The sequence below is a fragment of the Bradyrhizobium sp. Cp5.3 genome (assembly GCF_000426265.1).
Classification (GTDB): Bacteria; Pseudomonadota; Alphaproteobacteria; order Rhizobiales; family Xanthobacteraceae; genus Bradyrhizobium; species Bradyrhizobium neotropicale.
This window is the reverse complement of record NZ_AUFA01000001.1, coordinates 282244-339012: the sequence shown is the minus strand read 5'-3', so window position 1 is coordinate 339012 and position 56769 is coordinate 282244. Positions and strand designations below refer to the sequence as shown.

The 56769-nt window shown below is 65.0% G+C and carries 52 protein-coding genes (2 of these 52 cut by a window edge); 21 read left to right on the top strand and 31 right to left on the bottom strand.

The window, feature by feature from the left end:
• The 7 genes in view from K289_RS0101620 to soxX are tightly spaced (at most 56 nt apart) and all read right to left on the bottom strand, a layout consistent with a single transcriptional unit that may run on beyond the window.
• Window positions 1–441 carry the 5' portion of a hypothetical protein gene (locus K289_RS0101620; RefSeq protein WP_027549851.1) on the bottom strand. It extends 15 nt beyond the left edge of the window, so only the first 441 of its 456 coding nucleotides appear in the window; its start codon is at window positions 439–441; its stop codon lies off the left edge, out of view.
• Window positions 438–2186 (bottom strand): thiosulfohydrolase SoxB, encoded by a 1749-nt coding sequence (soxB, locus tag K289_RS0101615; RefSeq protein WP_027549850.1) that lies wholly within the window; start codon window positions 2184–2186, stop codon window positions 438–440. The genes K289_RS0101620 and soxB overlap by 4 nt, the downstream gene beginning before the upstream one ends.
• Window positions 2187–2242: 56 nt before the next feature.
• Entirely contained in the window at window positions 2243–2551 is a 309-nt protein-coding gene (locus K289_RS0101610) for a hypothetical protein (protein ID WP_027549849.1), read from the bottom strand.
• The gene (soxA, locus tag K289_RS0101605; protein ID WP_027549848.1) at window positions 2548–3411 is read right to left on the bottom strand and encodes a sulfur oxidation c-type cytochrome SoxA; all 864 of its coding nucleotides are present in this window, start codon (window positions 3409–3411) and stop codon (window positions 2548–2550) included. The genes K289_RS0101610 and soxA overlap by 4 nt, the downstream gene beginning before the upstream one ends.
• A complete protein-coding gene (soxZ, locus tag K289_RS0101600; protein WP_027549847.1) occupies window positions 3411–3722 on the bottom strand; it encodes a thiosulfate oxidation carrier complex protein SoxZ in 312 nt (103 codons plus the stop codon). The genes soxA and soxZ overlap by 1 nt, the downstream gene beginning before the upstream one ends.
• A 10-nt stretch (window positions 3723–3732) precedes the next feature.
• The gene (soxY, locus tag K289_RS0101595; RefSeq protein WP_027549846.1) at window positions 3733–4224 is read right to left on the bottom strand and encodes a thiosulfate oxidation carrier protein SoxY; all 492 of its coding nucleotides are present in this window, start codon (window positions 4222–4224) and stop codon (window positions 3733–3735) included.
• A 26-nt stretch (window positions 4225–4250) separates the two neighbouring features.
• Entirely contained in the window at window positions 4251–4607 is a 357-nt protein-coding gene (soxX, locus tag K289_RS0101590) for a sulfur oxidation c-type cytochrome SoxX (protein WP_027549845.1), read from the bottom strand.
• Between the two features lie 237 nt (window positions 4608–4844).
• Between soxX and K289_RS0101585 the strand changes: the two genes are divergently transcribed.
• Window positions 4845–5516 (top strand): DUF938 domain-containing protein, encoded by a 672-nt coding sequence (locus K289_RS0101585; protein ID WP_027549844.1) that lies wholly within the window; start codon window positions 4845–4847, stop codon window positions 5514–5516.
• Between the two features lie 181 nt (window positions 5517–5697).
• Here the strand turns inward: K289_RS0101585 and K289_RS0101580 are convergent, their stop codons facing one another.
• A complete protein-coding gene (locus tag K289_RS0101580) occupies window positions 5698–7770 on the bottom strand; it encodes a prolyl oligopeptidase family protein (protein WP_027549843.1) in 2073 nt (690 codons plus the stop codon).
• Window positions 7771–7957: 187 nt separating this feature from the next.
• Here K289_RS0101580 and K289_RS0101575 point away from each other — a divergent pair, with 187 nt between their 5' ends.
• On the top strand, window positions 7958–9205 hold the full coding sequence (locus tag K289_RS0101575) for an MFS transporter (protein ID WP_027549842.1): 1248 nt from the start codon (window positions 7958–7960) through the stop codon (window positions 9203–9205).
• Between the two features lie 279 nt (window positions 9206–9484).
• Window positions 9485–10717, top strand: a complete 1233-nt coding sequence (locus tag K289_RS0101570; protein WP_027549841.1) for an MFS transporter — start codon at window positions 9485–9487, stop codon at window positions 10715–10717.
• 99 nt (window positions 10718–10816) lie between these two features.
• Here the strand turns inward: K289_RS0101570 and K289_RS43780 are convergent, their stop codons facing one another.
• Window positions 10817–11311: a VOC family protein gene (locus tag K289_RS43780; protein WP_035683577.1), complete on the bottom strand. Its 495-nt coding sequence runs from the start codon at window positions 11309–11311 to the stop codon at window positions 10817–10819.
• A 90-nt stretch (window positions 11312–11401) separates the two neighbouring features.
• Window positions 11402–11947, bottom strand: a complete 546-nt coding sequence (locus K289_RS0101560; protein ID WP_027549840.1) for a carboxymuconolactone decarboxylase family protein — start codon at window positions 11945–11947, stop codon at window positions 11402–11404.
• Window positions 11948–12105: 158 nt separating this feature from the next.
• Here K289_RS0101560 and K289_RS0101555 point away from each other — a divergent pair, with 158 nt between their 5' ends.
• Both K289_RS0101555 and K289_RS0101550 read left to right on the top strand, forming a co-directional pair.
• The gene (locus K289_RS0101555; protein ID WP_027549839.1) at window positions 12106–13320 is read left to right on the top strand and encodes an acyl-CoA dehydrogenase family protein; all 1215 of its coding nucleotides are present in this window, start codon (window positions 12106–12108) and stop codon (window positions 13318–13320) included.
• A 152-nt stretch (window positions 13321–13472) separates the two neighbouring features.
• Window positions 13473–14612 (top strand): acyl-CoA dehydrogenase family protein, encoded by a 1140-nt coding sequence (locus K289_RS0101550; protein WP_027549838.1) that lies wholly within the window; start codon window positions 13473–13475, stop codon window positions 14610–14612.
• Window positions 14613–15032: 420 nt separating this feature from the next.
• Here the strand turns inward: K289_RS0101550 and K289_RS0101545 are convergent, their stop codons facing one another.
• The 10 genes from K289_RS0101545 to K289_RS0101500 form a co-directional block, all read right to left on the bottom strand.
• On the bottom strand, window positions 15033–16070 hold the full coding sequence (locus K289_RS0101545) for an amino acid ABC transporter substrate-binding protein (protein ID WP_027549837.1): 1038 nt from the start codon (window positions 16068–16070) through the stop codon (window positions 15033–15035).
• 89 nt (window positions 16071–16159) lie between these two features.
• Window positions 16160–16765 carry a L,D-transpeptidase gene (locus tag K289_RS0101540; protein WP_027549836.1) on the bottom strand — a complete coding sequence of 202 codons (606 nt, stop codon included), beginning with the start codon at window positions 16763–16765 and terminating at the stop codon, window positions 16160–16162.
• Between the two features lie 197 nt (window positions 16766–16962).
• Entirely contained in the window at window positions 16963–17937 is a 975-nt protein-coding gene (locus K289_RS0101535; protein ID WP_027549835.1) for a hypothetical protein, read from the bottom strand.
• A 100-nt stretch (window positions 17938–18037) separates the two neighbouring features.
• On the bottom strand, window positions 18038–18601 hold the full coding sequence (locus K289_RS0101530; protein ID WP_027549834.1) for a thioredoxin family protein: 564 nt from the start codon (window positions 18599–18601) through the stop codon (window positions 18038–18040).
• A gap of 29 nt (window positions 18602–18630) precedes the next feature.
• Entirely contained in the window at window positions 18631–19329 is a 699-nt protein-coding gene (locus K289_RS0101525) for a cytochrome c biogenesis CcdA family protein (RefSeq protein WP_027549833.1), read from the bottom strand.
• A gap of 455 nt (window positions 19330–19784) precedes the next feature.
• On the bottom strand, window positions 19785–20396 hold the full coding sequence (locus K289_RS0101520; RefSeq protein ID WP_027549832.1) for a sigma-70 family RNA polymerase sigma factor: 612 nt from the start codon (window positions 20394–20396) through the stop codon (window positions 19785–19787).
• A gap of 305 nt (window positions 20397–20701) precedes the next feature.
• On the bottom strand, window positions 20702–21439 hold the full coding sequence (locus tag K289_RS0101515; RefSeq protein WP_027549831.1) for a response regulator: 738 nt from the start codon (window positions 21437–21439) through the stop codon (window positions 20702–20704).
• 24 nt (window positions 21440–21463) lie between these two features.
• Window positions 21464–23209, bottom strand: coding sequence for a DUF3369 domain-containing protein (locus tag K289_RS0101510; protein ID WP_027549830.1), 1746 nt, complete (start codon window positions 23207–23209; stop codon window positions 21464–21466).
• Window positions 23179–25179: an ATP-binding protein gene (locus K289_RS0101505; RefSeq protein WP_245283839.1), complete on the bottom strand. Its 2001-nt coding sequence runs from the start codon at window positions 25177–25179 to the stop codon at window positions 23179–23181. Before K289_RS0101505 ends, K289_RS0101510 begins: the two co-directional genes overlap by 31 nt.
• Window positions 25180–25263: 84 nt before the next feature.
• The gene (locus tag K289_RS0101500) at window positions 25264–26259 is read right to left on the bottom strand and encodes a TRAP transporter substrate-binding protein (RefSeq protein WP_027549828.1); all 996 of its coding nucleotides are present in this window, start codon (window positions 26257–26259) and stop codon (window positions 25264–25266) included.
• Between the two features lie 215 nt (window positions 26260–26474).
• On the opposite strand from K289_RS0101500, the gene ugpB reads away from it, so the two are divergent.
• The 11 genes from ugpB to K289_RS0101445 all read left to right on the top strand — a co-directional run bounded on the left by ugpB (window position 26475) and on the right by K289_RS0101445 (window position 38508).
• Window positions 26475–27833, top strand: coding sequence for a sn-glycerol-3-phosphate ABC transporter substrate-binding protein UgpB (ugpB, locus tag K289_RS0101495; protein WP_035683574.1), 1359 nt, complete (start codon window positions 26475–26477; stop codon window positions 27831–27833).
• A 242-nt stretch (window positions 27834–28075) separates the two neighbouring features.
• Complete coding sequence (locus K289_RS0101490) at window positions 28076–29035, top strand: phosphotransferase (protein WP_027549826.1); 960 nt, start codon at window positions 28076–28078, stop codon at window positions 29033–29035.
• Window positions 29036–29358: 323 nt separating this feature from the next.
• Window positions 29359–30981: an ABC transporter substrate-binding protein gene (locus tag K289_RS0101485; RefSeq protein ID WP_027549825.1), complete on the top strand. Its 1623-nt coding sequence runs from the start codon at window positions 29359–29361 to the stop codon at window positions 30979–30981.
• A 272-nt stretch (window positions 30982–31253) separates the two neighbouring features.
• Window positions 31254–32267 carry an ABC transporter permease gene (locus K289_RS0101480; protein WP_027549824.1) on the top strand — a complete coding sequence of 338 codons (1014 nt, stop codon included), beginning with the start codon at window positions 31254–31256 and terminating at the stop codon, window positions 32265–32267.
• 65 nt (window positions 32268–32332) lie between these two features.
• Window positions 32333–33232 (top strand): ABC transporter permease, encoded by a 900-nt coding sequence (locus tag K289_RS0101475; protein ID WP_027549823.1) that lies wholly within the window; start codon window positions 32333–32335, stop codon window positions 33230–33232.
• A gap of 364 nt (window positions 33233–33596) precedes the next feature.
• Complete coding sequence (locus K289_RS0101470; RefSeq protein ID WP_027549822.1) at window positions 33597–35462, top strand: ABC transporter ATP-binding protein; 1866 nt, start codon at window positions 33597–33599, stop codon at window positions 35460–35462.
• Between the two features lie 17 nt (window positions 35463–35479).
• Window positions 35480–35659 carry a DUF4089 domain-containing protein gene (locus tag K289_RS0101465; RefSeq protein WP_027549821.1) on the top strand — a complete coding sequence of 60 codons (180 nt, stop codon included), beginning with the start codon at window positions 35480–35482 and terminating at the stop codon, window positions 35657–35659.
• A 7-nt stretch (window positions 35660–35666) separates the two neighbouring features.
• Window positions 35667–37061 carry an AtzE family amidohydrolase gene (locus tag K289_RS0101460; protein ID WP_027549820.1) on the top strand — a complete coding sequence of 465 codons (1395 nt, stop codon included), beginning with the start codon at window positions 35667–35669 and terminating at the stop codon, window positions 37059–37061.
• 1 nt (window position 37062) lies between these two features.
• Entirely contained in the window at window positions 37063–37455 is a 393-nt protein-coding gene (gene hpxZ, locus K289_RS0101455; protein WP_027549819.1) for an oxalurate catabolism protein HpxZ, read from the top strand.
• A gap of 4 nt (window positions 37456–37459) precedes the next feature.
• Complete coding sequence (locus K289_RS0101450; protein WP_027549818.1) at window positions 37460–38182, top strand: GntR family transcriptional regulator; 723 nt, start codon at window positions 37460–37462, stop codon at window positions 38180–38182.
• 110 nt (window positions 38183–38292) lie between these two features.
• Window positions 38293–38508, top strand: a complete 216-nt coding sequence (locus K289_RS0101445; protein WP_027549817.1) for a hypothetical protein — start codon at window positions 38293–38295, stop codon at window positions 38506–38508.
• 71 nt (window positions 38509–38579) lie between these two features.
• Here the strand turns inward: K289_RS0101445 and atzF are convergent, their stop codons facing one another.
• Together atzF and K289_RS0101435 are read right to left on the bottom strand one after the other, a co-directional pair.
• Window positions 38580–40388 carry an allophanate hydrolase gene (gene atzF / locus K289_RS0101440; RefSeq protein WP_027549816.1) on the bottom strand — a complete coding sequence of 603 codons (1809 nt, stop codon included), beginning with the start codon at window positions 40386–40388 and terminating at the stop codon, window positions 38580–38582.
• Between the two features lie 193 nt (window positions 40389–40581).
• Window positions 40582–41088, bottom strand: coding sequence for a MarR family winged helix-turn-helix transcriptional regulator (locus K289_RS0101435; protein ID WP_051310465.1), 507 nt, complete (start codon window positions 41086–41088; stop codon window positions 40582–40584).
• Between the two features lie 160 nt (window positions 41089–41248).
• On the opposite strand from K289_RS0101435, the gene K289_RS0101430 reads away from it, so the two are divergent.
• Window positions 41249–43102, top strand: a complete 1854-nt coding sequence (locus K289_RS0101430) for a feruloyl-CoA synthase (protein WP_027549814.1) — start codon at window positions 41249–41251, stop codon at window positions 43100–43102.
• Between the two features lie 470 nt (window positions 43103–43572).
• On the opposite strand, the gene K289_RS0101425 is transcribed toward K289_RS0101430, so the two are convergent.
• Window positions 43573–44079: a MarR family winged helix-turn-helix transcriptional regulator gene (locus K289_RS0101425; protein ID WP_027549813.1), complete on the bottom strand. Its 507-nt coding sequence runs from the start codon at window positions 44077–44079 to the stop codon at window positions 43573–43575.
• 83 nt (window positions 44080–44162) lie between these two features.
• Between K289_RS0101425 and K289_RS0101420 the strand changes: the two genes are divergently transcribed.
• Genes K289_RS0101420 through K289_RS0101410 form a run of 3 tightly spaced genes read left to right on the top strand, consistent with a single transcriptional unit; the run spans window position 44163 to window position 46989 of the window.
• Window positions 44163–45383 (top strand): cytochrome P450, encoded by a 1221-nt coding sequence (locus tag K289_RS0101420; protein ID WP_027549812.1) that lies wholly within the window; start codon window positions 44163–44165, stop codon window positions 45381–45383.
• Window positions 45384–45395: 12 nt separating this feature from the next.
• Window positions 45396–45719 carry a 2Fe-2S iron-sulfur cluster-binding protein gene (locus K289_RS0101415; protein WP_027549811.1) on the top strand — a complete coding sequence of 108 codons (324 nt, stop codon included), beginning with the start codon at window positions 45396–45398 and terminating at the stop codon, window positions 45717–45719.
• Between the two features lie 58 nt (window positions 45720–45777).
• The gene (locus K289_RS0101410; RefSeq protein ID WP_027549810.1) at window positions 45778–46989 is read left to right on the top strand and encodes an ABC transporter substrate-binding protein; all 1212 of its coding nucleotides are present in this window, start codon (window positions 45778–45780) and stop codon (window positions 46987–46989) included.
• A 180-nt stretch (window positions 46990–47169) separates the two neighbouring features.
• Here the strand turns inward: K289_RS0101410 and K289_RS0101405 are convergent, their stop codons facing one another.
• Window positions 47170–48432: an NAD(P)/FAD-dependent oxidoreductase gene (locus tag K289_RS0101405; protein ID WP_027549809.1), complete on the bottom strand. Its 1263-nt coding sequence runs from the start codon at window positions 48430–48432 to the stop codon at window positions 47170–47172.
• A gap of 300 nt (window positions 48433–48732) precedes the next feature.
• On the opposite strand from K289_RS0101405, the gene K289_RS0101400 reads away from it, so the two are divergent.
• A complete protein-coding gene (locus K289_RS0101400) occupies window positions 48733–49905 on the top strand; it encodes an ABC transporter substrate-binding protein (protein WP_027549808.1) in 1173 nt (390 codons plus the stop codon).
• A gap of 311 nt (window positions 49906–50216) precedes the next feature.
• Here K289_RS0101400 and K289_RS0101395 read toward each other — a convergent pair whose 3' ends face one another.
• From K289_RS0101395 to K289_RS0101365, 7 genes are all read right to left on the bottom strand, one after another.
• On the bottom strand, window positions 50217–52088 hold the full coding sequence (locus tag K289_RS0101395) for a bifunctional sugar phosphate isomerase/epimerase/4-hydroxyphenylpyruvate dioxygenase family protein (protein WP_027549807.1): 1872 nt from the start codon (window positions 52086–52088) through the stop codon (window positions 50217–50219).
• Window positions 52085–53143: a Gfo/Idh/MocA family protein gene (locus K289_RS0101390; RefSeq protein WP_027549806.1), complete on the bottom strand. Its 1059-nt coding sequence runs from the start codon at window positions 53141–53143 to the stop codon at window positions 52085–52087. Before K289_RS0101390 ends, K289_RS0101395 begins: the two co-directional genes overlap by 4 nt.
• Window positions 53140–53874 (bottom strand): ABC transporter ATP-binding protein, encoded by a 735-nt coding sequence (locus tag K289_RS0101385; protein ID WP_027549805.1) that lies wholly within the window; start codon window positions 53872–53874, stop codon window positions 53140–53142. The genes K289_RS0101390 and K289_RS0101385 overlap by 4 nt, the downstream gene beginning before the upstream one ends.
• Window positions 53875–53885: 11 nt before the next feature.
• Window positions 53886–54629, bottom strand: a complete 744-nt coding sequence (locus tag K289_RS0101380) for an ABC transporter ATP-binding protein (protein WP_027549804.1) — start codon at window positions 54627–54629, stop codon at window positions 53886–53888.
• On the bottom strand, window positions 54626–55624 hold the full coding sequence (locus K289_RS0101375) for a branched-chain amino acid ABC transporter permease (protein ID WP_027549803.1): 999 nt from the start codon (window positions 55622–55624) through the stop codon (window positions 54626–54628). Before K289_RS0101375 ends, K289_RS0101380 begins: the two co-directional genes overlap by 4 nt.
• Window positions 55621–56496: a branched-chain amino acid ABC transporter permease gene (locus K289_RS0101370; RefSeq protein WP_027549802.1), complete on the bottom strand. Its 876-nt coding sequence runs from the start codon at window positions 56494–56496 to the stop codon at window positions 55621–55623. Before K289_RS0101370 ends, K289_RS0101375 begins: the two co-directional genes overlap by 4 nt.
• 250 nt (window positions 56497–56746) lie before the next feature.
• Window positions 56747–56769: the end of an ABC transporter substrate-binding protein gene (locus tag K289_RS0101365; RefSeq protein WP_027549801.1), read on the bottom strand. It continues 1108 nt past the right edge of the window; the window shows 23 of its 1131 coding nt (coding positions 1109–1131); its start codon lies off the right edge, out of view — the gene reads right to left on this strand; the stop codon is at window positions 56747–56749.

The following is a 56769-nucleotide window of genomic DNA, read 5'->3' as shown; positions in this document are numbered from 1 at the left end:
CGTGTAGCCGTTCTCGGTCAGGAACAGGATCTGTCCGACCCCGACCTGCACCGGGGTCGCGGAGGGGATGAAGTCCGGCCGCTTGCCGCTTTCCCGCTCGATCGTATCGACGGTGTTGAGACAGATGTCGAAGCGCACGCCCTGTGCAATCAGGCTTTCGACCTGCTTGCGATGGTCGCTGCCGGTGAGCAGCAGGTCGATGCCGGGACCGAACGCCACCACCTCGACCGCGACCTTGTCGGGGTCGTAGAACTTCAGGAGGTTGTTGGCGACGCTGAGCACCAGCGCCTGCTTCCTGGCATCGCCGTCGGACAGTTGCAGCACGATCTTGTGCTCTGCGAACGGCTTGTCCTGGAGCGGCACCTGCTGCGCAGCGACCGGTGCCGCCACGACGGCGAGCAGCGCCAGCATCATGGCGCGAAACATCTGCAAATGCGTCATCCCTGTCCTGCGATTCCTGGATTGTCCTCGACGCCCTGCAACGTGACGCCGGAATGGTACGGTTCGGGCATCCGGCCCGACCGCAGATATTTGCCGACGACATCCCACACCGGCGCGCCCTGCTGCGCGTTGATCGAGGCCCAGCCCGCGACCTTGTAGCGCTTGTTTGCGGCCAGCGGCTTGCCGCCATCGAGCTGCAGCTCCGAGATGCGACCGCCGGCTGCGCCCGCCGGCGTGCAGGTGTAGGTGAGGCCGCCGACGCGGACCATGTCGCCGCCCTGCTGATAATAGGGGTCGGCGTTGAAGAGATTGTCGCAGATGTCCTCGAGCACGTCCTTGATCTGCGCGCCCGTCATCTCCTGCACATAAGTCTCGGGATAGGTGATCGCGGTCTCCGCGAGCACGTCCTCCATGGTCAGGGCCTGATTTGGCAGCGCGGTGACGCCCCAGCGAAAGCCCGGTGACAGCGCGATCTCGGCATCGAGCTCGGTACGCAATGCCGCGCAAATCAGCTGATCGACGGGACCCGAGAAGTTGCCGCGGCGATAGAGCAGGCGATCGGGCGTTGCGATCTTCTCCGACCAGTCCATCACATGCGGCGCGCGCACCCGGCCGATCAGTTCGGACATTGCTGGATCCGGCTTCAATAGCTCGGAATAGACCGGCAGCAGATGATATCTGACGTCGCTGACTTTGCCCTTGTCGAGCGCGAGATCGAGCACCGCCAGAAATTTTCCGTTGGAGCCGGCATTGGTGACGAGCGTCGTGCCGCTCGCATTCTTCACCGCGACCGGCTGCGGCACGGCGTCATGGGTGTGGCCGCCGAGGATGACATCGATGCCGGTGACGCGGCTTGCAAGCTTGAGGTCGACATCCATGCCGTTGTGCGACAGCAGAATGACCGCATCGACCTTGTCGTGGCCGCGCAGGGCGTCGACATGCTTCTGCAATTCCTCCTCGCGGATGCCGAAAGTCCAGTCCGGCGTGAACCGCTTGGGATGCGCGATCGGCACGTAGGGGAAGGCCTGGCCGATGATCGCGACGCGATGGCCGCCGAGCTCCTTGATCATCGAAGGCTTGAACACGCGGCCCGTGGCCTTGTCGAAGGCGCGGGCGTCGTTGAACGCGGCTTCCTCGGTCAGGAAGACGTTCTGCGCCAGAAACTCGCCCTTGAAGCGCTCGAGATTGTCGCGCAGCGCCTGCTCGCCATAGGTGAATTCCCAATGCCCGGTCATCGCCTCAATGCCGAGCAAATTGGCGACCTCGACCATGTCGCGGCCCTGCATGACATGGGCGAGCCCCGTGCCCTGCCAGAGGTCGCCGCCGTCGACCAGCAAGGAATGCTTCTCGCCGACATCGCCGCGCAAGCGGTCGATCAGCGTCTTCAGATGGGCAAAGCCGCCGAGCTTACCGAAACGTGCCGCGGATTTCTCGAACTCGAAGCAGGTGAAGGCATAGGCGTCCGCACTGTCGGGCCGGATGCCGAACCGGTCCAGGAAGGCGCGGCCGACCAGGTGCGGCGGCCGTCCCGCCATCTCGCCGATGCCGATATTGACGCTGGGCTCGCGAAAATAGACCGGATTGAGCTGCGCATGCGTGTCGGTGATGTGCAGGATCCGCGCATTGCCGAAATGTTCGAGGTCGTAGATGCTCGCGGCTTCGGCGCCGCGCGCAAGCCGCGGCAGGCCGATCGATGCGGCGATGGCGCCTGCGCTCTTCAGGAAATCGCGGCGGCGGATAGCCATGCTTGAGTACTCCGCGCCCCTTAACGCCAGTCCGACGGTTCCACAGGAGGCCCAGTCTAGCGGATTTCCATCGTCTTCCAGGCTTCTTTTTCCGACGTTGCCTGGAAGATCGACGCCTTTGCCAGCGCCTCGGCCTCTTTCGCTGCGGCAATTGCGCGGTCGAAGTCGCCGCCATCGGCCGCCTTCTTCGCCGCCGCCAGAGTCGCGACGGTCGTGGTCCACTGGTTGCGCAAGCCGGCCGCCTCCTTGGAAGCGGCTTCCGCGGCGGCATAGGCCGCCTTGTAGTCCGCTTCGGTCGCCGCGCGTGCCGGGGGCAGCGCGAAGATCACCGCGAGCAGCAGGGCGAGTGAAAGTGACCGCTTCATGGCCGCGCTCCCGGTCCGGAAATCGGCAGGCCGTTAGCGACATAGGAGAGGAAATATTCGACGTCGCGATATTCGTCCGACTGCGGCTCCAGCGGAACCGCGCGGGTCTGGCTGTTGCAGGTGACGAAGCGGCGGCTGGTCGTGCCCATGCTGCTCCATTCGGAGCGGTAGATCGGCATCGCATTGAGGATGCCGAGCGCGGGTGCCAGGACCTCGGCGCGGATGCGCTCGCCCGGGCTCTGCACATGGCAGCTCGCGCAGGAGAAGTTCATCTGGCCCCGACGCGTGTAGAAATAGCGCTTGCCGTTCTCGAAAGCGGCCAGCGCCCGCGGATCGTCGGGGATCTTGATGTCCATCAGCTTGCCGCGCGAGGTGTAGGCCATATAGGCGGTCAGCGAGGCCATCTCGTCCTTGACGTAGGAATAGGGCGCTTCGCCATTGGCTTCGCGGCAGCGGTTGAGCGCGAGTTCCAGCGTGACGACCTTGCCTTCCTTCTCGTCGAAATAGGGATAGTTCTGGCGGATGCCGATGCCACCGTCCGGGAAGCAGTCGGCATAGGTCTTGCCGTTCTTGAACGGCGTCGCGAACATTTCCTTGCCGGCATCGAGCGCAAACTCGTAAGGCGGGAATTCCTCCTTCTCCTGCCACTGCCGCTTCATGTCCTCGTTCATGGAATAAGGACCGTTGGCGAAATCCTCGTGCTTCACGTTCGGAAACTTCTGGAAGAAGAAGTTCTGGAACGCCTTGGCGTCGGCGGCGGGATCGACCTTGTCGGCCGCGGTCACATGCGTTGACGCCAGAGCGCCCACGATGAGCGCGGCAAGCGCAGAGCCGAACAGAATTGCAGATCGCGCCTTCATCACGAAATCTTCGCGGTGGTCGTATCCGACGCACCCTTGTTGTCGACCCAGGAGATCTTGAGGTCGTCGCCCTTCTTGGCCCCCTTGAAGCTGAACTTGACGTAGGGGTCCTTGGAGACGGCCGGGCCCCAGTCGGCGACGAAGACGTCCTTGCCGTTATATTCGAACTTCAGCTCCTGGATGAAGTGCGCCGGGATCAGCTCGCCCTTGGAATCCTTGACGAAGCCGGAATCCATGGGGTGCTGGATCAGCGCCTGCACCTCGGTGATGTCGCCGTTGGATGTGGCGCGCACGCGAATGGTGGATGCCATCTTGATCTCCTTAACCCCCGCAGCCGCCGACGGTGACTTTGACTTCCTTGGTCGCGCTGTAGAGCTTGCCGTCGGCCTCGACGATCGCGACGACGTTGGTGGTCTTCGCCATTTTCAGGCGGTTGGAGACGCTCGGCACCGTTCCGTCCGGGATCTTGTAGGACGCTGCGAGCGCGTTCGGGTTCTCTGCCACGAAGAACGAGATCGAGGTCACCTTGTCGAGCGTGGTCGTCACGGCAATCGGCACGACGCCGCCGTTCTCGGCGATCTCGGGCGCATCCAGCTTGACCTTGTCGGAGGGCTCGGCGGTCTTGCCATAGAGCGCCTTGATGGCGTCAGCCTCGCTCTTCTGCTTGAACGCCTCTTCCGGATATTTGTCGTTGGCTGCGGCGCGCGCGGGCTGGGCGGCAAACGGCAGGTTACCGAGGCCGATCAGCGCGACGGAAGCCGCGCCCTGCAGGATCAGGCGCCGCGTCGCGAGAGGGCCGGTGATTGTCGTCATCTCAAGGTCTCCTGGCGTGCCGGCCTTCACAGGGTCTGCAGGAAATCAACGATCGCGTTGATCTCCTGTTCGGTCAAAATCCGGTTCCGTCCGAACGGCGGCATCATGGTCTGCGGATTGCGCTTGGTCTCATCGAACAAAATCGCGAACAGCTCGTTGCGGTCAGGATACTTGCTCTTGATGTCCTTGAGCGCGGGGCCGATCGTTCCGGGCAGGTCGCCGCCCTGGATGACATGGCAGGTCAGGCAATTGCCCTTGCCGCGGTCAAAGGCGAGCTTCTGGCCCTCGGCAACAGCGGATTGTGCCCGCGCCGGGCTCACGGCAAGGCCGGCCAGCATAGCCAGCATGAACATCAGGGAAGGCTTCCGGGGAAGGGCGGTCAAGGGGCGTTCCGAACCGTTATGTCGATGATCTCGTTCACGGAAATATAATGCTCAAAGCACAAAGGGCATCGCCTGACAATCAAGACTATGCATGCTGCAAAATGGCGTTAATATCCAGCGCATTGCAACCCAGAGATTATTTGTTTGACGGATTCGGCCCTGGCGCGGGCCATTATTGCGAGGCGTTCCGCCGCTTCGTCGTGTTTTCATTTCTTTCGTATTTTTCGGGGATCTCAATTGGCTGAATATCTCGTTGAATTTGGCAGGGACGGTGGGCGGGTCGAGCCCGACGGGCGGCTCGATGCGCCGGCATTCCATCGCAATCACGAGCCGCTGTGGGCGGCGCTGGAAAAGCACCTCAAGGGCGTTTCGGGCGATGTGGTCGAGGTCGGCAGCGGAACCGGCCAGCATGTGGTCCATTTCGCCCGCCATACGCCCGGCCTCATCTGGTGGCCTAGCGACCTCAATCAGCGCCATCTGAAGAGCATCGAGGCCTGGCGCGTCCATTCCGGCCTGCCGAACATCCGCACCCCGCTGCGGATCGATCTGTCCGATCCGGACTGGTGCCCGGACATGAAGAGCGGGCAGGGGCCCGCGAACCTCGCGGCAATCTTCTGCGCCAATGTCATCCACATCGCGCCGTGGAACGTGGCCGAAGGCCTGTTCACTGGTGCCGGCCGTTATCTGCGGGCCGACGGCAAGCTGTTCCTCTACGGCCCGTTCAAGCGCGACGGCAAGCACACCGCGCTCAGCAATGCCGTGTTCGACACCTCCTTGCGCGAAGGCAATCCCGAATGGGGCGTGCGCGACGTCGGCGACGTCGAGGAGCTCGCGCAAGGCGCGGGTCTGCGTCTCGTCGATGTCACCGACATGCCCGCGAACAACCTGATGCTGGTGTTTTCGCGGTAGGGCGCAAAGAAGGTGCGCTCCCTCCCCCGCTTGCGGGGGAGGGTTGGGGAGAGGGTGTCTCCGCAATCGAGAACCCCCAAGACGAGAGAACCCTCACCCGGCGCTTCGCGCCGACCTCTCCCGCAAGCGGGAGAGGTGCACGACCTGCTGGGCTCGCGCTGATTCAATCAATAGGCCGCCTTCACGCCTCGCCGTCCTGCCAGCCGATCTTGTCCTTCAAAAAGCGAAAGCCCAGCACCTCGAAGCCGGCGCGCTCCTTGTTGTCCTTGCCGTAGCCGTGGCCGCCCGCGGCGGGCTCGTAGAAATAGGCCTCATAGCCCATCGCGTGGAGCTTTGCCGCCATCTTGCGCGCGTGTCCGGGATGGACGCGATCGTCGCGCCGCGTGGTGGCGATCAGGATCGGCGGATAGGGTTGGCCCGGCTTTGCGTTGTGATAGGCCGAGTAGGTCTGCAGCCACTCCCACTCCTCCGGCTTATCCGGGTCGCCATATTCCGCGATCCAGCTCGCGCCGGCGAGCAGCTTGGTGTAGCGGCGCATGTCGATCAGAGGGATGGTGCAGAACAGCGCGCCGAAGCGCTCGGGATAGCGCGTCAGCATGTTGGTGATCAGGATGCCGCCGTTCGATCCGCCCTGCGCCGCGATGCGCTTGGCGCGCGTGACGCCGCGACGGACGAGATCGGCGGCGACGGCCGCAAAGTCGTCATGCGACAATCTCTTGCCGGCGAGCCGCCCGGCATCGTGCCAGCGCGTGCCGAACTCGCCGCCGCCGCGCAAATTCGCCTGCACAATGGTGCCGCCGCGCTCCAGCCACAGCTTGCCGAGGCCTGAATTGTAATAGGGCTTCACCGACAGTCCGAAGCCGCCATAGGCGCTCATATAGACCGGCGCATCGCCGGTCACGCCGGCGGGACCCGTCTGCACATAGGGAATGCGCTCGCCGTCGATCGAGATCGCCTCGTGCTGGGTCACGATGAGACCATCCGCGTTGAACGTTCGCGGCGCCTGTTTCAGCACGGTTGGACTTGCGACATCCGGCTCGATCAGCATCAGGGACGGCGGCGTGAGCGGATCCTGAACGTTGGCGAGCAGGTCGCCATTGCTTTCGGATTCGTGGCTATCGAAGCGCCAGACGTCGACGACGCCGATCGCGGGAAGCCCGGGCAGGCGTGTGCTGCTCCAGCCGGCCGCGGACGGCGTGCAGATCTCGAACACCGGCCGCAACTCGTCGAGGATGGACAGCACCAGCCTGCCCTTGGCCCAGAACAGGCCTTGCAGCGCGCGGCGCGGCGAGGGCGGGAAGATCACGGCGAAGTTGCGCTGTCCCGCGAGGAAGGCCGACAGCGAGATGCCGAGCACGGTGTCCGCAGGATGCGTGATGCCGCCGACAGTCCAGGCTGAGCGCAGCTTCAGCGCGATCCAGTCGCCGTGCAATTGCAGCCAGATGTCGGAGGGCAGGTCGAGCTTGACGGTCGCGCCACCTTCGGTGCCGAGCCAGACGTCGAAGTTGAAGAAGTCCTGCCGGTCGACGAACAGAATCCGCGGCGCCTCGCCGGTCCGATCGACATCGCAATAGGCGCTCATCCGATCGGATGTCGTCTCGAACACCACGCGCGCCTGCCCTACGGGCTGGCCGCGGCGCCACAGCCGCACCGTGCGCGCATAACCCGAGGTCGTCGCCATGTCCTCGCCAATGGCGCTCGACAACAGCAGCGTATCAGGATCGACCCAGGCGGCACCGCCCTTGGCCTCAGGCAGCGTGAAGCCGCCAGCAACGAAGCTCTTCGTGTTCAGGTCGAACTCGCGCAAGGTGACGGCATCGCTGCCGCCGCGGGACAGGCTCAGCATCGTCTGTGGCGCATCGCCGGGCAGCGAGCTCGACCCGTTCAGCAGCCAGTCCTCGCCTTCCTTTGCTGCGAGCTGGTCGATGTCGAGCAGTATCTCCCAGGATGGATTGGGTTTGCGAAATTCCGCGATCGTGGTCCGCCGCCACAGGCCGCGCGGATGGTTTGCGTCTTTCCAGAGATTGTAGAGCAGGCCGTCGCTGCGGCTGACATAGGGGATGTTGTCCGGGCGATCGTAGATGGCGGCGAGCGTGTCGCGGTCGCGCGCGAAGGCTGGACCGCCGAACTTCTCCAGCGTCAGCCGATTCTGCCGCTCGACGAAGTCGAGCGCCCGCGCGCCTTCGACCTCCTCCAGCCAGAGCCAGGGATCATCGTCCGGAGCGGAGGGGGTAGGCCTGTCGTCGACGGACATGATCGGATCTCCAACGGATCGACGCGAGGTGCGGTTTGATCGTGCGCAAGCGGTAAACCGCGAAACCCCGTTATACTCCGGCCAATTGCGTCAGGGGCATGGCTTGCGCTCGTTTCCGCCGGTTGCCCGGCCCCGCCGCTGTCTCCATAGTGCCGGGAATCAACCAAGCCCTCGGGCGGAAATGCCGATGCTAGATGTGACTTCAGCCGACGAGATCGCCGACGACGTCCGCGTCCGTGCCAATGTGGTGCGCCTTGCGGCCGCGCAGGCCCTGACCGGTGCCAACTCCGCGGTGATCTTCGCCACCGGCTCGATCGTCGGCGCGACGCTCGCGCCCGACATGTCGCTCGCGACCGTGCCGCTGTCGATGTATGTGCTCGGGCTCGCTGCCGGCACCCTGCCGACCGGCGCGATCTCGCGCCGCTTCGGCCGCCGCGTTGCGTTCATCATCGGCACCGCCTGCGGCGCGCTCACCGGCCTGCTCGGCGCGTTCGCGATCCTGCACGCCTCGTTTCCGCTGTTTTGCCTCGCGACCTTCCTCGGCGGCCTCTATGGCGCGGTGGCGCAGTCTTATCGTTTTGCCGCGGCCGATGGCGCCAGTGCCGCCTACCGGCCGAAAGCTGTGTCCTGGGTGATGGCCGGCGGCGTGTTCGCCGGGGTGCTCGGTCCGCAACTCGTGCAATGGACCATGGACGTCTGGCCGCCTTATCTGTTCGCGTTCAGCTTCGTGATCCAGGCCGCGGTCGCGCTGGTGGCGATGGGTATCGTCGCCGGCGTCGACATTCCGAAGCCGGCGGCGGCTGATCTGCATGGCGGGCGGCCGCTGATCCGCATCGTGACCCAGCCGCGCTTCATCGCTGCAGCGCTGTGCGGTGTCATCGCCTATCCCATGATGAACCTGGTGATGACCTCGGCGCCGCTCGCCATGAAGCTCTGCGGGCTCAGCGTCAGCGATTCTAATTTCGGCATTCAATGGCACATCGTCGCCATGTACGGGCCGAGCTTCTTCACGGGCTCGCTGATCGCTCGCTTCGGCGCGCCGAAGATCGTCGCCGCCGGTTTGCTGTTGGAAGCGGGCGCGGCTGCGATCGGCCTCTCCGGCATCACCGCGATGCATTTCTGGGCCACGCTGATCGTGCTCGGCGTCGGTTGGAATTTCTCCTTCATCGGCGCCTCCGCGCTGGTGCTGGAGACGCACCGTCCGCAGGAGCGCAACAAGGTGCAGGCCTTCAACGATTTCCTGGTGTTCGGCATGATGGCGATCGGCTCGTTCTCCTCCGGCCAGTTGCTCGCGAATTATGGCTGGTCGGCCGTGAACATGGTGGTGTTCCCGCCGGTCCTGCTCGGCCTCGTCGTCCTCTCGCTCGCCTCCTGGGCCCGCCGTCGCAAGGAACGGCTGGAGGCGGCCATGGGCGAGTTCCCTGACGCGATCTGAGACTGGCAGGAGTCTGTCAGCAGCGTTGATGCTTCGATTTGCATCGAAGCGTTCGCCTTGCGAAGGTTGTTAATCGGTGTCGTCATGGCCGGGCTAAAGCGCGAAGCGCGTCTTCACGCCAATTGTCCCGGCCATCCACGTCTTTAGTGCGGATCGAAGAACGTGGATGCCCGGGACCCGGCTCCGCCAAGGCTTCGCCGGGCTTTCGGTGCTAGGCCGGCGTAGCTTCAGCGAAGCCGGCAAGCCCGGGCATGACGGAGGAAACAAAACAAAGCGACAATGCTGGACAGCCCTCGACACCCTACGATCGAATCCTCCTTGCGCTACGAGGGCTGGCGCATCGTCGCGGTCTGCTTTCTGCTCGCGACATTCGGCTGGGGGCTCGGCTTCTACGGGCAGAGCGTCTACGTCGCCGAGCTCCAGCGCGCGCATGGCTGGTCGGCTTCGCTGATCTCTTCGGGCACCACGTTCTTCTATCTGTTCGGCGCGCTGCTGGTCGTCTTCGTCGGCGAGGCGATCCGAAAATACGGGCCGCGGCGCAGCCTGATCGCCGGCACGCTGGCAATGGCGGCCGCAGCAATTGCGATCGGCGCGGTGCGCGAGCCCTGGCAGCTCTATCTTGCGGACGCCCTGCTCGCCTTCGGCTGGGCCGGGACCAGTCTCGCCATGATCACCAACACGATCAGCCTGTGGTTCGACCACAAGCGCGGCATGGCGATCAGCCTGGCGCTCAATGGCGCCAGCTTCGGCGGCATCGCCGGCGTGCCGCTCTTGGTGACCATGATCGGCCATGTCGGCTTCGCGAGCGCGATGTTCGCCGCGTCCGGTGCCATGCTGGTGCTGCTCCTGCCGGTGATCCTGATCGTCGTCGGCCATCCGCCCGACCGCCACGGCTGGCACGTGGCGGCCGGCGCAAAACCGCAATCACCGGCGCAGATCCGAAAAGAAGCGCTGCGCGATGTCGGCTTTCTCACGGTCACCACTGCCTTCGCGTTGGTGCTGTTCGCGCAGGTCGGCTTCATCGTGCACCTGATCTCGTTCCTCGATCCCGTGATCGGGCGCGAGCGTGCGGCAGTCGCCGTCGCAGTGCTGACGGCGATGGCGGTGGTCGGCCGCGTGCTGTTCTCGATGGTGATCGACCGCCTCAACCAGCGGCTGGCGTCCGCGCTGTCGTTCCTCAGCCAGGCGGCGGCGCTCCTCGTCGTGATCAACCTGCACAATGATTACGTGCTCATTGCCGCCTGCGCGGTGTTCGGCTTCTCCGTCGGCAACCTCATCACGTTGCCGTCGCTGATCGTGCAGCAGGAGTTCGATTCGCGCCGCTTCGGCGTGTTGATCAGCCTCAACACCGCGATCAACCAGGTCACCTATGCATTCGGTCCCGGTGTCGTCGGCTTCCTGCGCGATCTCTCCGGCGGCTACGCGCTGCCGTTCTACGTCTGCATCGCGCTGGAGGTGGTCGCCGCGGCGCTGATCATGATGCGCGGTGGCAACGCGCGTAAGACTTCGTAGGGTGGGTTAGCCGAAGGCGTAACCCACCTCTTTTCCCTCCGGTTGCGAGAGAAGTGGTGGGTTACGCTTCGCTAACCCACCCTACGGACTCAGCGGTGCTTACGCCTCCCGCTGCTTCAACAAATTATCGAGATCCAGCCGCTTGGTGAACATCGCGAGCTTGCCGTCCGGCCCGAACGGCCATTTCTCCCTGGGCTTGTCCCAATACAGCTCGACGCCGTTCTCGTCGGGATCGCGCAAATAGAGCGCTTCGCTGACACCGTGATCGCTGGCGCCGTCGAGCGCGATGCCGGCCGAGAGCACGCGGTGCAACGCATCGGCGAGCGCGGGACGGGTCGGATACAGGATCGCGGTGTGATAGAGCCCGGTCGTGCCGGACGGTGGCGGTGAGCCGCCCTTGCTTTCCCAGGTGTTGAGCCCGATGTGGTGGTGATAGCCGCCGGCCGAGATGAAGGCGGCACCGGAGCCCATCCGCTGCATCAGTTCGAAGCCGAGCACGCCGCAATAGAAGCCGAGCGCGCGATCGAGATCGGCGACCTTGAGGTGAACGTGACCGATCCTGGTGCCGGCATTGACGGCTGGATTTTGCGACATGTGGCTGCTCCGTTGACCAACTCCACATAGGGCAGGCTTCGGGACAGTGCTACCAGCCTATCCCGAAACCCAGCGTTTCCGGATGCGCAACTAGGACAGCTCCGACACCTCGCCCTCTGGCAGACCGAACTCGAACGTGTTCAGCGTCATCGACACCAGCGTGTAGTAGCCGCACAGCCCGATCACCTCGACGAGCCCGCGTTCGCCGAGCACGTTCACCGCCTCATCATAGAGGCCCAGTTCGAGGCCGTGGCCCTCATGCAGCGACTTCGCGACGTCGTAGATCATCTTAGCCTTGGGATCGTCGAACTCCGGCGTGCGGCGATCGCGGATCGCTTCGATGATCTCCGGCTTCATTCCGCCCTGAAGCGCGAGGCGCTTGTGGGCATACCACTCGTAGTGCGCGGTCCAGTGCCGCGCCGTCACCAGGATCGCGATCTCCGAGAGTTTTGCGGGAAATACCGTATCGAAGCGCAGGACCTCACCGAGCCGCGTGGCGTGGCGGGCCATGTCGGGGCTGCTCAGCCAGGCCATCATCGGCGCCGGCGGCTTGCCGCGTTTTCCGGCAATCGATTCCTCATAGGTCTGCCGCTGGTTGTCGCTCATTTCGCCAGGCGAAAGTAGTTTCAGGCGCATCGTTGTTTCCTCTTTGTTTTTAGGCGTCGCCGTCGCTGCGATTATAGCCTGATGCCCAATGGCGTGAGTAGTCGGCGGATACGGAAGTGGTTGAATTCCGCGGTGCGATGGCCCAGAGTCGCCAGCAACAAGTCGATTTTGACTGATGGAAACGACCCATGAGCGACTCTAGGACCACAGATTCCGAGACGGCCAAACTCGAGACATTCCGCGGCGAGACGCGCGCCTGGCTCGAGGCCAATTGCCCGCCCGAGATGCGCAAGCCTGCCACAGCCGACACCGACGTGTTCTGGGGCGGACGCAACGCAAAGTTCTCGTCCGAGCCGCAGCGCATCTGGTTCGAGCGCATGCGCGACAAGGGCTGGACCGTGCCGGACTGGCCGAAGGAATATGGTGGCGGCGGCTTGAGTGCTGCCGAGCACAAGGTGCTGCGCGCGGAGATGGGACGAATCGGTGCGCGGCCGCCGCTGTCGAGCTTCGGCATCTGGATGCTCGGGCCGGCGCTGCTCAAGTACGGCACCGAGGCGCAGAAGCGGGAGCATCTGCCGAACATCGCCGCGGGTCTGATCCGCTGGTGCCAGGGCTATTCCGAGCCGAATGCCGGCTCCGATCTCGCTTCGCTGCAGACCCGCGCCGAGAGCGATGGCGACGATTTCGTCATCACCGGCCAGAAGATCTGGACGTCCTATGCGAACTACGCCGACTGGATCTTCTGCCTGGTGCGCACCGATCCCGCGGCGAAGAAGCACGACGGCATCAGCTTCATCCTGTTCGACATGACCTCGAAGGGCGTGTCGACCAAGCCGATCCTCCTGATCTCCGGCTACTCGCCGTTCTGCGAGACCTTCTTCGACAATGTCCGCGTGCCGAAGTCGCATGTGGTGGGCACCGTCAACCGCGGTTGGGACGTCGCGAAATACCTGCTGCAGCACGAACGCGCGATGATCTCGGGCATGGGCGAACGCGGCGTCGGCCGCCCGCTCGGCCAGATCGCGGCGGACTCGGTCGGCACCGATGCACAGGGGCGCCTGGATGATTCGATACTGCGCGGCCAGATCGCAACGTTCGATGTCGATGAAGCCGCACTTGCGGCCTGCGCCGAGCGCGCGGTCGATCTCGCCAAGGCGGGGCAGGCGCATCCGGCGTTCTCCTCGGCGATGAAATATTACGGCACCGAGCTGAACAAGCGCCGCTACGAGATCCTGATGTCGGCCGGCGGCGTCGATGCGCTGGAGTGGGAGAGCGAGCGCTCGAAGCAGGGCGCCCGCCCGCGTGCCTGGCTGCGCACCAAGGCCAATTCGATCGAGGGCGGCACCAGCGAAGTGATGCTCGGCATCGTCGCCAAGCGCATCCTCGATCTGCCGGGGGCGTGAGGCACACTTTTGCAGCCTGTCATTCCGGGGCGCCGCGGGAGCGGCGAGCCCGGAATCCATAACCACCAATCGGGAGTATGGATTCCGGGCCTGGCCCTTCGGGCCATCCCGGAATGACGAAGAACAAATAGAACGTTGATCGGAAACACACCATGGCCCTCGTCCTCACCGAAGAACAATCGATGCTCCGCGACTCAGCGCGCGGGCTGATCAGCGACAAGGCGCCGGTGTCGCATCTGCGCCACCTGCGCGACTCCAAGGATCCGACCGGCTTCTCCAAGGAGTTTTGGCAGTCCTTCGCCGAGATGGGCTTTGCCGGCCTGCTCGTGCCGGAAGAGTTCGGCGGCAGCGGTCTCGGCTTTGTCGAGGCCGGCGTGGTGATGGAGGAGATCGGCCGCACGTTGATGCCCTCGCCGTTCTTCGCGACCAGCGTCGTCGCGGCCTCGGCGCTGAACCGCGGCGGCAATGCCGCGCAGAAGTCGGAATTTTTGCCGAAGATCTCGAATGGCTCGCTGCTCGCCACGCTCGCGGTCGACGAGGGCGCAAAACACCGCCCGCTGCAGACCAACCTGCAGGCCGTGCGCGCGGGCAACGGCTTCAAGCTCTCCGGCGCCAAGGCGCTGGTCGTCGATGGCCATGTCGCCGACCTCATGATCGTCGCAGCGCGCACCGCGGGCTCGGCCGGGGAACGCGAAGGGCTGACGCTGTTCCTGGTCAATCCGCACGCCAAGGGCGTTGCGGTCGAGCGCACCATCATGGTGGACTCGCACAACGCGGCGCGGATCGAGCTTGCCAATGTCGAGATCAATGCCGACAGCGTGCTCGGCGAGGTCGATCAGGGCGCCGGCCTGCTCGACGGCGTGCTCGACATCGGCCGCGGCGCGGTGGCCTCCGAGATGGTCGGCCTCAGCGACGAGCTGTTCGGCCGCACCACGGAGTACCTGAAGCAGCGCAAGCAGTTTGGCAAGCTGATTGGTGAATTCCAGGCGCTGCAGCACCGCGCGGCGCAGCTCTATGTCGACATCGAGATCACCCGCGCCGCCGTGATGAAGGCGCTGCAGGCGCTCGACACCGATGTCGCCAACGCCGCGTCAGCCGTCGCGGTCGCCAAGGCCCGCGCCGGCACCACCGCGACGCGCGCGGTGCAGGAAGGCGTGCAGATGCATGGCGGCATGGGCATGACCGACCAGTTCGACATCGGCTTCTTCATGAAGCGCGCGCGGGTCTGCGAGGAACTGTTCGGCGACGCCAACTACCACACCGAGCAACTCGCGCGGGCGCGGGGGTATTGAGCTCCATCCCCGCATTGAGCTCTATCCCCTCATGGTGAGGAGCCGCGCCCTTCGGCGTCTCGAACCATGAAGGCCCGGCTCTCGCACCTCGGCCTTCATCCTTCGAGACGCGCGTTCCGCGCTCCTCAGGATGAGGGGAGGGAGCAGTCTGAAGTTGTACAAAGGTAGTTGTCATCGCCAGGCTTGACCGGGCGATCCAGTACGCCGCGGCTTTTCCGTGTACCTCCGACGTCTCTGGAATACTGGATCGCCCGCTCCAGTGCGCAATTGCGCACAAGCCGGGCGATGACGGCTGAGAGTGGAGAGGTCGTGCCATTAGCTCGTCATTGCGAGCGAAGCGAAGCAATCCAGACTGTCTCCGCGGAAAGACTCTGGCTTGCTTCGTCGCTTCGCTCCTCGCAATGACGGCCGAAAGACCGCCTACCGCATCGGCGGTGCGTACTGCACCCCGCCGGCGTTCCAGAGCTGGTTCATGCCGCGCGGGATCTTCAGCTTGGACTTCTCGCCGATATTGCGCTCATACATCTCGCCGTAATTGCCGACGTTGCGGATGATGCGCACGGCCCAGTCCTTGGTGAGGCCGAGCTGCTCGCCGTAATTGCCTTCGGTGCCGACCAGCCGCATCACCTCGGGCTTCTTCGACTTCAGGGCTTCGTCGATGTTCTCCGAGCTGACGCCGAGCTCTTCGGCATTGATCATCGCGTAGAGTGTCCACTTCACGATCATCATCCAGTCGTCGTCGCGCTGGCGCACGACGGGGGCGAGCGGCTCCTTGGAGATCATGTCGGGCAGGATCATGTGGTCGCCCGGCTTGGAGAGGTTCAGGCGCAGCGCGTAGAGCTGGGAGACGTCGGCGGTCAGCGTGTCGCACTTGCCGGTGTCGTAGGCCTTCACGACGTCGTCCAGCTTGTCGAACTTCACCTCTTCATACTTCATGTTGTTGGCACGGAAGTAGTCGGTGAGGTTGAGCAGCGTCGTGGTGCCGGCTTGCACGCAGACCTTGCTGCCGGTCAGGTCCAGCGAGGTTTCCTTGTTGCGCGAGCGCGGCACCATGAAGCCCGCGCCGTCGTAATAGGCGACGGCCGGGAAATAGAGGTCGTAGTCGAGCTCGCGCGCCATGCTCCAGGTCGAGTTGCGCGAGAGGATGTCGACTTTCCGGCTCTGCAATTCCTTGAAGCGCTCGCTGGCGTCGAGCGGAACGAACTTCGCCTTGCTCGGATCGTTGAAGATCGCCGCCGCAACCGCGCGGCAGAAATCGACGTCGAAGCCGGTCCAGTTGCCCTTGTCGTCGGGAATCGAGAAGCCCGGCAGGCCCTTGTTGACGCCGCACAGCACCTCGCCGCGCCGGACCGTGCGCTTCAGCGTACGGGTGTCGTAGAACTCGTAGATGACCGCGAGGACGCCGACCAGTACGGCGACCGCGAGCCCGATCAGCAGGCCGCCTCGAAATGTGCGCATGATGTCTCTCTCTCGAAATAATCGGGAAAAGGAATTTGGACGGAGGGAGGAGCATGATCCGGAGGCGGATCATGCTCAAACCATAACCCTCAGAGTTCGGGCTTCTGCCGGATGACCACCTTGGTCCCGACCGGGACGCGGTCATAAAGATCGGCGACGTCGTTATTGACGAGACGGAAGCAACCCGATGACACCTTGGTGCCGATCGTGTCGGGACGGTTGGTGCCGTGAATGCGGTAGACGGTGGTGCCGAGATACATGGCGCGGGCGCCGAGCGGATTGCCGGGGCCGCCGGCCATGAAGCGCGGCAGATAGGGCTGGCGCTGGATCATCTCCGGCGGCGGCGTCCAGTCCGGCCATTCCTTCTTGTTGGTGATGGTCACCAGCCCCTGCCACTGGAAACCGTCACGGCCGACGCCGATGCCGTAGCGGATCGCGCGCCCGCCGGGCTGCACCAGATAAAGGTGGCGTTCGGCGGTCGAGACGATGATCGTGCCCGGCGCTTCGGTGGTGCGGAAATAGACGACCTGCTTCTGCCATTCCGGATCGAGCTGGTAGGCGTCATCGGCGATCAGGCCCGGCTCGTCGCCGCGATCGGGCTGCTGGGCGAAGGCGGATGAGGTGACCAGGGAGGTGGTGAGGGCCAGGCCAACGGCTGTGATGAATATCCCGGTCAGGCGACGAAAATCCGTCATGTCAAAGCTCTCCCCGCTGCCACAGCGCAAATCATTCGGAACCATCAAATCTCAGGGGCAAGTTCATGGCAAGTTGATGGCGCGCCCGGCTGGTATGTCACGAGAATACTTTGGTTTTTTGACATGTCTCAATGCCATGAAATGGGGGCATGGCGCGAAAAGCAGTGGCTACAACCTCAACGGCGGGCAGAGGGCTGTCAGATCTGGCTGTTCTCAGGCTCGATCCCGAGCCGCCGGACGATTTCGGCGCCCACGGCGCGCGCCTCGTTTCGCGAGCCGATGCGGGGGCTGCGAAACCTTTGTCCGGACCGCAATCTGATCACGATGATGCAGTGCTCGTCCTCGGATCGGCCGCGGCGCTCGACCGTGATCGCCTCGACGTCGTGCCCCTCGATGTGGTCCGCGCGCAGCTTGCCGTCGCCCCATAAGCGTTCGACGCGAATATCCCCTTGCCGGATGATCCAGAAGGCGCCGGTCACGAGATTGGCGTATCGGTGCACGGCGTACGCGGCGATCGCACCAATCGGCAGCAGCATGATGTCGACCGGGCCGGGCGACAGACCACGCCAGAACTTGTAGGCGTAGGGAACGACGGACAATCCGACCACGATCGATGCCACGATCCGAACGTCTCTGGTGGAAAACGGCTCGACCGGTTCGCCAAGGTGCATCTCGGGATTGGTGGCATCGAGCGGATTGACCGGTGTCTCGACATTGGGAACGCCGAACTGCGTGGCGATCCGGCTAACGGTTTCACGGACATGCGTGACGTCGGAGATCGGCGGGGACGTCAGGCGCTCGCCCGAGACAAGCGTGAAGACGAGATGGAAGCGCGCCTTGGAAACCTTGCTTCTGGGGACCCCCAGTTCCGCTATGTCGTTCTTCGCGACGATCCGGCTGCGGAGCCGTCCGAAGGGGCTCTGTCGCCCGATCAGGATTTCATTCGGCGTGATGATCCACACCACCGCCGGTGCAAGCATGACACCGCCGATGAACGCGGCCCCCAAAAGGAGCGCGGCCACCGAGATGATGACTTCCAAATAGTCGTGCGTGAACAGGCCTGGCGTGAAGCAGAGGGCAACGGCCGCCGCAAAACCGGCCATGACCAGCCGCTGCGCGATCGAGGCGCCTTCACGAAGGCGAATGTCGTTGCTGGTGGGCGCGTCGTCCATTGCGGGCGGCTGATTCCGTCGGCACGAAACTCCACGGACGTATCCGTGGAGTCAAGCAGCAACGGCTACAGCAGGAACCAGCCGCGGTGTCCGCGCGGCCTCAGCTGCTGGCGTTCAGCAGCTTCGCCACCGTCCGGTCGATCTCGTCGTAGCTGCCTTCGCCTTCATGCTGGAAGACGATCTTGCCGCTCTGGTCGATGACGTATTGCGCCGGCCAATACTGGTTGCGGTAGGCGTTCCAGGTCCGGGAGTCGTTGTCCTGGGCCACCGGATAGGTGATGCCGTGGCGCTTCAGCGCGGCCTGCACATTGGACGCCGACCGCTCGAACGGAAATTCCGGCGTATGCACGCCGACCACGACCAGCCCTTTGTCCTTGTATTTGGCATAGAGCTTGGTGACGTGCGGCAGGGTGTTGACGCAGTTGACGCAGCCATAGGTCCAGAAATCGACCAGCACGACCTTGCCGCGGAGATCGGCGATGTTGAGCGGCTTGGAGTTGAACCAGTTGCTGATGCCGGTGAACTCGGGCGCGGTCGCCTGCGTTGCGGCCGCGGTGACGATCGGCGTCGCGCTTGCGGCCTCGTCGCAGATGCCGGGGATGACGGCGCCGGTCACGGTGAAGCCGATCAGCGCTGCAGATACGGCGAGCAGTTTGAGAGACATGGAAGCTTCCTCCGGTAGGCAATGGTTGATCACAGGCCGATCTGGCCGGCGGGGTAGAAGCCGGTGAGCCACGCCACGATCAGCGTGTCGTATTGGAAATAGGCCGCGACGGCGAAGGCGATCACGACGACGCCGAAGCCCTGCTGCAGGCGCGGCGAGATGCGCGCGAGGCTGCGCACGCGCGTGGTCGCGGCCTGCCCGCCATAGGCGATCGCCAGCATCGGAATGGCAGCGCCGATGGCGTAGGCCACCAGCAGCGTGCCGGCCCAGGACAGGTTCTTCGACGTCGCGACCAGCGTCAGGATCGAGCCGAGCACGGGGCCGGCGCAGGGCGTCCAGACCAGGCCCAGCGTGGTGCCGAGCACGAGCCCGCCGAGCGCGCCCGCACGCTGCGCGGCGCTGGATGAGCCGAGATCGAGCCAGGCATTGAGCCGGATCGAGAGCCATTCGAACGGTGCCGGCCACAGCATCAACAGGCCAAAGCCGAGCAGCAGGATCGCCGCAGCCGAGCGCAGCACGTTGGGGTCGAAATCGAACAGCCGCGTGAGCGCGCCGAGCAGCAGTGCGGTTGCGGAGAACGAGACGACGAAGCCGAGCGCGATCATCGCGGGGCGCAGATGCGAGGTGCGGCCGATCGAGGCGCCGAGCAGGATCGGTAGCATCGGCAGCGTGCATGGCGCGGCGATGGTGAGGATGCCGGCAAGCACAGCGAAGATCAGTTCGAGCATCAGGCCACTCGCGAAGGGGTCACTAGGTCGTTTCGCGAGGAGGCCGGGCATCGTTACGCAGCGTCACGCATTCGTGACGAAGGTGCGGGCCACGACGACGGTGCTCCCCCTCTCCCGCTTGCGGGGGATGGCCGGGGGTGGGGGTGATTCCCCAATGGGACACTCCCGAAGAGGAGAGAACCCTCACCCGCCGCGCACGGGACGATGCTTTGCATCGCCCGGAGCGCGCGGCAAGAACCTGACCTCAAACAGAAAACGACCCGGAGGAGGGGGGCATCCCGTCCGGGTCGTTGGAGGTCCTTGGGAGGTTTAACCAAAACCGTATGTGAGCTTTATAGGGCCGAAGTTTTTCCGCCTGATGTCGTGCTTTGTTTCAATTGTTTCGCCGGCGGTAACACTTCCGTGTCCGGGATAGGGCCGAATCCGTGGTCCTATCCCATTGAAATCTAAATTCTTTACGCCGCGAAGCGGTCGACGCCGCAGCCCTTAAGCAAGTCGGCCAGCTGCTTGCGGGCGTAGAACATCCGCGTCTTCACCGTGCTCTGCGGGATGCCGATGATCGCACCGACCTCCTCCACCGACTTCTCATGGTAGTAGACGAGGTTGATGATCTCGCGATGCGCGGGCGACAGTTTCGCCACGCAGGCGCGCAGGATCGCACTGGTGTCGCTGCGGTCGAGCGAGGTCTCGGGCGTGTCGGCCTCGTCGGGGATCTCGCGCACGTCGTCCTGGTCGATGTCCTCGAAACGGCGCTGGCGCATCGCGGTCAGGGCCTTGAAGCGGGCGATCGAGAGCAGCCAGGTCGAGACCTGTGAGCGGCCCTGGAATTGTCCGGCGGTCCGCCACACGTCCAGGAAGACCTGGCTGACGAGGTCCTCGGCCGCGGTGGCGTCGCGCACGATGCGCAGGATGAAGCGGTACACCCGCACATTATGCCGGCAGTAGAGAATGTGCATGGCCGTCCGGTTGCCGTCGGCGATGCTTTCCAGAAGCATGTCGTCCGAGGTCGCCTGAGCAGCAATGATGCTCTGGCTGGCTTCGGCGTTGATGGCGACGACGTTCTGCATGACTGGCTCCCCGTAGCGCCGCAACCGAGCGGCGTTTCCTTGGACCAAAGTGTTAAAGAGCCAGCGTTTCGGGACGTCTGCGCGACAAGCGGAAAATGGTTTCGTGCGCCGCCAAATTGTTTCGTCGCAAGCCGCGCGACGAAACATTCGGGACAAAAAACCGTGCAATTTCAATGTACGGAAAATACGGTAGTGCGGATTTGGACTGGGCGGAACGAAATTTGGGGTCTTGCGTTTGACGAGGCCGCAATTAGAGCCGCGCAGGCCGGGACGACGGCAGAGGGTGTTGCCTGCGCCTGCGCCCCTTACGCCTTCTCGCCCGCCGGCGAGAACAGGTAGCCGCCGCCGCGGATGGTGCGGATCACGGCGGGCTTTGTCGGATCGGGCTCGATCTTGCGGCGGATGCGCATGATGCGGAGGTCGACGGCGCGGTCGAAGGCTTCGGCATCGCGCGCATTGGCCAATTCGAGCAGACGCTCGCGCGACAGCACGCGCTTCGGATTGGCCGCGAACACTTTCAAAAGCCCGAACTCGGACGCGGTCAGCGGATGCTCGTTGCCCTCGTCATCGCGGAGCGCCTGCGCTTCGAGGTCGAGCCATTTGGTGCCGAAGCGCACCAATTGATCCTTGTCCGATTTCGCCGCCGCGGCTTCCGTCGCCGCTGCTTTCACCGGCGTGCTCCGCCGCAGCACCGAGCGGATGCGCGCCATCAATTCGCGCAGCTCGCAGGGCTTTGCCACGTAGTCGTCGGCGCCGAGCTCGAGCCCGACGACGCGGTCGATCGGGCTCGCCGTCGCCGTGAGCATGATCACCGGCACGTTGATGCGGCTCTTCAGGTCGCGGATGATCGAGAGCCCATCTTCCTCCGGCATGTTGAGATCGAGCACGACGAGATCGGGCATGCCGCCCTCGATCGCCGTGCGCAGGCTCTTGCCGCCGTCGCACAGCGTCACGTTGAAGCCGTGCATCTTGAGGTAATCGCCGACCATTTCCCGGGCCGGGGCCTCGTCGTCGACGATCATGATGTGCTGGCTCTGGGTCATATCATTCAGATCCTGGCATTCAGATCAGGGCATTTCGGTCGCGGGCAGCGTGATGGTGAAGGTCGATCCGCTGCCGGGGCCGTCGCTCTCGGCGGTGACCTCGCCACCATGCATGTCGATAATACGCTTGACGATGGAAAGCCCAAGGCCCGTCGAGCTCTCGCCCGCGGTCGGCTTGGCCGACAGCCGCTGGAACCGGCCGAACAGGCGGCCGAGATCCTCCGGCGACAGGCCGGCGCCCTCGTCGGTGACGCGGACGACGGTGTCATGGCCCTCATGCGTGACCTCCACGGCGATCTTGCCGCCGATCGGGCTGTATTTGATCGCATTGCTGATGAGATTGTCGATCGCCTCGCGGATGCGATCGGTGTCGCACATGGTGACGATGTTGGGCGGCGCGATGACGCTGATCGCCTGCTGCTTGTTGACGGCGAGCGGCTGGTTGGCCTCGGCAACCTCCTGGACCAGCGCGGCGACGTCGACCGGCTCGCGGCGGATGGTGATGTCGAAGGCATCGGCCATCGCGTCCGAGATCAGATGATCGACCATCGTGGTCAGCCGCTTGGTGGCGTCGCGGATGTGGTCGACCTGGGAGATCACGCCAGCTTCGGAGGCGCCGGTCGAGATCAGCTCCTTCAGCATCTCGGTGCGGCCGAGGATGACGCCGAGCGGATTCTTCAGGTCGTGGGCGACCGTGCCGAGAATCTCGTTCTTGAAGCCGTTGGCGCGCTGCAGCCGCAGCCATTGCGCCGAGAGGCGGCGGTTGGCCTGCATCAGCGCGCGGGTGCGCTGGGCGACGCGGTCCTCGAGCTGCGTATTGGCGTCCTGGAGTTGCTGATAGAGGATCACGTTGTCGAAGGCGATCGAGAGCCGGCTGGAGAAGATCTCGACCAGCGAGCGGTCGGTCTCGGACAGCTCGCGCTCGGCCTGCAGCAGCACGACGACCTCGCGGCCAGAGCCGGTGCGCAAATAGATGACGCTGCGATGGTCGGCGAATTCGTTCTTGCGGCGCTGGAACGCGGCCTCCACCAGCGCGCGCAGGTCGGGATCGAGCGCCTTCGACGAGGTCGTGCCGATGAAGCGGCTGTAGCAGCCGCTGCCGGCGAGCACCGAGAGCTCGGCGTCCGATCCGCCATTGTCGCGCAGGACCAGTATTCCGGCGCAGTCGACATTGAGCAGCGAGGCGAGCTGGGTCAGCACGCCCTCGGCGAGGCGCTGCATCGACTTGAAGTCGTAGAGCGTCGAGGCCGCATCGATGATGATCTCGAGCCCGCGCCGTGTCTGCACCATGCGCTCGAGCTGCTGGTAGGAGCGCAGCGCCGCGGTCAGCGAGGTGAACAGCTTGTCGGCGGTGAGCTCGGTCTTGGCCTTGTAGTCGTTGATGTCGTACTGCACGATCACGCGCCGCTCGGGCGCTTGGCCGGGCTGGCCGGTGCGCAGGATGATGCGCACGGTCTCGTTCCTGATCTCGTTGCGGATGAATTCAACCAGCTCGAGACCCGCGACGTCCGTCTCCATGATGACGTCGAGCAGCACCGCGGCGATGTCGCCGTGCTCGCGCATCAGCTTGCGACCTTCCGCCGCGGAATAGGCGGAGAGGATCTCCAGGCTCTGGCCGTTGAGGCTGTAATCGGACAGCGCAAAGCGGGTGCCGTCATGCACGGCCGGATCGTCGTCGATGACGGCGATCTTCCATTTCCGGGCGCTGGTATCCTCCGACGCGGTACCGGTATCGTCGATCAGGTGGAGGACATCGTCCTGTTCGGCCATTGAGAAGTCCCGTCAGTCTCTGTGCTTTGCGCGCCGCCCTTGGCGACCCGCGGCATGATAATCCGGAAAGTAGTGCCTTGTCCCGGCTTGGATTCCAGCATCATCCGCCCGCCGAGCTGCTGGGTCACCAGGTTATAGACGATATGCAGGCCGAGGCCCGTGCCGCCTTCATTGCGCCGGGTGGTAAAGAAAGGGTCAAAGGCCTGCCGCTGCACGTCGGGCGTCATGCCGGCCCCGTCATCGGCGAAGATGATCTCGATGTCGTCGGCCCCGCGCGGCCGCGCCGAGATCGAGATCGTGCCGGCGCGGCCGTCGGCGAAGGCGTGGTTGGCGGCGTTGAGGAAGAGGTTGGTCAGGATCTGGCCGTAGGAGCCGGGATAGCCGTCGAGCAAGAGTCCCTCGGGCACGTCGACCTTGAGCGTGATCGGCGAGCGCTTCAGGACGGGGCGCAGGCTCGCGATGATCTGATCGGTGGCCTCGTTGAGGGAGAACTGCCGCCGCTCGGCATGGGAGCGGTCGACCGCGACCTGCTTGAACGACTGGATCAGCTCGCCGGCGCGCGTGAGGTTGGCGACGAGCTGCTGCGAGGCATCACGCGAGGCCTGCACGAACTCCTCGAGCTGCGAGCGGCGCAAACCGCCGTCGCCCTTGAGCTGCGCCTCGAAGATCTCGCTGCGCCGGGCGAAGCTGGAGGCAACGGTGAGGCTGATGCCGATGGGGTTGTTGACCTCGTGGGCGACACCGGCAACGAGCCCGCCGAGCGCGGCGAGCCGTTCGGCATCGATCAGGTTCTGCTGCGCGGTGTTGAGCTCGAGCAGCGCGCTCTCGGCCTTCTCCTTGGACGCGCGCAGCTCGTCCTCGGCATTGCGCTTGGCGATCGCGTTCTCGCGGAACACCTCCACCGCGCGCGCCATGGCGCCGACCTCGTCGCGCGCCTTGATGCCCTGCACCTCGCGGTCGAGATCGCCCATCGTGATCGCGCGCATCGCGGTCATGATCTGCTGCAGCGGCAGCCGGATCGACAGCGCGATCAGCACGCCGGCGGTGAGGATGATGCCGAGGAAGATCACGGCGATCGACAGCACCCGCCGCGAAATGTCCGCCAGCGTGCGGTCGAAGGTCTCCTGTGCCTTCTGCTCGCGCTGGCGCATCTTGGTCGAGAGATCGTCGATCGCGCCGATCGCCTCGGCCTGGCTGGCGTCGATCGTGTTGCGGAGCAGCTCGGTGCGGCTCGTGAGCTGCTCGGACAGCTTGGCAAAGCCCTCGCGCATCGCGGTGGTGCGCGCCGCCAGCTTCTGCAGCGCCATGCGCTGCAGGTCGTTGTCGGCGAGATCGATCATCACCGGGATGGTCTTCTCGATCGTCTCGGTGTTGCGGCGCGCGTCGTCGGCGGCGGCCGGTGACAGCGACAAATAATATGAATTCGCCGCGACCAGCATCGCGGTAAAGGCCTCGCGGGATTTGCCGAGCGAGGGCCAGATCAGCGCGTCGCGGTGACCGGTGGCGCCTTCGATGATGGAATAGAGGCCCGCCATGTCCTTGGCCGGACCCTGCACCTGCTCCTCATAGGTCTTGGCAATGGTCGCCTGCACGCTGCGCAGCTCGCCGAAGCCGTTGAGGAAGCGCTCGGTGGTGCGCTCGAGCTCCTCGACCGAACCAGCCAGCATCGGGTCCTTGGCGGCGCGGTTGGTCAGCGTGCCCAGCACGGCCTCGCGCAGCAGCAGGATTTCGGCGAACAGGTCCGGGCTCGGCTGGTTGATGTAGCGGTGGATCAGGTTCTGCAGCCGCCCGGTCTCGCTTTCGAGCAGCGCCAGGATCTTGTCGGACTCGCGCACCTGGCGCACGTCGTCCCAGGCCGAGCCCAGCACCTGCGAGCCGTTCCAGATCAGCCCGACCAGCACCACCACCACGGCGGAGTTGAGCCCGGCGATCGACAGGATGCGCCAGCGGATCGGCACCGCCCGCAGCATGCCGACCAGGCGCGCGCGCAGCCGCCCGATCGGGCCGGGTAGCCTGTCCGCGTGCTCGCTGTGTCCGGGCTCAGCCAAAAAGCCTCACTCCACCTTGCGAATGCGTTCGATCAGCGCAGCCGCGGCGGGATCGCGCGCGGCCTTGGCGTAGATCGGGGCCATCGCGTCTTCGAACGGCTTGCGGTCGACGTCGCGAACGATGGTGACGCCGGCAGCCTCCGCCTTGTGCTGCGACTGCTCGTCGAGGTCGCGCCATTTCTCGCGCATGAAGCGGCTTGAGCGCAGCGCGGCCTCCTTGAAGATCTTGCGGTCGTCGGCGGTCAGGCTCTGCCAGGCCTTGAGCGAGATCACCAGCACCTCCGGGCTCATGGTGTGTTCGGTGAGCGTGTAGTAGCCGGCATATTTGTAATGATCCGTCGTCACGAAGGAGGGCCAGTTGTTCTCCGCGCCATCGAGCAGATGGGTCACTAGCCCGGTCAGCACCTGCCCATAGGGCAGTTCGACCGGCTCGGCGCCCAGCGAGCGGATCATCTCGCTCATCAACTCCGACTGCTGCACCCGGATCCGCAATCCCTTGAGATCAGCCACACCCTTCACCGGCCGGACGCCGTTATAGATCGAGCGCGCGCCGGAATCGTAGAAGGCGAGGCCGACGAAGCCATAGGGCTCGAAGCTGTCCAGGATCTCGCTGCCGATCGGACCATCCAGCACCTTCTGCATGTGCTCGATGGAGCGGAACAGGAACGGCATGGCGAGCACATTCATCGCCGGGACGAAGTTGCCGATCAGTGCCACGTTGGTCCGGTTGAGGTCGATCGCGCCGGCCCGGGTCTGCTCGATCGTTTCCTTCTCCTCGCCGAGCTGGCGGGAGTGAAACACCTTCACCTCGTGCCGGCCGCCGGTGCGCTCCGCGATCAGGGCGCCCATGTAACGCAGCGCCTGGACGGTGGGGTAATCCTCGGTCTGGGTGTCGGCGGCGCGAAATTCGCGCGCAAACGCCTCCGTCGCGCATATCGCGAACAAAAGCACGACGAAAACCACCCCGGTCCGCGAGAGTTCGGCACGGCTCAACACTGGCACACTCAACCCCTCAGTGATGGAGTCTATGGCGGGACGAAAAGGTTCAATGCAATCTAGCAGATGGTAAAGGGAAGGCCATCCCGGGCCGTCGCGGCCGTCGATTGTGCGGTGCGTCTTAACCTTATTCCCGGTTGAAACCGGAGGTGCCGCGCCTTAAGCACGGGATGTGCGAAAGCCGCCTTTTTGTTCGCAGCCGACGGGATGAGCGAATCGTGATGTCAGCCTCGCGCCTCTTGCAAGCCCTTGTCCAAGCCCTTGTCCAAGTCCTTGTCCAAGTCCTTGCCGCCGCTGCCGTGCTCGCCCTGACCTCGCCGGCAGGCGCCACCACCGATATTCAGCTCTGGCACGCGATGTCGGGCGAGCTCGGCCGGCAATTGGAGAAGCTCGCCACTGATTTCAACGCCGCGCAATCCGACTATCGGATCGTGCCGAGCTACAAGGGCAATTACACCGAGACCGTGACGGCGGCGATCTTCGCCTTCCGCTCGCGCGGCCAGCCCGCGATCGTCCAGGTCAACGAGGTCGCAACCGCCACCATGACTGCGGCCAAGGGCGCGATCTATCCGGTGTACAGCCTGATGCGCGACCTGAACGAGCCGTTCGCGCCAGATGTCTACCTTCCGGCAGTCTCCGGCTACTATACGGATGCCGCCGGCAATCTGTTGTCGTTCCCGTTCAACGCGTCGACGCCGATCCTCTATTACAACAAGACCATGTTCCGCGACGCCGGCCTCGATCCGGAGAAGCCGCCGCGGACATGGCCCGAGCTCGGGGCCGCCGCAAAGCGCCTGCGCGAGCGTGGCGCGGTGTGCGGCTTCACCACATCCTGGCCATCCTGGATTCATGTCGAGAATTTCTCCGCCTTTCACAACCTTCCGCTTGCCACCAGAACCAACGGCTTTGCCGGCCTGGATGCGGAATTGACCATCAACAACGCAGCCCTGGTGCATCACATCGCCCAGCTCGCGGAGTGGCAGAAGGACAAGGTGTTCGACTACAGCGGCCGCGGGCAGTCGGCCGAGCCGCGCTTTCAGAATGGCGAATGCGGCATCTTCATCGGCTCCTCGGCGACGCGCGCCGACATCAAGGCGAATTCGAAGTTCGAGATCGGCTACGGCATGATGCCGTACTGGCCGGACGTGAGGGACGCGCCGCAGAACTCGATCATCGGCGGCGCCACGCTGTGGGTGCTGCGCGACCGCCCGCGCGACGAATACAAGGGCGTGGCGAGGTTCTTCGCCTATCTGTCGCAGCCCGGCGTGCAGGCGGCCTGGCACCAGAACACCGGCTATCTGCCGATCACCCGCGCCGCGTTCGAGCTGACGCGCGCGCAAGGATTCTACGAACGCAACCCGGGCTCGTCGATCTCGTTCGAGGAGATCACGCTGCACCAGCCGACGCAGAACTCCAAAGGCATCCGGCTCGGCTCCTTCGTGCTGATCCGCGGCGTGATCGAGGACGAGCTGGAGCAGGCCTTTGCCGGCAAGAAGGACGCACAGGCGGCATTGGATTCCGCCGTCGAGCGCGGCAATAAGCTCTTGCGCCAGTTCGAGCGCGCGAGCCCGGACCGGTAGCGGCATGTTACGATTAGATCTGGCTGTCGCCGCGAAGGAGGTGTGCTCCCTCCCCCGCTCGCGGGGAGGGCTGGGGAGAGGGTGTCTCCACAATCGAGAACCCCCAAGAGGAGAGAGCCCCCACCCGGCGCTTCGCGCCGATCTCCCCCGCAAGCGGGAGAGGTCCACCGAGTTCTTGGCGTGAACCTACTCCAATCAAGACGCGCCGGCCTTCAAAAGCACGTCGTGCCGGTCGCGCTCAGATGACTGATGATGCATCGTCGGCGCTGCCGGTTTTCGCCGACGCGGAAAGCTTTCGCGTCTGGCGTTCCGATCCACGGCTGTGGCTGCCGATCGCGATCGACATCGCGCGCAGCCATGGCCTTGAAGCTCGCGCGCCGCAGGTGTTCTCGACCGGGACCAATCTCGTCGTCGGGCTCGACGAGCAGCGGATCCTGAAGATCTTCCCGCCGCTGTTGCGCGCGCAATTCGTCTCCGAGCGCGGTTCGCTGGCGCAGCTTGCGGGCCGCCTTTCCCTGCCGATTCCCGAGATCGTCGCAGAAGGCGAGCGCGACGGCTGGCCCTTTCTCGTCATCACGCGCCTTGCCGGAACACTCGGCTCGGAGGCGTGGCCGCATCTAGCGGAAGACCAGAAAGAGCGCGTGCTGCGCCAGATCGGCGAGACCATCGCGGCCGTGCAGCGCGCTCCGCTCGGGCCGCTCGCGCAAATCGAGCCGCGCTGGGACGAATTCATGCGCCGGCAGATGCAGGGCTGCCGTAGCAGGCATGAACGTCTCGGCCTTGCGCCAAAATTTCTCGCCGGCCTCGACGATCTCCTGCACGATGCGGCCGGGCTCATTCCGATGGATGCGCCGCCGGTGATCCTGATCGGCGAATACATTCCGGAAAATTTCCTGCTCGCCTGCCACGATGGCGAGTGGTCGCTCGCCGGCCTGTTCGACTTCGGCGACGTGCTGACGGGATGGCGTGACTACGACCTGCTCGGCCCCGGCGCCTTCATGGCAGCAGGGCGGCCCGGCCGGGTGCGCAGCCTGCTCGAAGGCTTCGGCTATTCGAAGCTGGACTACGCGCTGAAGCGGCGGCTGATGGCCCTCATGCTGCTGCATCGTGCCAGCGACCTCAACAGCCATGTCTGCATCGAGGGCTGGCAGCAGAAGGCAGACGATCTCGTCGAGCTTCAGGACCTGATCTGGCCGGGGTGAGCGGCGGGCAGGAGGCGTCGGTGGAGCGCGTTGAAAGGGGCGGGCTCCCCAATCATCACTGTCGTCCTGGCTTTCGCCAGGACGACGGCGATATCAGTGAATCAGCTCAACAAATGGGCGTAGGTGGCTTTCAGCTTATTTAATGAGCAAGTACGCCTCTTTGTATGCAGTTGGTGAAGTGTACGCGGCAGCCGGAAGAGGCGTAGATTTCCACATTACCTTGCAAGACCAATCTCTTAGGTCGGACCTAGGTCTCCACTAAGCCTTGGCACGAACCTTGCGATGCCAGCTCCAACCAGAAACGTTTGTGTTGGAGTCATTTCATGAAGCGCCGCGATTTCCTCAGGTCCGTGTCCGGATTGGCCGCTGGCGCGGCGCTTCCGGCGATGCCCGCCGTGATCTCTCCCGCCAGGGCCGATGCCCGCTCCGAGACGCTGCTGATCGTCTCCGAAGGCGGCCCCAACAATCTCGACATCCACGGCGTCGGCACGAACGTGCCCGGCTATGAAGTGTCCTGGAATTGCTACGACCGCCTGATCAGCCACGAGATGAAGAGCGGTCCCGGCGGGGTGCCCTATTACGACCGCGACAAGTTCAAGGGCGAGCTCGCCGAGGACATCAAGATCGACGACATGTCGGTCACCTTCAAGCTGCGCAAGAACGCCAAATTCCACGACGGCACGCCGGTCACCGCGAAGGACGTGAAGTGGTCGCTCGACCGCGCCGTCTCGGTCGGCGGCTTTCCGACCTTCCAGATGAGCGCGGGCTCGCTGACAAAACCCGAGCAGTTCGTCGTGGTCGACGATGCCACCGTGCGCGTCGACTTCCTGAAGAAGGATCGACTGACGATTCCCGATCTCGCCGTGATCGTGCCCTGCGTCGTTAACTCCGAACTGGTGAAGAAGAACGCCAGCGAGAAGGACCCGTGGGGTCTCGAGTTTACCAAACAGCAGACCGCGGGCTCCGGCGCCTACAAGGTGACGAAGTGGACGGCGGGCACCGAAGTGGTGATGGAGCGCAATGAGGATTGGGCCTGCGGTCCGCTGCCGAAGATCAAGCGCGTGATCTGGCGCATGGTGCCGCAAGCCGGCAACCGCCGTGCGCTGCTGGAGCGCGGCGATGCCGACATCTCCTATGAATTGCCGTTCAAGGATTTCCAGGAGATGAAGGCCAACGGCAAGCTCAACGTGGTGTCGCTGCCGTTCTCCAACGGCATCCAGTATATCGGCATGAACGTCACCAGGCCGCCGTTTGACAATCCGAAGGTGCGGCAGGCGATGGCCTATGCGATGCCGTACCAGAAGATCATGGACGTCGTGCTGTTCGGCCTCGGCAATCCCATGTTCGGCGCATCTGCGGACAAGGCCACCGAAATCGCCTGGCCGCAGCCGCACAAATACAACACCGACATGGAGAAGGCGAAGGCGCTGCTGGCCGAGGCCGGCTATGCCAACGGCTTTGAGACCACGATCTCGTTCGACCTCAACTTCGCCGGCGTCAACGAGCCGCTCTGCGTGCTCGTGCAGGAGAGCCTCGCGCAGCTCGGCATCAGGACGACCATCAACAAGGTGCCGGGCGCCAACTGGCGCACCGAGCTCAACAAGAAGGAGATGCCGCTCTTCACCAACGTGTTCTCGGGTTGGCTCGATTACCCCGAGTACTTCTTCTACTGGTGCTATCACGGCAACAATTCCGTCTTCAACACCATGAGCTACAAGTCGGCGGAGATGGACAAGCTGATCGACGGCGCCCGCAACGCCGCCGCGATCGGCGACAAGGCGACCTATGACGCCGACGTGAAGGGCTTCGTCGATCTCGCCTACGCCGACATCCCGCGCATCCCGCTCTACCAGCCCTTCGTCAACGTCGCGATGCAGAAGAACATCAGCGGCTACGAGTACTGGTTCCACCGCCGGCTCGATTACCGCGCGATGGCGAAGGGGTGAGCGAACATGCTGATGGTCTGCGACGCATCGGCATTTGTTGGTCTCCGTGGCTTGAGTGAGGTGGGCACATTTCTTTCATTCCCTCCCCCCTTGCGGGGGAGGGGCAGGGAGGGGGGTAGCCACCAACTCCGACCTCGCTTGGGGCGACCCCCCTCCCTAGCCCTCCCCCGCAAGGGGGGAGGGAACGCAGCGGAGCAGGGGGCGGCATTGTTGCCAACGAGCGAGAGCGCTCGCGTCGACGGCCTATCAGCATCAACAGTTCGGAGCGCCCCATGCTGACCCTAATCGGCAAGCGCCTGATGTTTGCGATCCCATCGCTGATCGGCGTCGTCATCGTTACCTTCCTGCTCACGCGCGCGCTGCCGGGTGATCCGGCGGCGTACTTCGCCGGTCCCGCCGCGACGAAGGAGGCGGTCGAGCAGATCCGGAAAAAACTCGGCTTCGACAAGCCGCTGGTCGAGCAGTTCTTCCGTTACGCCAACGATCTCGCCCATGGCGACTTCGGTACCTCGCTCACGACCGGCCAGCCGGTCGCGACCGAGATTCGCAACCGCCTGCCGGCCTCCGCCGAGCTGACGCTGCTCGGGCTCATCGTCTCCATCGCGATTGCCATTCCGCTTGGTGTACTCGCAGCAACGCGGCCGGGGTCGTGGATCGATCATCTCTGCCGGGTGACGACGACGGCCGGCGTGTCGCTGCCGGTGTTCTTCACCGGGCTCGTGCTGGTGTACGTCTTCTACTTCCAGCTCGGCTGGTCGCCCGCGCCGCTCGGCCGGTTGGATGTGTTCTACAGCGCACCGCCGACGGTGACGGGCTTCCATCTCATCGACACGCTGCTCGCGCGTGATCTCGAGGCGTTCCGTTCGGCGCTGAGCCAGCTCATCTTGCCGGCGGCGACGCTCGCGATCTTCTCGTTGGCGCCGATCGCGCGCATGACGCGCGCCTCGATGCTCGCGGTGCTCGCCTCCGAATTCGTCCGCACCGCACGCGCCAGCGGCCTGTCGCCGGCAACCGTCATCGTCACCTACGCCTTCCGCAACGCGATGCTGCCCGTCATCACCACGCTGAGTATGGTGTTCTCGTTCCTGCTCGGCGCCAACGTGCTGGTGGAGAAGGTCTTCGCCTGGCCCGGCATCGGCTCCTACGCGGTGGAAGCGCTGATCGCGTCCGACTTCGCGCCGGTGCAGGGTTTCGTGCTGACCATGGCGGTCATGTACGTGCTGCTCAATCTCGTGATCGACATTCTCTACGGCGTGATCGATCCGCGCGTGCGGCTGGAAGGGTAGAGCATGATCCGGAAAAGTGGACGCCGGTTTTCCGACAAGATCATGCTCCAAAGAAGAGTGCGAACATGAGCACCGTTGCGCCTGCTGTTGAACCGATTGGACCGGCCCGAACCTCAGGGTTCGCGGCGATGTTCGAGCACACGCGGTATGTGCTCGGCGAGAACAAGGTCACGGGCTTTGCCTTCGGGCTGCTGCTCCTCATCGTCTTCGCGGCATTGTTCGGCCCCTATGTGGTGCCGCACGATCCGCTCGCATCGGATACCGCGGCCGCACTGAAACCGCCGTCGGCAGCGCACTGGTTCGGCACCGATCAACTCGGCCGCGACATTTTCAGCCGCGTCATCGTCGCAACCCGCCTCGACTTTTTCATCGCGGTTGCTTCCGTCGTTCTGGTGTTCCTGATGGGCGGGCTTGCCGGCATCGCGGCAGGCTATTTCGGCGGCTGGACCGATCGCATCGTGGGCCGCATCGCCGACACCATCATGGCCTTCCCATTGTTCGTGCTGGCGATGGGCATCGTCGCCGCGCTCGGCAATACCGTGCAGAACATCATCCTGGCCACCGCCATCGTGAACTTCCCGCTCTATGCCCGCGTGGCGCGTGCCGAAGCCAATGTCCGTCGCAATGCCGGCTTCGTGCAGGCGGCGCGTCTGTCCGGCAACGGTGAGTTCCGCATCCTGCTCGTGCACATCCTGCCCAACATCATGCCGATCATGATCGTGCAGATGTCGCTGACCATGGGCTACGCCATCCTCAATGCCGCCGGCCTCTCCTTCATCGGCCTCGGCGTGCGTCCGCCGACCGCGGAATGGGGCATCATGGTTGCCGAGGGCGCCGGCTTCATGGTGTCCGGCGAATGGTGGATCGCGCTGTTCCCGGGCCTCGCGCTGATGATCGCCGTGTTCTGCTTCAACCTCCTCGGCGACGGCCTCCGCGACATCGTCGACCCGCAGCGGAGGACGTGATGTTCGAACGCTCCTCCCATCGCGCCGCTCTTCGCCTCTCCCCGCCTGCGGGGAGAGGCATAGGCCGCCTTTGGCGGCCGTCCCTTAAGGAAACGCCGAAGCTGAGCTTCGGCTATGCCGCGTTAGCGGACCGGGTGAGGGGGAGTCTCCGCGAACTCCTCTGCCTATTGTCTGCGCGGATAGAGGCCCCTCACCCTAACCCTCTCCCCGTCAGAACGGGGAGAGGGAAGAGGGAGCGGAGGATATAAATGTTCGAACGGTCTCAAGTGCTTGGCGCGCTTCACCTCTCCTCGCGCGCATCCGTCCGGACTAGCCCCGTTCTACTTTGCATGGGGTTGTTTTCGCGATTTTTGCGGAGGCCAGCATGACCGCCCAGCCCCTGCTCGACGTCCGGGACCTCACGGTCGAATTCACCACCCGTCGCGGCATCGTCAAGGCGGTGCAGCATGTCGACATCTCCGTCGCCAAGGGCGAGACGCTGGCTATCGTCGGCGAGTCCGGTTCCGGCAAGTCGGTGACCTCATATGCGGTGATGCGCATCCTCGACCGCGCCGGGCGGATCGCCGAGGGCTCGGTGATGTTCTCCGGCATCGATGTGAAGGCCGCGACCGAGGACCAGATGCGCGACCTGCGCGGCCGCGAGGTCTCGATGATCTTTCAGAACCCGCGCGCCGCGCTCAATCCGATCCGGAAAGTGGGCGACCAGATCGAGGACGTGCTGCGCACCCATGTGCAGCAGGCGCAGGTCGCCGATCATGGCGAGAAGGCGCTTCTAGCGCTGGAGCAGGTCAAGATCGCCCGGCCGCGCGAGCGCTACCACGCCTATCCGTTCGAGCTCTCCGGCGGCATGTGCCAGCGCGTCGTCATCGCGCTGGCGCTCGCCTGCAATCCGCAGCTCCTGATCGCGGACGAGCCGACCACCGGCCTCGACGTCACCACGCAGAAGGCGGTGATGGACCTCATCGTCGAGCTGACCAGGCGGCGCGCGATGTCGACCATCCTGATCACGCATGACCTCGGCCTCGCCGCCGCCTACTGCGACCATGTCGTAGTGATGGAGAAGGGCCGGGTGGTCGAGACCGCAAAGGCTGCCGACATCTTCGCCAATCCGCAGCACCCCTACACGCGCAAGCTGATGCGCGCGACTCCGCGGATCGGTGTGTCCTTGCGGGATCTATTGCCGGAGGAGGAAGGTAGCGCGGCAACTTCCTTCGCCTCTCCCCGCACGCGGGGAGAGGCCGACGCGCTCGGCAGCGCACTTGCGCGCCAGAGCGCGGCGGGTGAGGGGGACTCTCCAGGCACTCCACTCGTGGAAGCAGCCCCTCACCCCAACCCTCTCAGAGCGAGCGAAGCTCGTCTCGACCCCGCGAAGAGCGGGGAGAGGGAGAAGGGAGAGCCCCTCCTCCTCGTCGAGAAGCTCGTGAAAGAGTATCCGCGCCAGGGCGCCACCGCAGTGCTAGGCAAATTGTTCGGCCGCAAGCCGCCGGTCGAGCCGGATGTGTTCCGCGCGGTCGATGGCATCAGCTTCTCGATCGGCCATGGCGAGAGTGTCGGCCTTGTCGGCGAATCCGGCTGCGGCAAATCGACGACGTCGATGATGGTGATGCGGCTGCTCGATCAGACCTCCGGCCGCATCCAGTTCGATGGCGAGGAGATCGGCAGCATCATGCCGAGCGCCTTTGCACGGCTGCCGCTGCGCAGCCGCATCCAGATGGTGTTCCAGGATCCGACCGACAGCCTCAATCCGCGCTTCACCGCCGCGCGCGCCATCGTCGATCCGATTCTGCAGCTCGGCAATGTCAGGGGGCGCGATGCGCTCCGCACCCGCTGCGAGGAACTGGCGGCGATGGTCGGCCTGCCCCTCAATCTGCTCGACCGCTTTCCGCATCAATTGTCCGGCGGCCAGAAGGCCCGTGTCGGCATCGCCCGGGCGATCGCGCTGCATCCCAAGCTCGTCATCCTGGACGAGCCGACCGCCGCGCTCGACGTCTCGGTGCAGGCGGTGGTCCTGAATCTGCTGGAGGACCTCAAGCAGCGGCTAGGCATGAGCTACCTGTTCGTCTCGCATGATTTGAATGTGGTGCGCTTATTGTGCGATCGTGTCATTGTGATGCGGACGGGTCGAATCGTGGAGGAAGGGTCTTCCGAGAAGGTCCTCAGCGATCCCCAGGACGACTACACCAAGCAGCTGTTGACGGCGATCCCGCATCCGCCGTTGCCGGTGCACTGAGAGACTGTGAGAGCGTGATGGCCGAACCGCTGGACGATTACATCGACGCCGTATCGAAAGCGCTGGCGCTGCCGGTCGAGGATGCCTGGCGGCCTGCGGTGCGCGCCAACCTCGAAGTCTCGCTGCGGCTCGGCCGCCTCGTCGACGAATTCGCGCTGCCGGACGAGACCGAGCCGGCGCCCGTGTTCACGGCCTGACGCCGCCATGACGATCAAGCCAGAGTCGACGGCTGCGGACATCGCGAAAGCGGTGGCCGGCGGCCAATCGTCCGCTCTCGCGGTGATTGAAGCTGCGCTCGCGCGCATCAAGCAGCACGACACCATCCTCAATTCCTTTACCGACGTCACCGCCGACCGCGCCCGCGCCAGAGCGCGCGCGATCGATGCCGATATCGCCGCCGGCAAGACAGTCGGCCCGCTCGCCGGCGTTCCCTTTGCGGTGAAGAACCTGTTCGATGTCGCAGGGCTGCCGACGCGGGCCGGCTCGAAGATCAACCGCGACCTTGCGCCCGCCACGCGCGACGCGACGCTGATCGAGCGGCTGGAAGCCGCCGACGCCGTGCTGGTCGGCGCGCTCAACATGGGCGAATACGCCTACGACTTCACCGGCGAGAACGTCCATGACGGTCCCTCGCGCAATCCGCATGACACCACACGGATGACCGGCGGCTCCTCGGGCGGTTCCGGCAGCGCCGTCGGCGGCGCGCTGGTGCCGATCGCGCTCGGCTCCGACACCAACGGCTCGATCCGCGTGCCGTCCTCGTTCTGCGGCATTTTTGGCCTGAAGCCGACCTATGGCCGGCTGTCGCGCGCGCGCTCCTTCCCCTTCGTCGCGAGCCTCGATCATCTTGGCCCGTTCGCGCGCTCCGTCACTGATCTTGCGCTGGCCTATGACGCGATGCAGGGACCGGATGCGGATGATGCCGCCTGCACCACGCGCGGTGTCGAGCCGGTCACGCCACTGCTCGGAGAGTCCATCGCGGGCCTGCGCGTCGCGATCGCCGGCGGCCACTTCCAGAAGAATGTGTTTCCCGAAGCTGTCGAGGCCGTCGGCCGCGTTGCCAAGGCGCTCGGTGCGACTGGCGTCGTCGACGTTCCCGAAGCCTCGCGCGCCCGCGCGGCGGCCTATGTCATCACCACGACGGAAGGCGCCTCGCTCCATCTCGATCGCCTGCGCAAGCGCCCCAACGATTTCGATCCGGCGGTGCGCGACCGGCTGATCGCCGGCGCGATGGTGCCGGCGCCGCTGGTCGACCGCGCGCAGAAGTTTCGCCGCTGGTATCGCGCGCGGGTCATGGAGCTGTTCAAATCGGTCGACGTGCTGCTCGCCCCCGCAACGCCCTGTGTCGCGCCAAAACTCGGCCAGGTGAATTTCACGCTCGACGGCGTCGAGATGCCGGTGCGCGCCAATATCGGCCTCCACACCCAGCCGATCTCGTTCATCGGCCTGCCCGTGGTGGCCGTGCCGGTGCCGCTCGAGCCGCTGCCGATCGGCGTGCAGATCATCACCGCGCCTTGGCGCGAGGACATTGGCCTGCGCGTCGCGCACGCATTGGAACAGATGGGCGTGGTCTCCGCGCCGTCGCCGAGAGGACTTTGAGATGCAGATCGATCTCCCCGACGTGATCGCGGAAGTGAAAGCCGCGTTCGAGCGCTACGAGACGGCTTTGGTCACCAACGACGTCGCCGTGCTCGGCGAGCTCTTCCGCAACGATCCCCGCACGCTGCGCTACGGCATCGGCGAGAATCTCTACGGCTATGAGGCGATCTCCGGCTTTCGCGCGGCGCGCTCTCCCGTCGGCCTGAGCCGCCGCACCGCCAAGACCGTCATCACCAGCTACGGCCGCGACACGGCCGTCGCCTCTACTTTGTTCTATCGCGAAACGGCGCCCGGCAAGGTCGGCCGGCAGATGCAGACCTGGATTCGCTTCCCGGAGGGCTGGCGTGTCGTCGCCGCCCATGTCAGCATCATCGACGAGTCGAAAGAGACATGAACGCATGACGCTCGACGACTTTCCGCCAGGGGCACTGCCAGCCGAACCGGTGGTGCCGCGTGTCGACCGGCCGCAACCGACCGTGCACAAGGTCACGCGCGCCGAGGAGCTGCGGCTGCAGCTCGCCGACGAGATCGTGCGCGGAACCTTGGCGCCCGGCGCGCCTCTCGACGAGACCGACATCGCGCGCCGCTTCAACGTCTCGCGCACGCCGGTGCGCGAAGCGCTGCGCCAGCTCGTCGCGAGCGGCCTCGTCGAGGCGCGCGCCCATCGCGGCGCAGTGGTGGCGCAGCCCTCGATCGAGCGGCTGACCAGCATGTTCGAGGCGATGGCGGAGCTCGAGGCGCTGTGCGCCGGCCTTGCCGCCGAACGCATGTCGGCGGCCGAGCGCCATGGTCTGGAGGCCATCCACGAGGAGCTCAGGGTCCTGAGCTACACCGGCAATCCCGAACGCTTCCACGAGGTCAACGAGCGCTTCCACAACGCGATCTATGCCGGCTCGCAGAACGGCTATATCGCCGAGATCACGCTTGCGACGCGCGTCCGTGTCCAGCCGTTCCGCCGCGCCCAGTTCCGCAACCTCGGGCGCCTCGCCAAGTCGCAAGCCGAGCACGACCGCGTCGTCGTCGCCATCATGCGCGGCGACAAGCAGGGCGCCGCCGCCGCCATGCGCGCGCATATCGAACTGGTACGCGGGGAGTATGAGATCTACGCGGTGTCGGTTTAAGGCAGCGACGGTTATCACACTCTCGATGTCGTCCTGGCGAAGGTTCCCGGGCTAGGAACCGTCACTCCCGCCGATCGTTTCCTCGGATCGCCCCGATGAGGAGAAATGCGATGGCGTCCTCCGAGAAAGTCCCCAGGCGTCACACCCAAAAGATGAAGCAGCGTCTCAAGGAGACGGTGACGTATCTGCGTGGAGACATCCGCAAGGTCGATGAGCCGCAGCTCGCCGCGATGCTCGAGACTTCAGCCGAAGTCCTGTCCGGCCTCATCAAGGCGTTCGACGATTACGAGAAGAAGAACGGATCCGCCTGGCGCAAATCGGCGTGAATGATGTCTCAGCCCGTCATGTCGGGCTGCGTGCGCGGCACGCAGCCCCGGAATGACGCTGTTGAGAGAGTTTACGCCGTCGCCCTCTCCGCCATATACGCGCGCCAGCCGCCATAGGCGGTGATGTCGCGGGCATCGGCCAGCACTTCGGGCTCGACGATGAAGCCCTTCACGCTGCGGCCATCCGCGAGCCTGACCGTGCCGATCGAGAGCGGCGCGGGAATCGCGTTGACGAATTTGCCGAAGGCGGATGCCGAGAGCGACCAGATCTCCAGCTCGATCGCCGCGCCCTTGCCGGCTTCGACGCGCAGCATGCCCGGCTTCGGCGGCGTGGTCTGGAGCGCATAGAGCTTGTAGTCCGGCGCGGTTTTGGTCGCCTCGATCAGGCGTCCGTTCAGCGCCGTCAACTCGCCGTTCAGCGCCATGCCGGAGAGATGCGCGCCGACCACCGCGATCGGAATCTCGTCGCCAGTGCTTGCAGGCAGCGGCGCGAGCGGTGCTTGCGCAACGCCCTTCGCACCGAGGCTCAGCTTCGTATCCACATGGAAGACGCGGCCAATGCTCGCAAGGAAAGCATCACGTCCCGCGGGTGCTAGCAACGTGATGCCGAACGGAATGCCGTCGGCACGCATCGACGCCGGCAGCGCCAGGCCGCAGAGGTCAAGCAGGTTCACAAAATTGGTGTAGGTGCCGAGCCGGCTGTTGAGCTCGACCGGATTGGCCAGCACTTGCGCGGTCGAATAGACCGTCGGCGCCGTCGGCAGCACCAGCGCGTCCAGATTGGCGAAGGTGCGCTCGGCGACCTTGCGCAGGCCCTGCAGACGGTAGAGCGCGGAGAAGGTCTCCGCTGCCGTCAGCCGAGCGCCGGCCGCCGTAATCTCGCGCGTCACCGGATGAATCGCATCCGGCGCGGAGGCGAGCAGATTGCGAATCACGAGATAGCGCTCGGCGACCCAGGGCCCCTCATAGAGCAGCCGCGCCGTCTCGTAGAACGGCTCGAGGTCGAACTCAACGAGGGTTGCGCCAAGTGCGGTCCAGCGTTGCAGCGCCTCGCCGTAAGCCGCTTCCGCCTTCTTGTCGCCGAAGAAGATCAGCTGCCCGTTGCGCGGCGTGCCGAGGCGCAGGTTTGCCGGGAACGGCGTGAGCGGCTGAAGCGGCCGGTCGCGCGAAAACGGATCGGCCTGATCGGGCGCCGCCATCACGGAGAGTGCGAGCGCGGCGTCGTCCACGGTTAGCGCGAACACCGAGACGCAGTCGAGCGTGCGGCACGCGGGCACGACACCCGCGGTCGAGATCATGCCGAGGCTCGGCTTCAGCCCGACGATGTTGTTGAGCATCGCCGGCACGCGGCCTGAGCCGGCCGTATCCGTGCCGAGCGACAGCGGCACCAGCCCCGCGCCGACGGCGGTCGCCGATCCCGAGCTCGATCCGCCCGGGATCAGATCCTCGCGGATCGAATTCCTGGGGATGCCATAGGGCGAGCGCACGCCGACGAGGCCGGTTGCGAACTGGTCGAGGTTGGTCTTGCCGAGGACGATGGCGCCGGCGGCGCGCAGCCGCGCCACCACGGTGGAATCATGCGTCGGCGTGTAGGCGAAGGCCGGACAGGCCGCGGTGGTCGCAAAGCCCTGCGCGTCGATATTGTCCTTTACCGCGACCGGCACGCCGTAGAGCGGCAGGCTCGCTGCGTCCTCTCGCGCGGCGAGCTTCTCGGCCTCGGCCATCGCATCCGCCTCATTGCGCAAGCTGATGAAGACCGCGGGATCCCGGTGGTCGCGGATGCGCTGATAGCTGCGCGCGACCGTCTGCGCCGGCGTGACCGTGCCTGCGCGGTGCGCGGCCACAATCGCGGCGATCGTTTCAGGCTGTTCGGCCCCCATGTCGACAAAACTCCGGCAATTCGTCTTCGCCCGGATTGAAGCAAGCGATGTGCCATTGTGTACAGAAGCCGGGCGGGGCGGGTGCTCTAGATATTATCAATTTATCATGGCCTTAGGCGATATTTAGATGGCCGACCGGTCACCGCGTCGGCGCTTTAATCGGGGCATCTGCCCAAATCCTGGGCAGTCGGGATCAGGTGAAGCAGGCGAGGATCCGGAGCAGGTGCTCCCGGTTCTCCTTGCCGATCTTCCCCTCGACGTGCCGCTCGTGTTCGGCGGCGAGACGCTTGAACTTCGCCAGCGCTGTTGCGCCCTGCGCGGTGAGATGCAGCGCGTGGGAGCGCCGGTCCGCCTTCGACTTGATCCGCTTCACCAGCCTGCGGGATTCGAGGCTGTCGAGCAGATGCACGAGCCGGGCGCGCTCAATACCGAGGCGTTTTGCCACCGCCATCTGGGTAAGGCCCGGATTGGCGCCGATGACCGTCATCACCGAATACTGCGTCGGCCGGATGTCGACCTCGCTGAGCGTCTTGACGAAGTCCTGGAAGATCCAGATCTGGAAGCGCCGCACCGCATAGCCGGCGTGGCCGACCAGCGCGTCGAGGCCGATCTCGTCCGCGTCGTTCGGTCGCGCCGCGCCGTTGCCGTCACGCTTGCGCGCCGGAACGCCGGTCTGTCGATGAATCGCTCTCTCCGACACGTGGCTTCTCCGCCGAAATCGCCTCAAGCCTAGCGGCTGCCGGCGGCGAAGGAAAGATTGTTGTTGACGACAACAATTGCGATGCCCAACATTATCGCCGAAGCAGCCCGGTACGAGGCTGCGGCCGATCCCGGCATTCGACCGGGCGAGGAGGAAACACATGACAGCCACCGCACGCGGTGATGCTTCCAGCCTGTTCGCAACGCCGAAAACCGTCGCCGAGCACCGCGCCGACGGCAGCATCGTGCTGCGCTCACCCGAGCGTTTGCGTGAGGGCGCGCGCTGCATCGGCGACTGGCTGGAGCAATGGGCGCGGCAGACGCCTGACGCGATCTTCCTTGCCGAGCGCGGCAGTGTCGAGGCGCCCTGGACCACGGTCAGCTATGCGCAGGCCTTGCGGCAGGTGCGCGCGGCGGCGTCCTGGATCCTGGCGCAGGGTCTGAGCGCGCAACGCCCCGTCGTCATCCTCTCCGACAACAGCATCGACCACGCGCTGCTCGCGCTCGCCGCCCAGCATGTCGGCGTGCCCTCGGCTGCGATCTCGCCGGCCTATTCGCTGATGTCCAGAGACTTCGACAAGCTCAAGAGCATGATCGCGCTGCTCGAGCCCGGTGCGATCTATGTCTCCGCGACAAAGCCGTTTGCCGCGGCGCTGGCCGCGATCAAGCCGCGGCATCGGGCGCAGATCATCAGCGGAAATGCCGATGACGTCGATGCGCTCGCGTTCCGCGCGATCGCGGCAACGACCGAGACACCCGATGTCGCAAAAGCCTTCGCGACGGTGACGCCGGACACGATCGCAAAATTCCTGTTCACGTCGGGCTCGACCGGCACGCCCAAAGCCGTCATCAACAGCCAGCGCATGCTGACCTCGAGCCAGGAGGCCAAGGCGCAGACCTGGACGTTCCTCGCGCCAGGCCGTGGCGATCTCGTCATTCTCGACTGGCTGCCCTGGAGCCACACCTTCGGCGCCAACCACAATTTCAACCTCGTGCTGCGCAACGGCGGCTCGCTTTATATCGACGGCGGCAAGCCCGCGCCGGGCCTGTTCGCGACCTCGCTTGCGAACCTGAAGAGCGTGATGCCGACGGTCTATTTCAACGTGCCGCGCGGCTTCGACATGCTGATCGCTGCGCTGCGCGGTGACGAAGATCTGCGGCGCCGCTTCTTTGCCGAGGTGAAGTTCGCCTTCTATGCCGGCGCCGCGCTGCCGCAGAATCTCTGGGACGCGCTCGAACAGCTCTCCGTCGAGACGGTCGGCCGCCCGCTGCCGATGGTGTCGGCGTGGGGCTCCACTGAAACCTCGCCGCTCGCGACCGACTGCCACTTCCTCGCCGAGCGCTCCGGCAATATCGGCGTGCCGATCCCCGGCACCGAGCTAAAGCTCGTCGCCTCCGGCGACAAGCTCGAGGTGCGTGTGCGCGGGCCCAACGTCACGCCGGGCTATTGGAAGGCGCCGGAGCTGACGAAGCCGGCCTTCGACGAGGAAGGTTTTTACCTCATCGGCGATGCCGTGAAATTCGCCGACGCCGAGCGACCCGAACGCGGCCTGTTCTTCGACGGCCGCGTCGCGGAGGACTTCAAGCTGAATTCCGGCACCTGGGTCAGCGTCGGCACGCTGCGCGTCGCCGGCATTGCCGCGCTGGCGCCGCTCGCGCAGGACATCGTCGTCACCGGTCATGGCGGCGACGAGGTGCGCTTCCTGGTCTTCCCGAACATCGCGGCCTGTCGCGCCCAAGCCGGTCTTGCCGAGGCGGCAGGCGTGAGCGACGTGCTTGCGCACGACCAGGTCAGGACCGCGATCGCGCAGGGGCTGGCCAGGCTGAAGCAGCAGCAGGGCGCGAACTCCTCCGGTCATGCGACGCGGGCGCTGCTGCTCGCCGAGCCGCCATCGGTCGATGGCGGCGAGATCACCGACAAGGGCTACATCAATCAGCGCGCCGTGCTGACGCGACGCGCGGATGCGGTGGCCCGGCTGAACGACGATGCGTCGGGCGAATGGATCGGCTTGTAGTTATCCGCTGATCAAACGGAGTTTGCGCCGTTTTCACCTCTCCCCCGAGAGAGTTTGGCGGGCAGCCTCCTTCCGGCCCATCCTTCGAGACGCCCGCTGTAGGCGGGCTCCTCAGGATGAGGTCTTGTTGCACGGCGAAATCCTAGATCCTCATGGTGAGGAGCGCCGCCTTACGGCGCGTCTCCAGCCATGAAGGCCCGAGTGCGTTCGCGCCACTCCCCCTCCCCATGAGGGCGGGCGAGAGGGAGTGACGCGGCGCAGCTTTAGGGCAGCATGCTTGCCGGATCGCCGAACTTTAATTCTTTTGTTGCCTAGGCAACTAATTTGTGCGAACCGTTCCAAACAAGGATGACGGCGGAGAGAACCGCTGCGCCTGATCTGGAGGAAGCATGTTCGGCAGGAATGGTGCCGCCGGCAAATTCCGGCGCATGCCCGACGACGATAATGGACCGCGCGCCCGGCGCGGTGTGTCAGCCGTCGGTGCCGGCCGTCACCGCGCCGAGATTTTCGTGCAGGCGGCGGATCAGGCCGATCAGCACCTCGCGCTCGTCCTTGCTGAGGCAGGACAGCAGGCGCCGTTCGCGGTCAAGGGCCGCGACGATGACCTTGTCATGGGTGGCGCGGCCCTTCGCCGTCAGCGAGATCGAATGGGTCCGGCCGTCGTTCGGGTCGGTGCGGATCGACACCAGCCCGCGCTTCTCGAGGCCCGACAGCGTCCGGCTCACTGGTCCCTTGTCGAAGCCGATGACGTGGCAGATGCGCGCGGCCGGAATGCCGGGCTCGATCGCCAGCAGCGACATGATCCGCCATTCCGTGACGTTGACGCCGAAGTGCCGCTGGTAGAACGCAGTCGCACTGTTCGAGAGCTTGTTGGCGATGAAGGTGATGAGGGCCGGGACGTAACGGTCGAGGTCGAGCGTCGGTCCGACCTCAGTGGCCGCAGGCTTCTGTCGGGGTCTGGTCGAAGGCGGAGGCATGGCGGGCTTTTGATTTTTGGTGTGCCCGCAGACCTAAGGGCATGCGCTCGCGTTTCACAAGATCAAAGTGAGGGAGAACTTCCATGAGTGCATCCGCCTCTCCTGCATCCACCGGCTCGCCGGGGATCCCGCATCTCGACGTCGATCCCTTTGCGATGAATTTTTTTGCCGACCCCTATCCCACGCATGAGGTGCTGCGGGAGGCGGGGCCGGTTGTCTATCTCGACAAGTGGAACGTCTATGGCGTGGCGCGCTATGCCGAGGTCCATGCCGTCCTGAACGATCCCGCGACCTTCTGCTCCAGTCGTGGCGTCGGCTTGTCCGATTTCAAGAAGGAGACGCCGTGGCGGCCGCCGAGCCTGATCCTCGAGGCCGATCCGCCCGCACACACCCGTACCCGCGCCGTGCTCTCAAGGGTGCTGTCGCCGACGGTGATGAAGCAGGTGCGCGACCGCTTTACCGCGGCGGCCGAAGAGCGGGTGGACGCGCTGATCGATAAGCGGAGCTTTGACGCGGTCGCGGATCTTGCGGAAGCCTATCCACTCTCGATCTTCCCGGATGCGCTCGGCCTCAAGCCCGAAGGCCGCGAGCACCTCATTCCTTATGCGAGTGTCGTATTCAACGCCTTCGGCCCGCCCAATCAGTTGCGCCAGGAGGCGATCGAACGTTCGGCCCCGCACCAGGCCTATGTCGCCGAGCAATGCCAGCGCGAAAACCTCGCGCCCGGCGGGTTTGGCGCCTGCATTCACGCCCGGGTCGACGAGGGCGAGATCACGGCCACCGAGGCGCCGCTGCTGGTGCGCTCGCTGCTGTCGGCCGGTCTCGACACCACCGTCAACGGCATCGGCGCCGCGATCTATTGCCTCGCCCGCTTTCCCGATCAATGGCAGCGCCTGCGCGACGATCTCTCGCTCGCGCGCGGCGCGTTCGAGGAGGCGGTTCGCTTTGAAAGTCCGGTGCAGACCTTTTTCCGCACCACGACGCGCGATGTGGAGCTTTCAGGTGCTCAGATCGGCGAGGGCGAAAAAGTGCTGATGTTCCTTGCCGCCGCCAATCGCGATCCGCGGCGCTGGGACAAGCCGGACAGCTATGACATCACCCGCCGCACGTCCGGCCATGTCGGCTTCGGCTCGGGCATCCACATGTGCGTCGGTCAGCTCGTCGCCCGTCTCGAGGGCGAGGTGATGCTGACGGCGCTCGCCAAGCGCATTGCGAAAATCGAGATCACCGGCGAGCCGCAGCGCCGCTTCAACAACACGCTGCGCGGGCTCGACAGCCTGCCGGTCACCATCACCCCGGCCTGACGAGGAGCCTTGATGCCTGCGATTACCTTCATCCATTCCGACGGCAAGTCCGACCGCGTCGAGACCAGCGACGGCGAAAGCGCCATGCAGGCTGCGACCCGTCACGGCCTCGACGGCATCTTGGCCGAGTGCGGCGGCAACGCTATGTGCGCGACCTGCCACGTCTATGTCGACGAGAGCTGGCTCGCCCGGCTGCCCGCGATGGCAGACGACGAGGACGCGCTGCTCGACGGCGCCGCCGCCGAGCGCAGCCCCGCGAGCCGGCTGTCCTGTCAGATCGTGATCACGCCCGATCTCGACGGGCTCGTGCTGAGGCTGCCGGAGCGACAGGTCTGAATTTTCGACCGCGCCGACAACGAGCGACGCGGCAAACAATCGAACAGGGGAGGGAACTATGAGACATCTGAAGTGGACGCTCGCGCTGGCCGCGAGCCTCCTGAGCGGCGCGGCCAGCGCCGAGATCTCGGACAATGTCGTACGCGTCGGCGTGCTCAACGACATTTCCGGCATCTTCCAGGACACCAACGGCATGGGCTCGGTCGAAGCCGCGCGCATGGCCGCCGAGGACTTCAACGGCGGCGGCAAGAACATCAAGGTCGAGATCGTCTATGCCGATCACCAGAACAAGGCCGACGTCGGCAACGCGATCGCGCGCAAATGGCTCGACGTCGAAGGCGTCGACGCCATCGTCGACGTGCCGAACTCGGCCGTCGGCCTCTCCATCAACGCGCTGCTGCGCGACAGCCGCATGACGTTCCTGGCGTCCTCAACGGCAAGCTCGGATCTCACCGGCAAAGCCTGTTCGCCCAACACCATCCAGTGGGTCAACGACACCTGGGCGACCGGCAACACCACGGCGGCCGCGATGGTGTCGCGCGGTGGCAAGGAGTGGTATTTCCTCACGGTGGACTTCGCGCTCGGCAAGGGCATCGAGTCGGAGGCGCAGAAATACATCGAGGCGCATGGCGGCAAGGTGATCGGATCAAGCAAGCATCCGCTCGGCACCTCCGATTTCGCCTCTTTCCTGTTGCAGGCACAGGGCTCGAAGGCGCAGGTGATCGGCCTCGCAAATGCCGGCGGCGACACCATCAACGCGGTGAAGCAGGCCGCGGAGTTCGGCATCCAGCAGAGCGGCCAGAAGCTCGTCGCCTTCCTGCTCTTCATCAACGACGTGCACGGCATGGGCATCAAGGTCGCCCAGGGCCTCCAACTCATGGAGGCCTTCTACTGGGACATGAACGACGACACCCGCGCCTTCGCGAAGCGTTTCGCCGCGCGGCCCGGCATGAACGGCAAGATGCCGAGCGGCAATCAGGCCGGCGTCTACGCCTCCACGCTCGCCTATCTCAACGCGGTCGCCGCCACCGGCAGCGACAACGCCAAGGACGTCGTGCCCGAGATGAAGAAGTTCAGGGGCAAGGACAAGCTGTTCGGCGACACGACAATCCGCCAGGACGGCCGCGTTGTGCACCCGATGTATCTGTTCGAGGTGAAGAAGCCGGAGGAGTCGAAATATCCGTACGACTATTACAAGCTGATCTCGACGATTCCCGCGGACCAGGCGTTCCGTCCGTTGGCGGAAGGCGGGTGTGAGCTGGTGAAGTAGCTCTTCCAGCCACGAACTCTTATGCACCCTCTCCCCTTGTGGGAGAGGGTGGCTTCGCGAAGCGAAGCCGGGTGAGGGGTTGTCTCCGCGAACGAATCTCTCGCAATTGAACGTGCCGATAGAGACCCCTCATCCGGCGCTTCGCGCCACCTTCTCCCACAACAAGGGGAGAAGGGAAGGCTACACCACCTTGCTGCTGCCCTGCGTGATCAGCCGCGCGGCACGCTGGTCGCGGGCGTAGATCCAGAGCCAGCTCAAGGCCACGCTGAGACGGTGGCGCAGGCCAATCAGGAAGTAGATGTGGGCGATGCCCCAGATCCACCACGCGATCGTGCCGCGCAGCTTGATGCGACCGAAGTCGATCACCGCGAGCCGCTTGCCGATCTGCGCCAGGCTGCCGGCGTGCTTGTAGCGGAACGGGCCGGTTGCTTGGCCGCGCAGGCGTGCCTTGATGGTTTCGGCGACGTGGCGTCCCTGCTGCTTGGCGGCCGGCGCGATGCCGGGCACCGGCTTGCCCTCCCAGGCGTTGATGCTGACGGTGTCGCCGATCGCAAAGATCTCGGGATGGCCGGGGATCGTCAGATCAGCCTCGACCTGCACGCGCCCGGCACGATCGGCTGGGGCACCCAGCCACTCGGCGGCGGGCGAGGCGCGCACACCGGCAGCCCAGATCCGGGTCTTGGCATTCAATCGCTGCCCGCCATAGACCACGCCTTCGCGGTCGATGTCGGTGACGGGCTGTCCCAGCACGACCTCGACGCCAATCTTTTCCAGCGAGGCCTGCGCATAGGCCGAGAGATCGTCGGCAAAGCCGGCCAGCACGCGCGGGCCCGCCTCGATCAGCACCACGCGCGCCTTCCGCGTATCGATGTTGCGGAAGTCGTCGGGCAAAGTGTGATGTGCCATCTCGGCGATGGTGCCGGCCATCTCGACGCCGGTGGGGCCGGCGCCGATGATGGCGAAGGTGAGCCGGGCCGCGCGCCGCGCCGGATCGGTCTCGCGCTCGGCGCGCTCGAACGCGACCAGGATGTGCCGGCGCAGCGTGGTCCCGTCCTCCAGCGTCTTCAGGCCCGGCGCCCACTGCTCCCATTCGTCATGGCCGAAATAGGCATGCCGCGCGCCGGTCGCGAGCACGAGCGTGTCGTAGGGCACCTCGCTGCCATCGTCGATCAGGACGCAGCGCCGCTCGGCGTCGACGCCGCTCACCGTCGCAAACAGCGTCGTCACCTCGCGCCGGTCGCGCATGAGATGGCGGACCGGCCAGGCGATCTCGCTGGTCGCGAGCGAAGCCGTCGCGACCTGGTAGAGCAGCGGCTGAAACAGATGATGGTTGCGGCGGTCGATCAGCGTGATCTCGACCGGCGCGCCTGTGAGCCGGTAGGTCGTCTCCAGGCCGCCAAAGCCGGCTCCGACGATGACGACGCGGTGGGGTGTCGTGGTCATGATGCGTCCTCGAATCTCGCTATCTCTTCTCTTCATTTAAGAGCGGATCGGGCGCCGCGGTCCAATAGCCGTCATCAATTGGGGAATAGGCGGGATGTATCGATATCCGCGAAAAAGCGCCGCAGGCTTCGCCAAAGTGAGTAGAATTATATTTCTTGCCATCCCCGATTGGGGCGAAATATGGTGCAGGGGCGGGCGCTGAGCCATTGGCGGCCCGACAGATTTTGCGTTCAAATAGAGACGACCCGGGGCGGCGATCACTCCGTTTCCGGGATCAATAATTCAAGGAGGGGAGTGATTATGAGGACGGCATTCTGGCTGGCGGGTGCGGCTGCGCTCGCGCTGGCAAGCCCGGCATTCGCCGGCGACACCATCAAGATCGGCTTCGTTTCGACGTTCAGCGGCCCGACCGCCGTGATCGGCAACGACATGCGCAACTCGTTCGAGCTGGCGCTCGATCATCTCGGGCGCAAGATGGACGGCAAGCCGGTCGAGGTGATCTACGAGGATGACCAGCAGAAGCCGGATGTCGGCAAGCAGAAGACCGAGAAGCTGGTGCAGTCCGACAAGGTCGATTTCATCGTCGGCTACATCTGGTCCAACGTGCTGCTGGCCTCGCTGAAGACCGCGGTCGATTCGAAGACCTTCATGATTTCGGCCAATGCCGGTCCGTCGCAGCTCGCCGGCGAGCTGTGCTCGCCCTACGTATTCTCGACCTCCTGGCAGAACGACCAGACGCCGCAGGCGATGGGCCTCTACATGAACCAGAAGGGCGTGAAGAGCGTCTTCCTGATCGGGCCGAACTACGCCGCCGGCAAGGACATGCTCGCGGGCGTGAAGAGCACCTTCAAGGGCGAGATCAAGGGCGAGGAATACACGGTCTGGCCGAGCCAGCTCGATTTCTCCGCCGAGCTCTCCAAGGCGCGCGCCTCCGGCGCCGAATCGATCTTCGTATTCTATCCGGGCGCGGCCGGCGTGCAGTTCCTCAATCAATATGCGCAGGCCGGCCTGAAGAGCACGATGCCGCTCTACACCGCCTTCACCGTCGACGAGCTCTCGCTGCCGCTGCAGAAGGAGAATGCGCTCGGGGTTCCCGGGGCGCAGGAATGGGTCAACGACCTGCCCAACGAGCAGAACAAGCGCTTCGTCGCCGACTATCGCAAGAAATACACCGGCCTGCGCCCGACCTATTACGGCGCCCAGGCCTATGACGCCGCCCAGCTCATCAACAGCGCGGTGGTCGCGGTGAAGGGCGACACCAGCAAGAAGGACGCGATGAAGGCCGAGATGGAGAAGGCCAACTTCAAGTCGCTGCGCGGCGCCTTCAAGTTCGGCAGCAACCACATCCCGGTGCAGAGCTTCTATCTGCAGGACGTGGTCAAGGACGCCGAAGGCCAGCTCTCGCTGAAGACAATCGCCACCATCGTCGAGAACGACCAGGATCGCTTCCACGACAAGTGCCCGATGAAGTGAGCTGAGGTCTCCTCTCCCTCTCCCCGTTCTTACGGGGGAGAGGGGCGGGGTGAGGGGCTGCTTCCGCGAGCACGCTCGGTGTTAGGTTCGCGAAAATTCCACCTCTCCGTCATTGCGAGCGAAGCGAAGCAATCCAGAATCTTTCCGCGGAGAGATTCTGGATTGCTTCGTCGCCTTGCTCCTCGCAATGACGGCGCGGATTGTGCGTTCGCAATCGCGCTCATGAGACTCGCGGAGAGTCCCCCTCACCCGGATTGCATCTTCGATGCAATCCGGCCTCTCCCCGCAGGCGGGGAGAGGCGAAGAGGCACCTACACCCGTGGCACGCTGGCGGGCCGCACTTCGCGCGCTTGCGCGGCGAGACGGATCCCCGCGTTGGCTGCGCCAAATCCCTGATAGCTCCTTCGCTCGACGATCTCGAAGAAGAAGCGCTCGTCGAAAATGTGGGTGTAGACCTGGAAGAACTCGCCGTCGCCCTCGCGGTCATAGAGGATGTGATTGGCGCGAAGCTTCGCCATGACCTCCGGTGCAAGGTCGTATTTGGCTTCAATGTCGTCGTAGTAGTTGTCCGGAATATCGAGGAAGTCGGCGCCGCGTGCGCGCATCGCGGCAACCGTCGCAAAGATGTCCTCGCACGAGAACGCGACGTGCTGCACGCCCGAGCCGAAGAATTCCGAGATGAACCGCGCCGGCAGCGTGCGGTTGGCGGATGAGCCGTTGAGCACAAAGCGCAGGCTCCGGTCGCCATTGATGACGGCCTGGCTCTGCACGAGCCCCCTGGGATCGGCGATCTCCATCTGCGGCAGCCGCGTCAGATCGAGAATGCCGGTGTAGAACAACAGCCACGACAGCATCTCGTCATAGGGCATCGACTGCGCGATGTGGTCGACGGCGAGCAACGCGTCCGCATTTGCGTTGCTCGCAATCGTCTCGAAATCCGTGTCCCAGTTCTTGCCGGCTTGATCGAGGAAATACAAAAGGCTGCCGCCGACACCATGGATCGCGGGAATCTCCAGCTCGCCCGGCCCGACCGGCTGATAGAAGGTGCGCGCCTTCAGCGTCTCGGCTCGCTGCATGGCGAGGCCGGCATTGTCGACATCGAGCGCAATGGCGCAGACGCCGGGGCCGTGCGTGACGTAGTGCGAATGCGCGAAGCCGTCGGTCTCGCAATTGATCACCAGCTCGACCTTGCCCTGCGACCAGCGCTCCACCGCCTTGCTGTGGTGCCTGCCGGTCTTGCGGAAGCCGAGCTGCGCGAGCAGGCGGGCGAGATCGTCCGCCTTGGTCTCGTTGACGGCAAACTCGACGAAGCCGGTGCCGCGGCTTTTGGCCTTCGGCGCGAGCGGCTCGCCGATCAGCTTCGGCCAATCCGGTGCAAGCTGGTCTTCCAACAGAATGAGTGAGCGCAGGCCGTCGATCGCGGTCTGCGCGGCCGAGCCGGCGCGGAACTGGTCGTTGAAAATCTCCAGCGACAGCGGCCCGGCATAGCCGGTCGCCGCGATCGCCTCCATGAACTCGCCGACCGGCAAATCGCCCTGGCCGGGGAAGGAGCGGAAATGCCGGCTCCACGACAGGATGTCGAGCTCGAGCCTCGGCGCGTCCGCAAGCTGCACCAGAAAGATCTTGTCACCGGGGATCGACGCCATCGCGCGGGTCGGAAAGCCCGGCGCCAAGGCGTGAAAGCTGTCGAGGATGACCCCGATCGCGGGATGATCGGCGCGCCGCACGATCTCCCAGGCGTCGCGGTAATCGTTGACATGGCGCCCCCAGGCCAGCGCCTCGTAGCCGACGCGCAAGCCACGCTTGACCGCGCGCTCGCCGAGCTCACGAAAATCGTCCGCGGCGCGATCGATGCCGCCGAGCGAGCTTGGGGAGACGTTGGAGCAGATCAGAAGCAGGTCGGTCCCGAGCTCCTGCATCAGGTCGAACTTGCGCTCGGCGCGGGCGAAATTGCGGGCGCGTTGCGGCTCCGGCATGCCTTCGAAATCGCGGAACGGCTGGAACGCGCAGATCGCGAGATTGAGATCGCGGCAGAGCTTTGCGATGTCGCGGGGGCCTGCGCCGAAGGACAAGAGATCGTTCTCGAAAATCTCGACCGCGTCGAAGCCGGCCGCCGCGATGGCGCGGAGCTTTTCATCGAGAGCGCCGGAGAGGGAGACCGTCGCGATCGAGCGCTTGTTCATGCTGCCTGCTCCATGATCCGGCCCGGCGATATGATGAGCCCTGTGCGGGCGGCTTCACTGACGGCTTCGACGACGGCCAGTGTTCCCATCGCATCCTCAACGGAAATCAGCGGCTGTTCGCGGCCTGCGATGACGGACAGGAAATGCCGGAGCTGCTCGGCGAGCGGATCGTACCTGGAGAGTGCGACGGCCTCGCGAAGCAGCGGCGCGTGCCAGCCGGGATTCTTCGGATAGGACCACAGCTCCATGGTCGGCACCGACAGCGAGCCGTTCGTCCCGGCGAAGACGTAACAGGGCTGATCCTGCTTCGGATACGCCGCGTTCTCGCCCGAGCTCAGCTCCCAGCTCCATGGCGCCGGTGTCGCGTCCGATACGGTCACCGTTCCCAGCGCGCCGCTGGCGAAGCGCAACAACAGTGCCGCGGTGTCTTCGACTGGAAAGCCGCGGACCATGTTCGAGGTCAGCGCCTGCACCTCGGCGATCTCGCCGCAGATGAAGCGCAGGTTGTCGATGTCATGGATGAGGTTGATGAGAAGCGGCCCGCCGCCCGCTTCGCGCCGCCAGGCCACCTCGAAATAATCGTCGGGCTTCTTCAGGAGCCACAGCCCGGCCACGGCAGTCAGCCGGCCGAGCTTTCCGGTCGCGACTGCCTCGCGTGCAGCCTTGATGATCGGATTGTGCCTGCGGTGATGGCCGACCAGCATTGGCGCGCCGGTTCGCTTGACGGCAGCGCACAGGCGCTGCGCGGCGGCAACCGTCTCGGTCACCGGCTTTTCGATCAGCGCCGGCACGCCTGCCGCTGCGCAATCGAGCGCCATCGGCAGGTGCAGCGTGTTTGGCGAAGCGATGATGAGGCCGTCGGGCTTCTCCTGCTCCAGCAGCGCGCGATGGTCCGCGTACCAATTTACATTGCGCGCCTGCGCATAGTCCTTTGCCGCAGGCGAGGGATCGGCAATGCCGGCAAGCACGCAATCCCTTGATGCCTCGATCAATTCGATATGGCGGCGGCCGATCAGGCCGGCGCCGGCAACGGCGATGCGCATTTGCGCGCTCATGCCGCACTCTCCTCCATGGCGCCGCCGAGGAAGAGCTGGCCGATGCGCGGGTCGTTCAGAATCCGTTCGGCCTTGTCGACCATGCGGGTCTGGCCGAGTTCGAGCACGATGCCAAAATCGGAGATCTCCAGCGCCGAGCGCGCGTTCTGCTCGATCATCAGGATCGTGACGCCGCGGTCGCGCAGGGATTTGAGGATATCGAAGGTCTGCTGCACCATCAGCGGCGACAGGCCGATCGAGGGCTCGTCGATCAGCACGAGCTTCGGCTCGAGCAGGAGCGAGCGTGCGATCTCGAGCTGCTTCTGCTCGCCGCCCGACAGCGTCGAGGCCTGCTGCGTGGATTTCCGCCGCAGCGCCGGGAACAGGTCGAGCGCGGCCTCGATCCGGCTCTGCAGGTCGATGCCCTTCGCCGCGACGCCGCCGAGCTCGATATTGTGGCGCACCGACAGCTCGGGGAAGATGTTGCGGCCCTGCGGCACGTAGCAGATGCCGGCGTTGAGCAGCGCGCGCTGGCTCAAGTTCGTGACGTCGCGGTTCGCAAAGCTGATCTTGCCCTCGCGCAGCTTCAAGAGGCCGAAGATCGCCTTGAACACCGTCGACTTGCCGGCGCCGTTGGGGCCGATGATGGTGGTGATGGTCGCCTGCGGCACGGCGAAGGTCGTGCCGTTCAGGATGGTCATCTTGCCATAGCCGCCGACGAGATTGTGAACCGAGAGGATCGGATCGCTCATGGCTCGCTCCCTCAATGTCCCAGATAGGCTTCGATCACGGCGGGGTTCTTCCGGACTTCGTCCGGCCGTCCCATCGCCAGCACCTTGCCTTCCGCCATCACCATCACGCGCGAGCACAGCGACATCACGAATTCCATGTTGTGCTCGATCACGACGAAGGTGGCGTTCTTCTCGCGGTTGATCGCGACGAGGCGATCCTTCAGGTCGGCCAGCATCGACGGGTTGACGCCGCCGGCGGGCTCGTCGAGCAGCACCAGGCGCGGTCCGCCCATGAAGGCCATGGCGGCGTCGAGCAGCTTCTGCTGGCCGTAGGAAAGGCCGCCGGCCGGCTCGGCGGCGAGATGATCGAGCTTGAAGAAGCCGATCATCTGGTCGGCGGCGCCGGTCAATCCGGCGTCGGAGCGGCCGACGAGGCGCGAGGCCATGTTGCCCTGGTGCTCCTGCCCGGCAAGGATCAGGTTCTCGCGCACCGAGAGCTTTGGAAACACCTGCAGGAGCTGGAAGGTGCGGCTGACACCGAGCTTGTTGAGCTCGGACGGACGCAGGCCCGTCACCGTCTTGCCGTCGAGCTTGACCTCGCCGCTGCTCGGGGTGAGCTGGCCGAGGATGCAGTTGAACAGGGTCGACTTGCCGCAGCCGTTCGGCCCGATCAGGCCGAGGATCTCGCCCTCGCGGACGTCGAAGCTGACGCCGTCGACGGCGCTGATGCCGCCGAAGTTCTTCTTGATGTCTGTGACTTCGAGCACCGCACTCATTGCGCCGTCTCCAGCCGTGATTTCGCGACGGCGCGCAGCGCGGAGGCTGCCTTGGTGCGGCGCGCGGCCATGTAGCGATCGAGGATTCCCAGGATGCCCGTCGGCGACCAGATCAGCAGCAGCATCACCGCGATCGCATAGAGCATCAAATAGTAGCCCTCGGTGAAGCGCAGCCATTCCGGCAGCAGCACCGCGATCATCGCCCCCAGGAACGGGCCGAAGTAGAAGCCGGCGCCGCCGACGATCACCATCATCAAGAGGTCGAGCGAGAGCGACAGGTTGAACGGTACGGGGTCGATATATTGCGTCAGCGGGGCATAGAGTGCGCCGGCGACGCCGCCGAGTGCCGAGCCGATCGCAAAGGCCATCAGCGTATAGCGCCGCGTATCGACACCGAGCGACTGCGCGCGCAGCGGATTTTCGCGCAGCGCCATGAAGGCGCGGCCCCAGGGCGAGCGGATCAGCCACCACACCGCGACCGACACGATCGCGAGCGAACCGAGGCAGACATAGTAGAACGGCAGCGGCTTGTTGGTCGCGAGGCCAAAGACGTGTGGCCGCGGAATGTTGGAGATGCCGTAGATGCCACCGGTGAGCCAGCTCTCGTTGCGGAACACCAGGAAGGCGAGGGTGGAGAAGGCGAGCGTGACGAAGGCGAGGTAATGGTGCTGCACGCGCAGCGCCGGATAGCCGAGCACCCAGCCGACCGCGAAACTCGACACGATCGCCACCACGATCGCCGCCGGCAGCGGCCAGCCATGGGTCGTCATGATCGCGGCGGCATAGGCGCCAATGCCGACGAAGGCGCCCTGCGCCAGCGAGACCTGGCCGGCATAGCCGAGCGTGAGGTTGAGCCCCATCGCGGCGATGGTCATCACCGCCCACTGGCTCAGGATGAACAGGCCGTAGCGGTTGAAGTTCATGGGGACCACGATCAGGCCAGCGACGACGGCGAGGAGGAGCGCGATCTTCAGGGGCTTGGCAAATCCGCTCATACCGTGCGCTCCTCGGCGCGGCCGAGCAATCCTTGCGGCCGGAACAGGATGACGACGATCAGGAAGATCAGCGGCACGGCGGCGCGATATTGGGTCGAGACATAGCTTGCCGCGAGATTGTCGAGCACGCCGATCAACAGGCCGCCGGCGATCGCGCCGCGCACCTGGTTGAAGCCGCCGACGATCGCGGCGATGAAGGCGGCTTGGCCCAGCACCTCACCGGAAGAGAATTTTGCCAGATAGATCGGCGTGATCAGCAGCGAGGCCAGCGCGACCAGGAAGGCGTTGATCAGGAAGGTCAGGAGGATCATCCGCTCGACGGGCACGCCAATGATGCGCGCCACCGTCGGGTTCTGCGCCGCCGCCTGCATCTGGTGGCCGAGCGAGGTGCGGTTCAAAAGCGCGGTCAGGCCGAAGACCGCGAGAATGGCGACGACGAGCACGCCGATGCTCTGCAGCGAGACGGCGTGACCGAGCACCGAGATGTCGCCGGTCGGCACGATCGAAGGGAAGGGCGAGGCTTCGGCGCTGAAGAACTGCTTCACCGCCTCCTTGATGCCGATCGCCAGCGCCATGGTGGCAATCGCGAGCGGCAGCACGCCGTGACGCATCATCGGGTCGACCAGCAGCATCTTGAAGGCGAGGCCGAGCAGGATCATCGAGAGCAGGATTCCGAGGATGATCGCGAGCCAGAATGGCGCTCCCACATGCATTGCCGCCAGCATCAGGAAGGCCGGCAGCATCACGAACTCGCCTTGCGCGAAGTTGATGGTCTGCGAGGTCTGCCATAATAGCGTGAAGCCGACCGCCACCAGCGCGTAGATGGCGCCTGTGGCAAGTCCCGCGACCAGAAGATCGAACAGATTGGACATGGGTTCTCCCGGGCCGCGCGGCCCTGATGACTTGTTCGAAGCGAGTACCGGTACTTTTCACCTCGCCCCGCTCTCTTTTCTCCCTCTCCCCGTTCTTACGGGGAGGGGGTCGGGGTGAGGGGCTTTCTCCGCGAGTTCAACTGTCGCCGTGATCGCGGAAGCAGCCCCTCACCCCAACCCTCTGCCCGCGAAGAGCGGGGAGAGGGAGAAGAGAGGCAGGCCTCTCCCCGTAAGAACAGGGAGAGGAGACTCACTTCGCCTTCGGCAGCACCT

Coding starts and splice junctions, on each gene's coding strand:
- soxB (WP_027549850.1), bottom strand. CDS start 2,186: ATGGCTATCCGCCGCCGCGATTTCCTGAAGAGCGCAGGCGCCATCGCC.
- K289_RS0101610 (WP_027549849.1), bottom strand. CDS start 2,551: ATGAAGCGGTCACTTTCACTCGCCCTGCTGCTCGCGGTGATCTTCGCG.
- soxA (WP_027549848.1), bottom strand. CDS start 3,411: ATGAAGGCGCGATCTGCAATTCTGTTCGGCTCTGCGCTTGCCGCGCTC.
- soxZ (WP_027549847.1), bottom strand. CDS start 3,722: ATGGCATCCACCATTCGCGTGCGCGCCACATCCAACGGCGACATCACC.
- soxY (WP_027549846.1), bottom strand. CDS start 4,224: ATGACGACAATCACCGGCCCTCTCGCGACGCGGCGCCTGATCCTGCAG.
- K289_RS0101580 (WP_027549843.1), bottom strand. CDS start 7,770: ATGTCCGTCGACGACAGGCCTACCCCCTCCGCTCCGGACGATGATCCC.
- K289_RS0101575 (WP_027549842.1), top strand. CDS start 7,958: ATGCTAGATGTGACTTCAGCCGACGAGATCGCCGACGACGTCCGCGTC.
- K289_RS0101570 (WP_027549841.1), top strand. CDS start 9,485: ATGCTGGACAGCCCTCGACACCCTACGATCGAATCCTCCTTGCGCTAC.
- K289_RS43780 (WP_035683577.1), bottom strand. CDS start 11,311: ATGTCGCAAAATCCAGCCGTCAATGCCGGCACCAGGATCGGTCACGTT.
- K289_RS0101560 (WP_027549840.1), bottom strand. CDS start 11,947: ATGCGCCTGAAACTACTTTCGCCTGGCGAAATGAGCGACAACCAGCGG.
- K289_RS0101555 (WP_027549839.1), top strand. CDS start 12,106: ATGAGCGACTCTAGGACCACAGATTCCGAGACGGCCAAACTCGAGACA.
- K289_RS0101550 (WP_027549838.1), top strand. CDS start 13,473: ATGGCCCTCGTCCTCACCGAAGAACAATCGATGCTCCGCGACTCAGCG.
- K289_RS0101545 (WP_027549837.1), bottom strand. CDS start 16,070: ATGCGCACATTTCGAGGCGGCCTGCTGATCGGGCTCGCGGTCGCCGTA.
- K289_RS0101540 (WP_027549836.1), bottom strand. CDS start 16,765: ATGACGGATTTTCGTCGCCTGACCGGGATATTCATCACAGCCGTTGGC.
- K289_RS0101535 (WP_027549835.1), bottom strand. CDS start 17,937: ATGGACGACGCGCCCACCAGCAACGACATTCGCCTTCGTGAAGGCGCC.
- K289_RS0101530 (WP_027549834.1), bottom strand. CDS start 18,601: ATGTCTCTCAAACTGCTCGCCGTATCTGCAGCGCTGATCGGCTTCACC.
- K289_RS0101525 (WP_027549833.1), bottom strand. CDS start 19,329: ATGCTCGAACTGATCTTCGCTGTGCTTGCCGGCATCCTCACCATCGCC.
- K289_RS0101520 (WP_027549832.1), bottom strand. CDS start 20,396: ATGCAGAACGTCGTCGCCATCAACGCCGAAGCCAGCCAGAGCATCATT.
- K289_RS0101515 (WP_027549831.1), bottom strand. CDS start 21,439: ATGACCCAGAGCCAGCACATCATGATCGTCGACGACGAGGCCCCGGCC.
- K289_RS0101510 (WP_027549830.1), bottom strand. CDS start 23,209: ATGGCCGAACAGGACGATGTCCTCCACCTGATCGACGATACCGGTACC.
- K289_RS0101505 (WP_245283839.1), bottom strand. CDS start 25,179: ATGCTGCGGGCGGTGCCGATCCGCTGGCGCATCCTGTCGATCGCCGGG.
- ugpB (WP_035683574.1), top strand. CDS start 26,475: ATGTCAGCCTCGCGCCTCTTGCAAGCCCTTGTCCAAGCCCTTGTCCAA.
- K289_RS0101490 (WP_027549826.1), top strand. CDS start 28,076: ATGACTGATGATGCATCGTCGGCGCTGCCGGTTTTCGCCGACGCGGAA.
- K289_RS0101485 (WP_027549825.1), top strand. CDS start 29,359: ATGAAGCGCCGCGATTTCCTCAGGTCCGTGTCCGGATTGGCCGCTGGC.
- K289_RS0101480 (WP_027549824.1), top strand. CDS start 31,254: ATGCTGACCCTAATCGGCAAGCGCCTGATGTTTGCGATCCCATCGCTG.
- K289_RS0101475 (WP_027549823.1), top strand. CDS start 32,333: ATGAGCACCGTTGCGCCTGCTGTTGAACCGATTGGACCGGCCCGAACC.
- K289_RS0101470 (WP_027549822.1), top strand. CDS start 33,597: ATGACCGCCCAGCCCCTGCTCGACGTCCGGGACCTCACGGTCGAATTC.
- K289_RS0101465 (WP_027549821.1), top strand. CDS start 35,480: ATGGCCGAACCGCTGGACGATTACATCGACGCCGTATCGAAAGCGCTG.
- K289_RS0101460 (WP_027549820.1), top strand. CDS start 35,667: ATGACGATCAAGCCAGAGTCGACGGCTGCGGACATCGCGAAAGCGGTG.
- hpxZ (WP_027549819.1), top strand. CDS start 37,063: ATGCAGATCGATCTCCCCGACGTGATCGCGGAAGTGAAAGCCGCGTTC.
- K289_RS0101450 (WP_027549818.1), top strand. CDS start 37,460: ATGACGCTCGACGACTTTCCGCCAGGGGCACTGCCAGCCGAACCGGTG.
- K289_RS0101445 (WP_027549817.1), top strand. CDS start 38,293: ATGGCGTCCTCCGAGAAAGTCCCCAGGCGTCACACCCAAAAGATGAAG.
- atzF (WP_027549816.1), bottom strand. CDS start 40,388: ATGGGGGCCGAACAGCCTGAAACGATCGCCGCGATTGTGGCCGCGCAC.
- K289_RS0101430 (WP_027549814.1), top strand. CDS start 41,249: ATGACAGCCACCGCACGCGGTGATGCTTCCAGCCTGTTCGCAACGCCG.
- K289_RS0101425 (WP_027549813.1), bottom strand. CDS start 44,079: ATGCCTCCGCCTTCGACCAGACCCCGACAGAAGCCTGCGGCCACTGAG.
- K289_RS0101420 (WP_027549812.1), top strand. CDS start 44,163: ATGAGTGCATCCGCCTCTCCTGCATCCACCGGCTCGCCGGGGATCCCG.
- K289_RS0101415 (WP_027549811.1), top strand. CDS start 45,396: ATGCCTGCGATTACCTTCATCCATTCCGACGGCAAGTCCGACCGCGTC.
- K289_RS0101410 (WP_027549810.1), top strand. CDS start 45,778: ATGAGACATCTGAAGTGGACGCTCGCGCTGGCCGCGAGCCTCCTGAGC.
- K289_RS0101405 (WP_027549809.1), bottom strand. CDS start 48,432: ATGACCACGACACCCCACCGCGTCGTCATCGTCGGAGCCGGCTTTGGC.
- K289_RS0101400 (WP_027549808.1), top strand. CDS start 48,733: ATGAGGACGGCATTCTGGCTGGCGGGTGCGGCTGCGCTCGCGCTGGCA.
- K289_RS0101395 (WP_027549807.1), bottom strand. CDS start 52,088: ATGAACAAGCGCTCGATCGCGACGGTCTCCCTCTCCGGCGCTCTCGAT.
- K289_RS0101390 (WP_027549806.1), bottom strand. CDS start 53,143: ATGAGCGCGCAAATGCGCATCGCCGTTGCCGGCGCCGGCCTGATCGGC.
- K289_RS0101385 (WP_027549805.1), bottom strand. CDS start 53,874: ATGAGCGATCCGATCCTCTCGGTTCACAATCTCGTCGGCGGCTATGGC.
- K289_RS0101380 (WP_027549804.1), bottom strand. CDS start 54,629: ATGAGTGCGGTGCTCGAAGTCACAGACATCAAGAAGAACTTCGGCGGC.
- K289_RS0101375 (WP_027549803.1), bottom strand. CDS start 55,624: ATGAGCGGATTTGCCAAGCCCCTGAAGATCGCGCTCCTCCTCGCCGTC.
- K289_RS0101370 (WP_027549802.1), bottom strand. CDS start 56,496: ATGTCCAATCTGTTCGATCTTCTGGTCGCGGGACTTGCCACAGGCGCC.